Source organism: Micromonospora sp. LOL_025, assembly GCF_048060285.1.
Lineage (GTDB): Bacteria > Actinomycetota > Actinomycetes > Mycobacteriales > Micromonosporaceae > Micromonospora.
Window position 1 is genome coordinate 1 of sequence record NZ_JBHMIR010000011.1, and the last position, 56,209, is coordinate 56,209.

General features: G+C 73.1%; 52 protein-coding genes (1 of these 52 cut by a window edge). 33 read left to right on the forward strand and 19 right to left on the reverse strand.

Features of this window, described 5'->3' with window-relative positions; all coding sequences use genetic code 11:
* Together ACFHW0_RS16120 and ACFHW0_RS16125 are read left to right on the forward strand one after the other, a co-directional pair.
* The coding region (locus ACFHW0_RS16120; RefSeq protein ID WP_416608460.1) for an ATP-binding protein at positions 1–2,283 on the forward strand (2,283 nt) is incomplete at its 5' end.
* Positions 2,280–2,834 (forward strand): response regulator, encoded by a 555-nt coding sequence (locus ACFHW0_RS16125; RefSeq protein ID WP_416608462.1) that lies wholly within the window; start codon positions 2,280–2,282, stop codon positions 2,832–2,834. The genes ACFHW0_RS16120 and ACFHW0_RS16125, both read left to right, overlap by 4 nt.
* Before the next feature lie 408 nt (positions 2,835–3,242).
* Here the strand turns inward: ACFHW0_RS16125 and ACFHW0_RS16130 are convergent, their stop codons facing one another.
* A complete protein-coding gene (locus ACFHW0_RS16130) occupies positions 3,243–3,578 on the reverse strand; it encodes an STAS domain-containing protein (protein WP_121397135.1) in 336 nt (111 codons plus the stop codon).
* A gap of 514 nt (positions 3,579–4,092) precedes the next feature.
* Here ACFHW0_RS16130 and hemL point away from each other — a divergent pair.
* From hemL to ccsB, 6 genes are all read left to right on the forward strand, one after another.
* Positions 4,093–5,430, forward strand: a complete 1,338-nt coding sequence (gene hemL, locus ACFHW0_RS16135) for a glutamate-1-semialdehyde 2,1-aminomutase (protein ID WP_416608465.1) — start codon at positions 4,093–4,095, stop codon at positions 5,428–5,430.
* Between the two features lie 126 nt (positions 5,431–5,556).
* A complete protein-coding gene (locus ACFHW0_RS16140; RefSeq protein WP_416608466.1) occupies positions 5,557–6,204 on the forward strand; it encodes a histidine phosphatase family protein in 648 nt (215 codons plus the stop codon).
* Positions 6,204–6,779 carry a TlpA family protein disulfide reductase gene (locus ACFHW0_RS16145; protein WP_416608468.1) on the forward strand — a complete coding sequence of 192 codons (576 nt, stop codon included), beginning with the start codon at positions 6,204–6,206 and terminating at the stop codon, positions 6,777–6,779. Before ACFHW0_RS16140 ends, ACFHW0_RS16145 begins: the two co-directional genes overlap by 1 nt.
* Positions 6,779–7,648 (forward strand): cytochrome c biogenesis CcdA family protein, encoded by an 870-nt coding sequence (locus ACFHW0_RS16150; RefSeq protein WP_416608469.1) that lies wholly within the window; start codon positions 6,779–6,781, stop codon positions 7,646–7,648. The genes ACFHW0_RS16145 and ACFHW0_RS16150 overlap by 1 nt, the downstream gene beginning before the upstream one ends.
* Positions 7,648–9,312 carry a cytochrome c biogenesis protein ResB gene (gene resB / locus ACFHW0_RS16155; protein WP_416608471.1) on the forward strand — a complete coding sequence of 555 codons (1,665 nt, stop codon included), beginning with the start codon at positions 7,648–7,650 and terminating at the stop codon, positions 9,310–9,312. Before ACFHW0_RS16150 ends, resB begins: the two co-directional genes overlap by 1 nt.
* Positions 9,312–10,289, forward strand: a complete 978-nt coding sequence (gene ccsB, locus ACFHW0_RS16160) for a c-type cytochrome biogenesis protein CcsB (RefSeq protein ID WP_416608473.1) — start codon at positions 9,312–9,314, stop codon at positions 10,287–10,289. Before resB ends, ccsB begins: the two co-directional genes overlap by 1 nt.
* A 138-nt stretch (positions 10,290–10,427) precedes the next feature.
* On the opposite strand, the gene ACFHW0_RS16165 is transcribed toward ccsB, so the two are convergent.
* The 3 genes from ACFHW0_RS16165 to ACFHW0_RS16175 all read right to left on the reverse strand — a co-directional run bounded on the left by ACFHW0_RS16165 (position 10,428) and on the right by ACFHW0_RS16175 (position 14,091).
* Entirely contained in the window at positions 10,428–11,756 is a 1,329-nt protein-coding gene (locus ACFHW0_RS16165; RefSeq protein WP_416608475.1) for a hypothetical protein, read from the reverse strand.
* On the reverse strand, positions 11,756–12,124 hold the full coding sequence (locus ACFHW0_RS16170; RefSeq protein WP_416608477.1) for a hypothetical protein: 369 nt from the start codon (positions 12,122–12,124) through the stop codon (positions 11,756–11,758). Before ACFHW0_RS16170 ends, ACFHW0_RS16165 begins: the two co-directional genes overlap by 1 nt.
* Before the next feature lie 617 nt (positions 12,125–12,741).
* Entirely contained in the window at positions 12,742–14,091 is a 1,350-nt protein-coding gene (locus ACFHW0_RS16175) for a hypothetical protein (RefSeq protein ID WP_416608479.1), read from the reverse strand.
* 248 nt (positions 14,092–14,339) lie between these two features.
* On the opposite strand from ACFHW0_RS16175, the gene ACFHW0_RS16180 reads away from it, so the two are divergent.
* Together ACFHW0_RS16180 and mqnP are read left to right on the forward strand one after the other, a co-directional pair.
* On the forward strand, positions 14,340–15,800 hold the full coding sequence (locus tag ACFHW0_RS16180; RefSeq protein ID WP_416608480.1) for a menaquinone biosynthesis decarboxylase: 1,461 nt from the start codon (positions 14,340–14,342) through the stop codon (positions 15,798–15,800).
* The gene (gene mqnP / locus ACFHW0_RS16185) at positions 15,800–16,711 is read left to right on the forward strand and encodes a menaquinone biosynthesis prenyltransferase MqnP (RefSeq protein ID WP_416608482.1); all 912 of its coding nucleotides are present in this window, start codon (positions 15,800–15,802) and stop codon (positions 16,709–16,711) included. Before ACFHW0_RS16180 ends, mqnP begins: the two co-directional genes overlap by 1 nt.
* Before the next feature lie 121 nt (positions 16,712–16,832).
* On the opposite strand, the gene ACFHW0_RS16190 is transcribed toward mqnP, so the two are convergent.
* The gene (locus tag ACFHW0_RS16190; protein WP_416608483.1) at positions 16,833–17,837 is read right to left on the reverse strand and encodes a terpene synthase family protein; all 1,005 of its coding nucleotides are present in this window, start codon (positions 17,835–17,837) and stop codon (positions 16,833–16,835) included.
* Between the two features lie 194 nt (positions 17,838–18,031).
* Here ACFHW0_RS16190 and ACFHW0_RS16195 point away from each other — a divergent pair, with 194 nt between their 5' ends.
* On the forward strand, positions 18,032–18,661 hold the full coding sequence (locus ACFHW0_RS16195) for a UbiX family flavin prenyltransferase (protein ID WP_416608485.1): 630 nt from the start codon (positions 18,032–18,034) through the stop codon (positions 18,659–18,661).
* A gap of 66 nt (positions 18,662–18,727) precedes the next feature.
* On the opposite strand, the gene ACFHW0_RS16200 is transcribed toward ACFHW0_RS16195, so the two are convergent.
* Positions 18,728–18,994, reverse strand: coding sequence for a BldC family transcriptional regulator (locus tag ACFHW0_RS16200; protein WP_089002465.1), 267 nt, complete (start codon positions 18,992–18,994; stop codon positions 18,728–18,730).
* A gap of 268 nt (positions 18,995–19,262) precedes the next feature.
* Between ACFHW0_RS16200 and ACFHW0_RS16205 the strand changes: the two genes are divergently transcribed.
* The 3 genes from ACFHW0_RS16205 to ACFHW0_RS16215 all read left to right on the forward strand — a co-directional run bounded on the left by ACFHW0_RS16205 (position 19,263) and on the right by ACFHW0_RS16215 (position 21,789).
* Positions 19,263–19,721 (forward strand): Lrp/AsnC family transcriptional regulator, encoded by a 459-nt coding sequence (locus tag ACFHW0_RS16205; RefSeq protein ID WP_416608487.1) that lies wholly within the window; start codon positions 19,263–19,265, stop codon positions 19,719–19,721.
* A gap of 126 nt (positions 19,722–19,847) precedes the next feature.
* Positions 19,848–20,675, forward strand: a complete 828-nt coding sequence (locus ACFHW0_RS16210) for an SDR family NAD(P)-dependent oxidoreductase (RefSeq protein ID WP_416608489.1) — start codon at positions 19,848–19,850, stop codon at positions 20,673–20,675.
* Positions 20,676–20,697: 22 nt separating this feature from the next.
* A complete protein-coding gene (locus tag ACFHW0_RS16215; protein ID WP_416608491.1) occupies positions 20,698–21,789 on the forward strand; it encodes a PLP-dependent cysteine synthase family protein in 1,092 nt (363 codons plus the stop codon).
* A 121-nt stretch (positions 21,790–21,910) separates the two neighbouring features.
* Here ACFHW0_RS16215 and ACFHW0_RS16220 read toward each other — a convergent pair whose 3' ends face one another.
* The 4 genes from ACFHW0_RS16220 to ACFHW0_RS16235 all read right to left on the reverse strand — a co-directional run bounded on the left by ACFHW0_RS16220 (position 21,911) and on the right by ACFHW0_RS16235 (position 27,524).
* The gene (locus tag ACFHW0_RS16220; protein WP_416608751.1) at positions 21,911–22,531 is read right to left on the reverse strand and encodes a putative glycolipid-binding domain-containing protein; all 621 of its coding nucleotides are present in this window, start codon (positions 22,529–22,531) and stop codon (positions 21,911–21,913) included.
* Positions 22,532–22,640: 109 nt separating this feature from the next.
* Positions 22,641–24,215, reverse strand: coding sequence for a DEAD/DEAH box helicase (locus tag ACFHW0_RS16225; protein WP_416608492.1), 1,575 nt, complete (start codon positions 24,213–24,215; stop codon positions 22,641–22,643).
* A gap of 196 nt (positions 24,216–24,411) precedes the next feature.
* The gene (locus ACFHW0_RS16230) at positions 24,412–24,882 is read right to left on the reverse strand and encodes a hypothetical protein (RefSeq protein WP_416608494.1); all 471 of its coding nucleotides are present in this window, start codon (positions 24,880–24,882) and stop codon (positions 24,412–24,414) included.
* A 1,043-nt stretch (positions 24,883–25,925) separates the two neighbouring features.
* On the reverse strand, positions 25,926–27,524 hold the full coding sequence (locus ACFHW0_RS16235; RefSeq protein WP_416608496.1) for an NlpC/P60 family protein: 1,599 nt from the start codon (positions 27,522–27,524) through the stop codon (positions 25,926–25,928).
* A gap of 241 nt (positions 27,525–27,765) precedes the next feature.
* Between ACFHW0_RS16235 and mqnE the strand changes: the two genes are divergently transcribed.
* The 4 genes from mqnE to ACFHW0_RS16255 all read left to right on the forward strand — a co-directional run bounded on the left by mqnE (position 27,766) and on the right by ACFHW0_RS16255 (position 30,660).
* Positions 27,766–28,935: an aminofutalosine synthase MqnE gene (gene mqnE, locus ACFHW0_RS16240; RefSeq protein WP_416608497.1), complete on the forward strand. Its 1,170-nt coding sequence runs from the start codon at positions 27,766–27,768 to the stop codon at positions 28,933–28,935.
* 23 nt (positions 28,936–28,958) lie between these two features.
* Positions 28,959–29,381, forward strand: coding sequence for a hypothetical protein (locus tag ACFHW0_RS16245; protein WP_416608498.1), 423 nt, complete (start codon positions 28,959–28,961; stop codon positions 29,379–29,381).
* 45 nt (positions 29,382–29,426) lie between these two features.
* Positions 29,427–29,696, forward strand: coding sequence for a DUF4229 domain-containing protein (locus ACFHW0_RS16250; protein ID WP_416608499.1), 270 nt, complete (start codon positions 29,427–29,429; stop codon positions 29,694–29,696).
* Between the two features lie 199 nt (positions 29,697–29,895).
* Entirely contained in the window at positions 29,896–30,660 is a 765-nt protein-coding gene (locus ACFHW0_RS16255) for an ArsR/SmtB family transcription factor (RefSeq protein WP_416608501.1), read from the forward strand.
* A 118-nt stretch (positions 30,661–30,778) separates the two neighbouring features.
* Here ACFHW0_RS16255 and ACFHW0_RS16260 read toward each other — a convergent pair whose 3' ends face one another.
* The gene (locus ACFHW0_RS16260) at positions 30,779–32,137 is read right to left on the reverse strand and encodes a C39 family peptidase (RefSeq protein ID WP_416608503.1); all 1,359 of its coding nucleotides are present in this window, start codon (positions 32,135–32,137) and stop codon (positions 30,779–30,781) included.
* A 212-nt stretch (positions 32,138–32,349) separates the two neighbouring features.
* Between ACFHW0_RS16260 and ACFHW0_RS16265 the strand changes: the two genes are divergently transcribed.
* The 4 genes from ACFHW0_RS16265 to ACFHW0_RS16280 all read left to right on the forward strand — a co-directional run bounded on the left by ACFHW0_RS16265 (position 32,350) and on the right by ACFHW0_RS16280 (position 37,493).
* Positions 32,350–34,233, forward strand: coding sequence for a M14 family zinc carboxypeptidase (locus ACFHW0_RS16265; RefSeq protein WP_416608505.1), 1,884 nt, complete (start codon positions 32,350–32,352; stop codon positions 34,231–34,233).
* Between the two features lie 359 nt (positions 34,234–34,592).
* Positions 34,593–35,531: an ABC transporter substrate-binding protein gene (locus ACFHW0_RS16270; protein WP_416608507.1), complete on the forward strand. Its 939-nt coding sequence runs from the start codon at positions 34,593–34,595 to the stop codon at positions 35,529–35,531.
* 13 nt (positions 35,532–35,544) lie between these two features.
* A complete protein-coding gene (locus ACFHW0_RS16275) occupies positions 35,545–36,648 on the forward strand; it encodes a FecCD family ABC transporter permease (RefSeq protein WP_416608509.1) in 1,104 nt (367 codons plus the stop codon).
* 44 nt (positions 36,649–36,692) lie between these two features.
* Positions 36,693–37,493: an ABC transporter ATP-binding protein gene (locus ACFHW0_RS16280; protein WP_416608753.1), complete on the forward strand. Its 801-nt coding sequence runs from the start codon at positions 36,693–36,695 to the stop codon at positions 37,491–37,493.
* 126 nt (positions 37,494–37,619) lie between these two features.
* Here the strand turns inward: ACFHW0_RS16280 and ACFHW0_RS16285 are convergent, their stop codons facing one another.
* From ACFHW0_RS16285 to ACFHW0_RS16300, 4 genes are all read right to left on the reverse strand, one after another.
* Positions 37,620–38,381, reverse strand: a complete 762-nt coding sequence (locus ACFHW0_RS16285; RefSeq protein WP_416608511.1) for a VOC family protein — start codon at positions 38,379–38,381, stop codon at positions 37,620–37,622.
* 95 nt (positions 38,382–38,476) lie between these two features.
* Entirely contained in the window at positions 38,477–39,214 is a 738-nt protein-coding gene (locus ACFHW0_RS16290; protein WP_416608513.1) for an ABC transporter permease, read from the reverse strand.
* A 13-nt stretch (positions 39,215–39,227) separates the two neighbouring features.
* Positions 39,228–40,148, reverse strand: a complete 921-nt coding sequence (locus ACFHW0_RS16295) for an ABC transporter ATP-binding protein (RefSeq protein ID WP_416608515.1) — start codon at positions 40,146–40,148, stop codon at positions 39,228–39,230.
* A 59-nt stretch (positions 40,149–40,207) separates the two neighbouring features.
* Complete coding sequence (locus ACFHW0_RS16300) at positions 40,208–42,403, reverse strand: HelD family protein (protein WP_416608517.1); 2,196 nt, start codon at positions 42,401–42,403, stop codon at positions 40,208–40,210.
* A gap of 235 nt (positions 42,404–42,638) precedes the next feature.
* Here ACFHW0_RS16300 and ACFHW0_RS16305 point away from each other — a divergent pair, with 235 nt between their 5' ends.
* The 3 genes from ACFHW0_RS16305 to ACFHW0_RS16315 are packed head-to-tail and all read left to right on the forward strand — an operon-like array spanning position 42,639 to position 45,428.
* Positions 42,639–43,223, forward strand: a complete 585-nt coding sequence (locus tag ACFHW0_RS16305) for an ArsR/SmtB family transcription factor (RefSeq protein WP_416608519.1) — start codon at positions 42,639–42,641, stop codon at positions 43,221–43,223.
* Positions 43,224–43,262: 39 nt separating this feature from the next.
* Positions 43,263–44,543, forward strand: a complete 1,281-nt coding sequence (locus ACFHW0_RS16310; RefSeq protein ID WP_416608521.1) for an MFS transporter — start codon at positions 43,263–43,265, stop codon at positions 44,541–44,543.
* Positions 44,544–44,576: 33 nt separating this feature from the next.
* Positions 44,577–45,428, forward strand: coding sequence for a menaquinone biosynthetic enzyme MqnA/MqnD family protein (locus ACFHW0_RS16315; protein WP_416608523.1), 852 nt, complete (start codon positions 44,577–44,579; stop codon positions 45,426–45,428).
* A gap of 32 nt (positions 45,429–45,460) precedes the next feature.
* Here ACFHW0_RS16315 and ACFHW0_RS16320 read toward each other — a convergent pair whose 3' ends face one another.
* Positions 45,461–46,402 carry a hypothetical protein gene (locus ACFHW0_RS16320; RefSeq protein ID WP_416608525.1) on the reverse strand — a complete coding sequence of 314 codons (942 nt, stop codon included), beginning with the start codon at positions 46,400–46,402 and terminating at the stop codon, positions 45,461–45,463.
* Positions 46,402–47,358 (reverse strand): hypothetical protein, encoded by a 957-nt coding sequence (locus ACFHW0_RS16325; protein ID WP_416608527.1) that lies wholly within the window; start codon positions 47,356–47,358, stop codon positions 46,402–46,404. Before ACFHW0_RS16325 ends, ACFHW0_RS16320 begins: the two co-directional genes overlap by 1 nt.
* 361 nt (positions 47,359–47,719) lie before the next feature.
* Here ACFHW0_RS16325 and paaA point away from each other — a divergent pair, with 361 nt between their 5' ends.
* From paaA to paaE, 5 genes are read left to right on the forward strand one after another with little or no spacing between them, the layout of a single operon-like run.
* A complete protein-coding gene (gene paaA, locus ACFHW0_RS16330) occupies positions 47,720–48,787 on the forward strand; it encodes a 1,2-phenylacetyl-CoA epoxidase subunit PaaA (protein WP_416608529.1) in 1,068 nt (355 codons plus the stop codon).
* Positions 48,784–49,104, forward strand: a complete 321-nt coding sequence (gene paaB / locus ACFHW0_RS16335) for a 1,2-phenylacetyl-CoA epoxidase subunit PaaB (protein WP_121397098.1) — start codon at positions 48,784–48,786, stop codon at positions 49,102–49,104. The genes paaA and paaB overlap by 4 nt, the downstream gene beginning before the upstream one ends.
* The gene (paaC, locus tag ACFHW0_RS16340) at positions 49,101–49,826 is read left to right on the forward strand and encodes a 1,2-phenylacetyl-CoA epoxidase subunit PaaC (protein WP_416608531.1); all 726 of its coding nucleotides are present in this window, start codon (positions 49,101–49,103) and stop codon (positions 49,824–49,826) included. Before paaB ends, paaC begins: the two co-directional genes overlap by 4 nt.
* Entirely contained in the window at positions 49,823–50,299 is a 477-nt protein-coding gene (gene paaD / locus ACFHW0_RS16345; protein WP_416608533.1) for a 1,2-phenylacetyl-CoA epoxidase subunit PaaD, read from the forward strand. The genes paaC and paaD overlap by 4 nt, the downstream gene beginning before the upstream one ends.
* Complete coding sequence (paaE, locus tag ACFHW0_RS16350; protein ID WP_416608535.1) at positions 50,296–51,405, forward strand: 1,2-phenylacetyl-CoA epoxidase subunit PaaE; 1,110 nt, start codon at positions 50,296–50,298, stop codon at positions 51,403–51,405. Before paaD ends, paaE begins: the two co-directional genes overlap by 4 nt.
* A gap of 91 nt (positions 51,406–51,496) precedes the next feature.
* Here paaE and ACFHW0_RS16355 read toward each other — a convergent pair whose 3' ends face one another.
* Both ACFHW0_RS16355 and ACFHW0_RS16360 read right to left on the reverse strand, forming a co-directional pair.
* Positions 51,497–52,261, reverse strand: coding sequence for an N-acetylmuramoyl-L-alanine amidase (locus ACFHW0_RS16355; RefSeq protein WP_416608537.1), 765 nt, complete (start codon positions 52,259–52,261; stop codon positions 51,497–51,499).
* Complete coding sequence (locus tag ACFHW0_RS16360) at positions 52,261–52,431, reverse strand: hypothetical protein (protein WP_416608539.1); 171 nt, start codon at positions 52,429–52,431, stop codon at positions 52,261–52,263. The genes ACFHW0_RS16355 and ACFHW0_RS16360 overlap by 1 nt, the downstream gene beginning before the upstream one ends.
* 129 nt (positions 52,432–52,560) lie before the next feature.
* Here ACFHW0_RS16360 and mqnC point away from each other — a divergent pair, with 129 nt between their 5' ends.
* From mqnC to ACFHW0_RS16375, 3 genes are all read left to right on the forward strand, one after another.
* Positions 52,561–53,751 carry a cyclic dehypoxanthinyl futalosine synthase gene (mqnC, locus tag ACFHW0_RS16365; RefSeq protein ID WP_416608541.1) on the forward strand — a complete coding sequence of 397 codons (1,191 nt, stop codon included), beginning with the start codon at positions 52,561–52,563 and terminating at the stop codon, positions 53,749–53,751.
* A gap of 352 nt (positions 53,752–54,103) precedes the next feature.
* Entirely contained in the window at positions 54,104–55,309 is a 1,206-nt protein-coding gene (locus ACFHW0_RS16370) for an LPXTG cell wall anchor domain-containing protein (RefSeq protein WP_416608543.1), read from the forward strand.
* Between the two features lie 221 nt (positions 55,310–55,530).
* Positions 55,531–56,209: the 5' portion of a cell wall anchor protein gene (locus tag ACFHW0_RS16375; RefSeq protein WP_416608544.1), read on the forward strand. It continues 560 nt past the right edge of the window; only the first 679 of its 1,239 coding nucleotides appear in the window; the start codon lies at positions 55,531–55,533; its stop codon lies off the right edge, out of view.

Consider the following 56,209-nt stretch of genomic DNA (forward strand, 5'->3'; position numbering starts at 1 on the left):
ATCCTGGAGCTGAAGAACACCGTCAACACGATGGTGGACCAGCTGTCGTCGTTCGCCGACGAGGTGACGCGGGTCGCCCGCGAGGTGGGTACGGAGGGCAAGCTGGGCGGTCAGGCCCAGGTCAAGGGCGTCTCCGGCACGTGGCGGGACCTCACCGAGAACGTCAACCAGCTCGCCTCGACCCTCACCACCCAGCTGCGCGCCATCGCGCAGGTCTCCACCTCGGTGACCCGGGGCGACCTGACCCAGCGGATCGCGGTCAAGGCGCAGGGCGAGGTCGCCGAGCTGAAGGACAACATCAACCAGATGATCGTCACCCTCCGGGAGACGACCAAGAAGAACGCCGAGCAGGGCTGGCTCGACTCGAACCTGGCCCGGATCGGCGGCCTCCTCCAGGGGCAGCGCGACCTGGGCGAGGTCTGCCGCATGATCATGATGGAGGTGACCCCGCTGGTCGACGCGCAGCTCGGCGCGTTCTTCCTGGCGGACACGTCCGAGGGCGTGATGCGGCTGCGGTTGACCGCCTCCTACGGCTACGTCGCCCGGGGGCACGAGGTCACCTTCGGCCCCGGCGAGGGGCTGGTCGGCCAGGCCGCCCTGTCCCGCCGCACGATCCGCATGGGCGGGGCGCCGGACGGCAAGCTGATGCTCCGCTCCGGGCTCGCCGAGACCCCGCCGGCCGACCTGGTCGTACTGCCCGTGCTCTTCGAGGGCGAGCTGCTCGGGGTCATCGAGTTCGCCAGCGTCGCGGCCTTCTCCGAGCTGCACCTGTCGTTCCTGGAGCGGCTCGTGCTCACCACCGGAGTCGCCGTCAACACCATCCAGGCCAACCGGCGTACGGAGGAACTGCTCGCGCAGTCGCAGCGGCTCGCCCACGAGATGCAGGAGCAGTCGGCGGAACTCCAGCGCACCAACGCCGAGCTGGAGGACAAGGCGCAACTGCTCTCGGAGCAGAAGGGCAACATCGAGACGAAGAACCGGGAGATCGAGCTGGCCCGGCTCGGCCTGGAGGAGAAGGCCCAGCAGCTCACGCGGGCGTCGGCGTACAAGTCGGAGTTCCTGGCCAACATGAGCCACGAGCTGCGTACGCCGCTGAACTCGCTGCTGCTGCTGGCCCGGCTGCTGGCCGAGAACTCGGAGCAGAACCTCACGCCGAAGCAGATCGAGTTCGCCCGGACGATCCACGGTGCCGGTTCCGACCTGCTGTCGCTGATCGACGACATCCTGGACCTGTCCAAGATCGAGGCGGGGCGGATGGACGTCGAGCCCACCGCCGTCCGGTTCGACGAGATCCGCGGGTACGTGGAGCAGGCGTTCGCGCCGCAGGCCGAGGAGAAGGGCCTGGACTTCCAGGTACGGATCAGCAAGGACCTGCCGGAAGCGCTGGTCACCGACGCCCAGCGACTCCAGCAGATCCTGCGCAACCTGCTTTCCAACGCGGTCAAGTTCACCGACAACGGGGCGGTGACGCTGCGGATCGCGCCGGCGCCCGACAGCACCGTCTTCGACGTGCCGGCCCTGACCAACGCGCGGCAGGTCATCGCGTTCACCGTGGTCGACACCGGCATCGGCATCTCCGACGACAAGCTGTCGCTGATCTTCGAGGCGTTCCAGCAGGCCGACGGCACCACCAGCCGTCGCTACGGCGGTACGGGGCTGGGGCTGTCGATCAGCCGGGACCTGGCCCGGCTGCTGGGCGGCAGCATCGTGGTGGCGTCGGCGCCCGGCCAGGGCTCGACGTTCACCCTCTTCGTGCCGGACGTGCTCGCCCCGGACGCGGTGGTCGCGCCGCTGCCGCCGTCACCGGCGCGGGCCGGACTGCCGTCCTCGCTGCTCATGCCCCCGCCGGAGCTGTCCGAGCCGGCCTCCACGCCGGCCACCCGGCGGCTGGAGGGCGCCACCGTGCTGATCGTCGACGACGACGTCCGGAACGTCTTCGCGCTGACCAGCGCGTTGGAACTGCACGGCCTGACCGTGTTGTACTCGGACAACGGGGCGGACGGCGTCCGCCTGCTGGCCGAGCATCCGGAGGTGGACATCGTCCTAATGGATGCGATGATGCCCGATCAGGACGGGTACGAGACGACCCGACAGATCAGGCGCAACCACCGGTTCGCCGACCTGCCGATCGTCTTCCTGACCGCCAAGGCCATGCCCGGCGACCGCGAGTCGGCGCTGGCGGCCGGGGGAAGTGACTACATCACCAAGCCCGTCGACCTGGACGAGTTGATCGAACTCATGTCGTCCTGGATCAGCGGCAGCCGAACCGAGGAGAGTTCGTGACCCAGATGGCAAAGGCGCTGCTGGTGGACGACCGCCGGGAGAACCTGATGGCACTGGAGGCGATTCTCCAGGGCCTGCCGGTCCAGTCCGTCGCCGTCGAGAGCGGCGAGGCGGCCCTGAAGCAGCTGCTGGTCGACGACTTCGCGGTGATCCTGCTGGACGCCCAGATGCCGGACATGGACGGCTTCGAGACGGCCAGCCACATCAAGCGGCGCGAGCGTACGCGGCACGTGCCGATCATCTTCCTCACCGCCGCCGACCGGGACGCCCAGCTCGCACTGCGCGGTTACGCGGTCGGCGCGGTCGACTACCTGACCAAGCCGTTCGACCCGTGGGTGCTGCGGGCCAAGGTGTCGGTCTTCGTCGAGCTGTGGGTGAAGACCCGGCAGCTCGCGGCCCAGTCGGATCTGGTGCGGGACCGGGACGCGCAGCTGCGGGTGCTGACCGACGCGGTCGACGAGGCCACGGCGATGCTGCGTCTGGACGATCAGGATTCCCGCGACCGCGCGGTGCAGGTCCTGGAACAGGCCCGCTGGGGCAACACCCCCTGACCCACCACCAGCGCCCCAACCGACGGGCCCTGACCCACAGGCCCAGGCCCTCCGCCCGCCTCCGGCGATACCGGGACCGGACCCGGTCCCGGCCTCGCCCGGAGGCTGAGGGCCCTCACCCCGGACCGGACCCGGCTCCCGGCCTTGCCCGTGGGCCGGGGCCTCCGGCCCTCACCCCGGACCGGATCCCGCTCCCGCCCGTTGATCATGAGGTTGGCCGGGGGGAATGGTCGGATTGTCCGGGCCAACGTCATGATCGACGCCGGGCGGGTGGGGCGTGGGGGCGACGCCGGGCGGGGGTGACGGCGGGCGCAGCGAGATCCTGGTAGCTGGCGGCCCCTGGAGGGGCCGTTTCCTGCCAAGATCGCCTGCCCGTCACGGGGAGTCGACGCGTGGCTGGGCGGGGAGTCAGCCCGTGGTCTGGTCGTTGCGGATCATCAGGGCGCTGCGCAGGCCGGTGATGTCCAGGACGCGGAGCAGGAAGTCGCCGACGTTGGTCAGGATCAGCAGGCTCTGCGCGTGGCTGGCCTTGCGGCTGAGTACGACGAGGGTGCCCAGGCCCTGTGAGTCGCAGAAGGTGACCCCGCCGAGATCGAGCACGATGCGCGGTGGCGGATCGGCGAGGACCTCGTTGACGACGGTCGACAGTTGGGCGGCCGTGAGCATGTCGATCTCACCGGCCAGGCGAAGCACAGCTTCGTCGCCCGTCCGGTGTAGCGTGATGGACAGTTCGGCACGATCCACCGGGTCAGCCTAGCGCGATCCGGACCACCCGGCCCGTCGAGCGGTGGCGACCGAGCCGGCCGGGTGCGACGACCACCCTCCCGAACACGGAAGCGCCTCCGGGCCAGGGCGACGGCAGCCCGCCCCGCAGGGCAGGGCCCGAACCGTCCCTGCCGCACGGCCGGGGACGGCCACACTCCGCGCTGCCGAGGCCGGCCACAGTCCGCGTGGCCGGAGACGGGCACGGTCCGCGCGGCCGGGAGCGGGCATGCTCCGCACGGCCAGGAGTGGACACGCCCCGCACCCCAGGGGAGCGGACACGCTCCGCACGGCAGGCAACTCCGCACGGCAGGCAACGGGTACGCCCCCGTGAGGCCGGAACCGGACGTGCTCCGCGAGGTCGGGCACAGGGACGTCCCGGAGGGCGGGGGCGACGCCGCGGGGTCGGCGATGAGGGCCGGCCCGGGTGAGCCTGGTAACCCCGGTGCGGGGTGCCTGCCGATTCGCCGCCCGACGCTGACACAATGGCGGCATCGTGACCGATATGTTTCCCGCCGGATCCGGCCGCTACCCGGCCGACGCACCGGCCTCCGAGGCCCTGTTCGACCGCGCCAAGGCCATCGTGCCCGGCGGGGTGAACTCCCCCGTGCGCGCGTTCCGTGCCGTCGGCGGCACGCCGCGCTTCATGGTCCGGGGGGAGGGGCCCTGGCTCTACGACGCCGACGACCGGCGCTACGTGGACCTGGTCTCCTCCTGGGGCCCGCTGATCCTCGGCCACGCGCACCCGGAGGTCGTGGACGCGATCAGGTCGGCCGCGACCCGGGGCACCAGCTTCGGCACCCCCACCCCGGGCGAGGTCGAGCTGGCCGCCGAGATCGTCGACCGTACCCCGGTCGAGCAGGTCCGGCTGGTCAACTCCGGCACCGAGGCCACCATGTCGGCGATCCGGCTGGCGCGCGGCTTCACCGGCCGCCCCCGGATCGTGAAGTTCTCCGGCTGCTACCACGGGCACTCCGACGGCCTGTTGGCTGCCGCCGGCTCGGGGGTGGCGACCCTCGGCCTGCCCGATTCGCCGGGGGTGACCGGCGCGGCGGCGGGGGACACGATCGTGCTGCCGTACAACGATGTCGCCGCCGTGGAGCAGGCGTTGGCCGCCGAGGGCCAGCACATCGCCGCGATCATCACCGAGGCCGCCGCCGGCAACATGGGCGTGGTCGCCCCGCGTGACGGCTTCAACTCCCAGCTCGCCCGGATCGCGCACGCGCACGGCGCGCTGCTCATCGTCGACGAGGTGATGACCGGGTTCCGGGTCTCCCGCGCCGGTTGGCACGGCCTCGACCCCTCCGACGCCGACCTGTGGACGTACGGCAAGGTCATGGGGGGTGGCCTGCCGGCCGCGGCGTTCGGCGGGCGCGCGGAGATCATGGAGCGACTGGCCCCCGCCGGCCCGGTCTACCAGGCCGGCACCCTCTCCGGTAACCCGCTGGCCTGCGCCGCCGGCCTGGCCACGCTGCGGCTGGCCGACGACGCGCTCTACCGCAAGCTGGACGACACGGCCGCCGTCGTGGGCAGGCTCGCCGCCGACGCGCTCGCCGCCGCCGGGGTCCCGCACCGGCTGTCGTACGCGGGAAACATGTTCTCGGTCTTCTTCACCGACGCCGACGTGGTCGACTACGACAGCGCCCGCACCCAGCAGGTGCCGGCGTTCAAGGCGTTCTTCCACGCGATGCTCGCCGGCGGCGTCTACCTGCCGCCGAGCGCCTTCGAGGCGTGGTTCGTGTCTGCGGCGCTGGACGACGCCGCTCTGGAGCAGATCGCCGCCGCGCTGCCGGTGGCGGCCAACGCGGCGGCAGCGGCGGGTCACGGGGGGTAGCGGTGAGCGCGAGGAGTGAGCCGGGTCTGCGAGCCCCGCAGTCGCGAACGAAGGGGGCGCAGCGGTGAGCGCGAAAAGCGAGCCGGGTCTGCGAGCCCCGCAGTCGCGAACGAAGGGGGCGCATCGGTGAGCAAGACGGTGGTCCACGTGCTGCGGCACGGCGAGGTGCACAACCCCGACGGCATCCTCTACGGCCGGCTGCCGGGCTTCCGGCTCTCCGAGCTGGGCGTGCAGATGGCCAAGGCCGCCGCGCAGGGGCTGGCCGAGCGGGAGGTCGTGCACGTGGTGGCCAGCCCGTTGGAGCGCGCCCAGCAGACGGCCGAGCCGATCGCCGGGCAGTTCGGGCTGCCGGTCGGCGTGGACGAGCGGCTCATCGAAAGCGCCAACTGGTTCGAGGGCAAGAAGGTCTCGCCCGGCGACGGCTCGTTCCGCGACCCGCGCAACTGGTGGGTGCTGCGGGACCCGGTCACCCCGTCCTGGGGCGAGGCGTACCGCGCCATCGCGGAGCGGATGTTCGGCGCCCTGCACGCCGCCCGCGTGGCCGCCGAGGGGCGCGAGGCCGTGCTGGTCTCCCACCAGCTGCCGATCTGGACGCTGCGCCGCTACGTCGAGCGCAAGCGGCTCTGGCACGACCCGCGCAAGCGTCAGTGCGGGCTGGCCAGCCTCACCTCCTTCCACTTCGACGGCGCCAAGGTGGTCGGCATCGGCTACTCCGAGCCGGCCGCCCACCTGATCGCGATGTCGCCGACCGCCAGGACGGCCAAGGGGGCCTGATGAACGCCCGGAGGTGGACCGCGGGTCTGCTCGCCGCCGTCGCGACGGTGGCGCTGGCCGGCTGCTCGTCGCGCGACGGCGAGAAGGCGTGCGACAACTCCGGCGGCATCATCGAGTGCGCCCCCGACCAGCGTTCGGCCGCTCCGAAGCTCGCCGGTGAGCTGCTCACCGGCGGCAGCCACGACGTGGCGAAGGACCGCGGCCAGGTCGTGGTGGTCAACTTCTGGGGCTCTTGGTGCGCGCCGTGCCGGGCGGAGGCGGACGACCTGGAGAACACGTACCAGGCCACGAAGGGCTCCGGGGTGACCTTCCTGGGCATCAACATCCAGGACCAGCGGGACAAGGCGCGGGCCTTCGAGGAGAGCTTCAAGGTCAGCTACCCGAGTCTCTTCGACCCGCCGAGCCGGCTGGCGCTCGCCCTGGACATCCCGCCGAACACCATCCCGGCCACCGTGGTGCTGGACCGGGACGGCCGGATCGCCGTCGTGATCCGGGCGGCGGTGAAGCAGGAGGGCCTCCAGCCCATCGTCGAGCGGATCGCCGCCGAGCAGCCGGCCCCCAACGGTTCCCGCTGATGGGCGAGACGTTCTCCGAGCTCGCCCAGTCGGGCCCGCTGCTGCTCGCCATCGGCGCGGCGGCGCTCGCCGGGCTGGTCAGCTTCCTCTCCCCGTGCGTGCTCCCGCTGGTGCCGGGCTACCTGTCGTACGTCACCGGCCTCGCCGGCGCGGACCTCGAAACCCGGCGTCCCCGGGCGCGGAAGGGCCAGCCGGCGACGGACGGGTCCCCGCCCGGCGCCGACAGCGCCGCGAGCGGGGAGAACGGCGGGGTGGCGGTGCGGGAACGCACCGAGGCGCCGAAGGTCGCGGTCAAGGGCCGGGTGCTCGCCGGCACGCTGCTGTTCATCGCCGGCTTCACCGTCGTCTTCACCGCCACCGCGATCCTCTTCGCCGGCGTCGGCCGGGTCTTCTTCGAGTACGAGCGGACGCTGGAGATCGTCATCGGCGCGCTGATCGTCGTGCTCGGGCTGAGCTACGTGGGGCTGGTCCCCGGGTTGCAGCGGGAGTTCCGTTTCCAGCGGCTGCCCGCCGCAGGGCTGCTCGGGGCGCCGGTCTTCGGGGCGGTCTTCGCGCTCAGCTGGGTGCCCTGCGTCGGCCCGACCCTCGGCGCGGTGATCGGCATGGCCGCCGTCGGCGGGCAGACCGACCGGGCCGCGGTGCTCGCCGTGGCGTACTGCCTCGGGTTGGGGATTCCGTTCGTCGTCTTCGGGCTGGGCTTCGAGCGCCTGCTGGGCGTGTTCCGCGCGGTCCGGCGCAACAGCCGCTGGGTCACCCGGGTGGGCGGGACGCTGCTGATCCTGATCGGCCTCGCGCTGGTCACCGGCGGCTGGACGAACTTCGTGATCTGGTTGCAGACCACCGTCGGGGTGGGCGAGGTGAGCATCTGATGACCGCCGTCGACGAGCGGCCCGCGCCGCCGGCCGAGGCTCCCCGGCGCCGGCCCAACCGCATGCTGGCCCTGCTGCGCAACTCGTGGCGGCAGCTCACCAGCATGCGTACGGCCCTGGTGCTGCTCTTCCTGCTCGCGGTGGCCGCCATCCCCGGCTCGGTGCTGCCGCAGCGCGGGGTCAACCCGGAGGACGTGCGGGACTACTTCACCGCGCACCCCGACCTGGCTCCGGTGCTGGACCGGATCGGGGCCTTCGAGGCGTTCGGCTCGGTCTGGTTCTCCGCGATCTACCTGCTGCTCTTCACCTCGCTGATCGGCTGCATCACGCCCCGGCTGCGCGACCACGTACGGGCGCTGCGGTCGAAGCCGCCGGCCGCGCCGAAGCGGCTGGACCGGCTGCCGCAGCACGCCGTCCTGCCCGCGCCCGAGGGGGGCGCGGCGGCGATCGCGGCGGCGTTGCGCCGGCGGCGCTGGCGGGTGGTGGTGCGCGGCGACGAGGTCTCCGCCGAGAAGGGCTACCTCAAGGAGACCGGCAACCTGCTCTTCCACAGCTCGTTGGTGCTCGTGCTGGTCGGCGTCGCGCTCGGCTCCTGGTACGGCTGGAGCGGCAACAAGCTGCTGGTGGCCGGTGCGGACAACGCGTTCTGCAACACCCGCCAGCAGTACGCCGAGAGCAAGCTCGGCCCCCGCGTCGACAGCGCCGACCTGCCCGGCTTCTGCATCCAACTCGACGACTTCCACGCCCGGTTCCTGGAGTCCGGCCAGCCGGAGTTCTTCGACGCCGAGGTGACCGTCGACGAGGCAGACGGGGAGCGGCGGCGGGCCAACTTCTCGGTCAACTCCCCGCTGCGCCTCGACGGCGCGAACGTCTACCTGTTGGGCCACGGCTACGCCCCGGTGATCCGCTACACCGACCGGTTCGGCAAGAGCCAGACCAGCAACTTCCCGTTCCTGACCACGGGCGACGTGGGGCTGACCAGCGAGGGTCTGGCGGCCTTCCCGGACATCAACGTCGACCCCGCGACGGGTGAGCGGGGCGAGAACCTCCAGATGGCCTTCTCCGGCCTCTACCTGCCGACCGCACCGGCCGCCGCGCCGTTCGCCCGCTCCGAGTACCCCACCGAGCGGAACCCCGCGCTGAACCTCGTCGCCTACCGGGGCAACCTGGGCATGGACGCCGGTATCCCCGGCTCGGTCTACGAGTTGGACCAGCGGCAGGTGCGGGCCGGCAAGGTCAAGGAGGTCGGCACGAAGCTGCTCCGCAAGGGCGAGACCTGGAAGTTGGACGACAGCACCACTGTCGAGTTCCTGGGCACCGTGCCGTACATCACCCTGTCGGTCCGGTACGACCCCGGCTCGACGCTGCTGCTGGTCAGCTCCGCTGTCCTGCTGGTCGGGCTGATGGGCTCGCTGTTCGGGCGGCGCCGCCGGGTCTTCTTCCGGGTGCTGCCGGCCGGTGCCGCCGACCCCACGAGTGGATCTCCGACGAGCGGTAGTAGTTTGGTCGAGGCCGGTGGCCTGCCGCGCACCGACCATCCCGGGTTCGCCGACGAGTTCGCGCAGCTCGTGGCCGCCATCGGCGGCGACGGGCGGTCGGACGAGGAGGCCGGTGTCGACCGCGACGGCGGCGACCGGGCCGGAGCGCGAGAAGGAGCCGAGTGATGTCCGCACTCTCCGACCAGTTGGTGTCGTTCGCGATCCTGGCGTACCTGATCGCGATGATCAGCCACGCCGTCGAGTACGCGCTCGGCAACGCCCGCGCCCGGGTGGCCGCGGCGCCCGCCCGCGAGCTGGTCGGCGCCGGCGTCGGCGCGGCCGGGGGCGGCACCCCGGACGCACCCGTCGCGAGCGGGGCGTCGGCGGCCGAGCGCACCGCCCGGCGCGCCCGGCTGGCGGGGCTGACCGCCGTCGCGGCCACCGCGCTCGGGGCGCTGCTGCACCTGGGGGCGCTGGTCACGCGCGGTCTCGCCGCCGACCGGATGCCCTGGGGCAACATGTACGAGTTCGTGCTCACGGGCACCTGGATCGGTGTCGCCGGCTGGCTGGTCGTGCTCTGGAAGCGGCCGCAGCTGCGCCGCCTCGGGCTGTTCCTGTCGCTGGTGATGGTGCTGCTGGTGGCGACCGCCGAGCTGGTGCTCTACACCCCGATCGTGCCGCTGGTGCCGGCGCTCAACTCGTACTGGTTCGTCATCCACGTCTCGACGATCGTCTTCGCCTCCGGCATCTTCCTGCTGGGCGCGGTGCCGGCGGTGGCGTTCCTGATGCGCGCCGGCTACGAGCAGGGCCGGCGGAGCTTCCCGTACACGCTGGCGAAGCGGCTGCCGGCGGCGGCGGCGCTGGAGCGGCTGACCTTCGTGCTGCACGCCTTCGCGTTCCCGGTCTTCACCTTCGCGGTGATCGCCGGGGCGATCTGGGCCGAGGCGGCCTGGGGGCGGCCGTGGGGCTGGGACCCGAAGGAGACCTGGTCGTTCATCTCCTGGGTGATCTACGCCGGCTACCTGCACGCCCGGGCCACCCCGAGCGTGAGGCGGAACGTGGCGACCTGGCTGGCCATCGCCGGCTTCCTCACCATGCTGATGAACCTGTTCGGCGTGAACATCTTCTTCGAGGGACTGCACTCCTACGGCGGCCTGGACTGATCACCTCCGGGCGACCCGGGCCGCGCGTGGGCCCGTCGCTGTCCCGCTGATCAGGGAACGGCCCACGCCGGGCGGGTGACGGCCGCGTCGACGCGTACGGTGGGCGGCCTCGCCGGGCCACCCACCGCAGGTCACCGGTCAGGCCGCGTCGTCCAACTGCCGCCGGACGAGCCGTTCGGTGGCGGTGGCCCCCGTCGGCTGCAACCCGGCGCCGGCGTTCTGCGCCTGGACGTCGATGGTCACCGCGATCCGGTCCGTACCGGCGATGATCATTTCGAATACCTTGGCGAACCGTACCTCCATCTCCTTGCCGTGGTCGTCGGTGATGACCAGCCGGCCGCCCTGCGGCGCCTCGTGCAACTGCCGCATCCGCAGGCCGGTGATGTCCTTGTAGCGGAAGTCGAAGGCGTCGGCGTTCGACACGATGCACTTGACGAAGTCCCACTCGCAGGAGAAGACCGAGATGCGGGTCTGTCCGAGGAGCAGGATGACGAACTTGTACCGCGAGAACCGCCGGATGCCGTCCTTTCCCACCGCCTGTTCGGTGGGCGAGGCGGGGCCGATGACGAGTTGCGGCTCGCAGATCAGGTCGTCCAGTTCCCGGTCGAGGTGCCGGAGCGCGTGGTCGAGAACCCCGAACTTGTCGAAGTGCAGCCACATGTCCATCTGCTCGTCGCTCGGCTTCGGCTCGGCCGCCGCCATGTCGCGCTCGTACTTCGACGTGAGCGCGGTGTACTGGCTGAACCCCTTGACCAGCAGGACGATGCCGCCCGTACCCGCGAGCACCGCGAGGCAGAGGTAACCGGACTCCGACAACGACGCGATCACGAGGATCAGCGCGACGGCCAACGCGATCCCGCCGGCGACCATCATGGCCTGCGGGCCACCGGTCGCGGGCGGCACGGGGGTGCGGACGAAGTACTTGCGTACGTTCGGTTTGCGTTCCTCGATGCCGGCCTGCGCCACGGCGACGGTGGCCTTCCACAGCCGGTTCTCGCGGTTGCCGAGGAAGGGGGCGATCTCGGCCGCGTGCACCGGGTCGATGTCGCCGGCTCCGGCCTCGAGGTCGGCGACGGACGGGCCCGGGTCGTGGCGGTCGGCGTAGTGGTCGCGCTTGACGGCGGCCCAGAGCGCGCGGACGTGCGCCGCGGCGGGATCGACCTGGAGTGCCCGGCCCAGATGCTCCTCCACGCGCGCCATCACCTGCTGCGCCTCGCGACCCATCCGGCTGGGCCGTCGGCCGCCGAGGATCGCGAGAGCCAGGTAGTAGTGCGGGTCGGAGCCGCGGGCACCCTTGGCGATCGCCTCCGTGAAGTACTCGGCCGCCCTCTTGTACAGCCGTTCGGCGACGGCCCGCCGTCCGTAGCTCATCAGCTCCTCCGGGCCGTCGGAGGGGTTGATGTGCACAGCGTCGGCGTTGATCTGGGCGCCGAAGACGCGCTGGTGCCGCTGGTCGAAGGTGGTCATCAGGATGCCCCGCCCAACGTGTTCCAGATGGTCGCCATCGCCCCGCCGATCGCCGCGAGCGGTGCCGCCGCCTGCAACGCCTCGATGGCCGTCCGCAGCCGTTGCGCGGCGTCCGGGCGGTCGTCGCGGGTCAGGCTCCGGGTGGCGCCGCGCAGGTCGCCGGCGATGGACCGGCCGGCCTGCGGGTCGAGGGCGCCCGTGGTGGCGGCCTGCTCCACCGCCCTCAGGACGGCCTCCAGGCGACGGACGAGCTCCGCCTGGCCGACGGTGTCGGGGAGGCGTTCGAATGTGCTGTTCCGCAGGTCGATGCTCTCGGCGTTGAACTGGTCCTGGTGCACGTGCTGGTGGTCCTGATGAAAGGTGGCCATCGCCAACCGTCACCCCCATCTTTTCTCGATGGAAACAGTTTCGGATGGTGGTGACGGAACCATTGGAATTGTCTGCGGGCAATGTCGGAAGTTGTACGTCCCCGGGTGGGTCCGGCGCGGCCCGACTGAATGTCCGGCAATTCCGCATGGACGGTGCTGGCCGCGTCGGCGCGCGGTGTGTTAGCGGGTGACCGAAAGGCCTATGACGGGCTCGGGCGTCCCGGGAGAGGCGCCTGTCGGCGGGTGGTCCGGGCCGGTCCGCGGGGCCGCGCGGCGCGCGCCGTTCGGGCTTCGACCGTTCGGGCGACGGTGACCGGGGGTCTTGACGGCGGGCGGCCGTGCTGCTGCCGGCCCCCGCCGGACGCCCGTCCACCGCCGCTCCCGGGCACCGTTGCCCCCGGGCGCGGGCGACGGTGCGGTGGTCAGCCGCCGAACCAGCCGGGCACGTCGAGGCGGAACGGGTTGGCCGGGGTGACCGCGCGCAGGTCGTCCTCCAGGGCGGCGACCCGGTCGGGGCCGAGGGTGGCAGCGAAGGGCGAGGAAGGCCGGCCACGGTACGCCCGTGCCGGCCTTCCTCGTCGATCCCGTCTCGGTCCAGGGCGGGCCCGGGGATCCGGTCAGCCGAGGGTGACCGGGGCGGCGTCGTTGGTCGGATCGTCGTCCGGGCGCGGGTAGTTGTGGAATATCCGCACCTCGCCGGGGGCGCCCGTCGGCCCGTCGATCCGCAGGTCGAACGGAACCGTGAAGCTCTGCCCGGCGGGGAACACGGTTCCGTGCCAACAGACCCAGGCCGTCGGAGCGCTGCCCTCGTCGTCCTGCGTCGGCCCGCAGCCGGGCGGGGTGGCCAGCACGGTCACTCCGGCCGGTGGGGTGAAGATCATCGCGCTGGTGCTGCCGCCGGAGACGGTGTTGTCCGGCACGCCCGGACCGTCGTTGCGGATCCCCACGTTCACCCGGACGGTGTCACCGACGGCGCCGGTGACGGTGGCGCCCACGGCGACGACATCGAAGGAGCCGTGGATGGCGCGCAGGTAGGTGCCGCCGCCGGCGCCTGCGGCGCTGATCGGGTCCATCGGCTCGCCCACCGGCCGCAGCCGGAGCGCGCGCTCGGCCTCCCGTCGGGTGAGCCGCACGCCGCCGGGCAGCGGCCCCGCGGTGGCCAGCGGCTCCACGTACTGGCTGATGCGCTTGTCGCCGAGGGCGGCCGGACCGACCGTCGTGGTGAAACCGTGCCGCAGCTCGTGCCGGACCCCGGGCGCGTACGTGCCCCGCACGGTGCAGACCACCACCGTGGCGAGCACGGCGTCGGTGCCGTACCGGCAGTTCCGGTAGCTGGCGGGTTGCAGGCCCACCGGAAAGCGGAGAGTCAGACGGAGGTCCTCGGCCGGCTGGTCACCGGCATTGACCACGGCCACGGGCACGTCGCGGACATCGCCGACCTCGACGCCCGAGACGTACTCGTCGACCAGGTCGATCAGCTCGGAACCGGACCGCACGGCGACGGTCGCCTGGTGGGTGTCCGGCTCCAGCCCGTCGGCCCGCACCGTGTAGGCCAGCGTGCCGGTCGCACCGCCGACGGCGCCGGGCGCGGCGCGGAACACCAGCGGCACCGTGCCGTTGACGGTGCCGTACTCGTCCGGGGTCGTCCCCGGCGGCATCGGGCAGGTCACCGAGGTGCCCTCGGCGACACACCAGTCGGGCAAGGTGACCGTGGCGACGCCCGCCAGACCGGACAGGTCGACGCTGACCCGGGGGGCGGTCGCGCCGGTGCTGCTCAGTTCCAGCGGCGCCACCCGGCCGGGCGCACCGGCCGCGCCGATGGTGAGGTCGTTGAACCAACCGCTGACCCAGCCGGGGTCGGTCTCCGCGGCGGCCGGGCCGGCCACCACGCCGGTGCCCGCCGTGACCACGGCCAGCACGGTCAGGGCGCGCAGGATCCTGCTGCGCGGGACACGCACAGATCTCATCGATCTCCTTCGTGGGTGAGGCCGGTCCGGAAGGCCGCGGCGGGGTATCACGACCGGTCCGATCGACGGACCTGATCCTAGTGATCGCCGGCCGCCCGGTCCGGCCCGTTGGAGCGACAATGTTCGATGGCGCGGACCTCCGCCGGCCGAAGCGGCCGGGCCGTTCCCGCGCCGCCGCACCGGTGGATCGCCGGTGTCACACCACCCGGCGTGGTCGCCGCCCAGGTCGGTGCGGGAGACTGGCAGGCATGGCGGCTCGTGGCTTCCCGTACACCGATCTCAAGGACTTCCTCGCGGCGCTGGAGCGCGCGGGCGAGTTGCGGCGGGTGAGCGCCCCGGTCGATCCCACCCTGGAGATCAGCGAGGTCGTCACCCGGACGGTCCGCGCGGGCGGCCCGGCGCTGCTCTTCGAGCGGCCCACCCGGGGCGAGATGCCGGTGGCGATCAACCTCTTCGGCACCGAGAAGCGGATGGCGATGGCGCTCGGCGTCGAGTCGCTGGACGAGATCGGCGAGCGGATCGGCAACATGCTCAAGCCGGAGCTGCCGATGGGCCTCTCCGGGATGATGGACGGCCTCGGCAAGGTCAGACAGCTCACGTCGATGCCGCCGAAGAAGGTCAGGACCGCCCTCTGCCAGCAGGTGGTCTACCGGGGCGACGACGTCGACCTGGACCGGCTGCCGGGGTTGCAGGTCTGGCCGGGTGACGGCGGGATCTTCCACAACTTCGGGCTGACCCACACGAAGCACCCGGAGACCGGCAAGCGCAACCTCGGGCTGTACCGGTTGCAGCAGCACTCGCGGAACAGCATCGGCATGCACTGGCAGATCCACAAGAACTCCACGGCGCACCACGCGGTCGCCGAGCGGCTCGGGCAGCGGTTGCCGGTGGCGATCGCCATCGGTACCGACCCCGCCGTCGCCTACTCGGCCAGCGCGCCACTTCCCGCCGACATCGACGAGTACCTGTTCGCCGGGTACCTGCGCGGGGAGCGGGTCGAGATGGTGGACTGCCTGACGGTCCCGCTACAGGTGCCGGCGCACGCACAGATCGTCCTGGAGGGCTACATCGAGCCGGGTGAGCGGCTCCCGGAGGGCCCGTTCGGCGACCACACCGGCTTCTACACGCCGGTGGAGCCCTTCCCGGTGATGCACATCGAGTGCATGACCACGCAGCGCGACCCGGTCTACCACTCGATCGTCACGTCGCAGCCCCCGCAGGAGGACCACGGCCTCGGCAAGGCCACCGAGCGGATCTTCGCGCCGCTGCTGCGCTTCCTGATCCCGGACATCGTCGACTACGACCTGCCCGCCGCCGGGGTCTTCCACAACTGCGCGATCGTGTCGATCCGTAAGCGCTACCCGAAGCACGCCCAGAAGGTGATGAACGCGATCTGGGGCGCGCACATGATGTCGCTGACCAAGCTGATCGTGATCGTCGACGAGGACTGCGACGTGCACGACTACAACGAGGTCGCCTTCCGCGCTTTCGGCAACGTCGACTACGCCCGGGACCTGCTGCTCACCGAGGGGCCGGTGGACCACCTGGACCACGCCTCCTACCAGCAGTTCTGGGGCGGCAAGGCGGGCGTCGACGCGACCCGCAAGCTGCCCGAGGAGGGCTACACCCGGGGCTGGCCGGAGGAGATGCGGATGGCCCCCGAGGTCGTCTCCCTGGTCGACAAGCGCTGGAAGGAGTACGGCATCTGATGGCGACCGCCGTCGAGCCGGTGGAGCGACCGGGCCGGGTGAAGTCCTTCCTCAAGCTGGTGGCGATCGAGCACTCCGTGTTCGCGCTGCCGTTCGCGTACCTGTCGGCGCTCACCGCCATGCTGGTCGACGGGGGGCGGGTCCGGTGGCTGGACCTGCTGCTGATCACCGTGGCGATGGTCGGCGCGCGGACGTTCGCGATGGCCGCGAACCGGATCCTGGACCGCCGGATCGACGCGGCGAACCCGCGTACCGCCGGCCGGGAACTGGTCACCGGGGCGGTCAGCGTGCGGACGGCCTGGACCGGTGCGGCGGTGGCGCTCGTGGTCTTCCTCGCCGCCGCCGCCCTGCTCAACCCGCTCTGCCTGGTGCTCGCGCCGCTCGCCGTGGTGCCGCTGGTCGTCTACCCGTACGGCAAGCGGTTCACCAACTGGCCGCACGCGATCCTGGCCGTCGCCCAGGCCGTCGGCCCGGTCGGCGCCTGGCTGGGTGTCACCGGCACCCTCGACGGGTCCTGGCCGGCGTGGCTGCTCGGCGTGGCCGTCGGCCTCTGGATCGGCGGGTTCGACCTGATCTACGCCTGCCAGGACGCCGAGGTGGACCGGCAGATCGGCGTGCACAGCGTGCCGGCCCGCTACGGGCTGCGGTTCGCGCTGCACGCCTCCACCGTGGCGCACGTGGTGACGTTCGCGCTGTTCCTCTGGTTCGGGGCGCTGGTCGGCTTCGGCTGGCTCTGGTGGATCGGGCTGGGGCTGACCGCCCTCGCCTTCGGCTACCAGCACCTGGTGGTCAGCCCGACCGACCTGAGCAAGGTCAACCGGGCCTTCTTCACCGCCAACGGCTTCGTCGGCATCGCGCTGTTCGTCTTCGCCCTGCTCGACCTGGTCGTCCGCCTCGGCCTACGCGCCTGACCGTCGCCGCCGGCCCTGCTGTGCCGGTCGCACCGGTGCCACTCGCTGCGCGGGTCCCACGGGCGCCGGCCGTCGGCGGGTACGCCACCATCGCGGCCGGGCCCGCAGCCCGGCCGGGCCGTCAGGAAGGGGTCCCTCCACCGGCGGAAGCGTCGACGAGACGCCCTCCCCGGCCGCCGTAGCGGGTGCTCTCCAGGGTCCAGTCGACGGTGGCCCGGACGGCGTTCGCCACCCCGTCGAGCTGGTCGGCGACCGCCCGGTCCAGCGCCGGGCCGAACGACGGCACCGCGGCGCGCAGCTCGACGAAGCGCCGCATCGACGCCCGCCAGCGTTCGGCCGTCAGGCCGACCGCGGTCTCCACCGGCACCCGCTGCTCGGCCGCCGTCGCGAGCACCAGGTTGTGCCCGCCCGAGGTGGCCTCGTCGCGTTCCAGCGAGGCGAGGTCGTTGTACCAGGAGAGCAGGTCGTTGCCGGTGTCGGCGATCTCCCGCAGCAGCGGGTGGTGGTGGACCGGGTCGGGCAGCGGGCGGCCGGTGACGAACTCGACCAGCGGATACGACACGTACGCGGCGGAGGTGGCGCGCCGCAGCGCGACGTACTCGGCGACGCCGGGACGGCGGCCGGTCGCCTTGTTCACCGCCTCCCGCCACGTGCCGTCGAGATGGTGGGCGACGGCCTCGGCGAAGCGCAGCCGCCAGCGGGCCGGCATCCGCCGGCGTGGCTCCCGCCACCCGTGCACCAGCAGCCGCCTCAGCGGCCCGGTCAGGCCGGCGTGCCGCAGGCGGGGACCGGCGTGCAGCAGGGTCAGCGCGGCGGCGCGCAGCGCCCGGATCTGGTCGGCGCCGAGCCAGCCCGGCCGGTCGCACGCGTCGTCGACCAGGAAGAACCAGGTGAACAGCGCCGTCAACGCCCGCAGGTCGGGCTCGGCGGCGCCGGGGTAGAGCCGGCCGGCGTACCGGGCGACGCCGGCGTGTGCCAGCCGTTGCGGCGCCGCGTCGTCAGCCGCCAGGCCGAGGCCCGGCAGCAGGTCGTCGACCAGCCACTCCTGCACCCGGTCGGCGTGCGGCGAGAGCCGGGGCGGGATGGGGCACTCGGACCGTAGCGACCGCAGGACCTCGCCGGTCATCACCGATTCCTCCCGGGTGCGATCCCGCTACGCGTGGGAATCGCCACCGGCAGCATGTCAGGCCCTCGGGATGGGCGCGCTCCCCACCCGACATCGCGCCCGTCGGGGACAACCGACACCCGAGCGGGACATCACGGACGCTCCGGGCGGGGGTGCCCGCCGTCGGGAGGGGGCGACCAGGCAGGCTGGAGGGCATGCGCGAACCATGGGTGGTCGGAGTCTCCGGGGCGTCCGGCACGCCGTACGCGGCGGCCGTCGTGCGGGCGCTGCTCGACGCCGGCGAGGCGGTGGACCTGATCGTCTCCCGGGCCGCCCGGCTGACCGTCCTCGACGAGACCGGGCGCCCGTTCCGGGACGCACACTGGGCCGAGGACCTCGCCGCCTGGCTGGGCCGCGACCTCGCGGGAGCCGACGTCCGGCACTGGCCCGCCGGCGACCTGGCCGCCGGCCCGAGCAGCGGCTCCTACCGGGTACGCGGGATGGCGGTGGTCCCGGCGAGCACGGCGGCCTGCGCCGGCATCGCGATCGGGCTCTCCAAGGACCTGTTGCAGCGGGCCGCCGAGGTCAACCTCAAGGAGCGCCGGCCGGTGGTGGTGGTGCCCCGGGAGACGCCGGTGACCCGCAGCCACCTGGAGCACCTGATCTCGCTGCACGACGCCGGAGCGGTGGTGCTGCCGGCCAGCCCCGGCTTCTACGGCGCGGGGGCGGCGGCCTCCGCCCCGCAGCTCGTCGACTTCGTGGCCGGCAAGGTGCTGGACGCCCTCGGCGTACCGCACACGCTGTTCCGTCGTTGGTCGGGTGAGCTGGGCGCGGCGCGGGAGTGACCCGGGCCCGGCTCACCGGGACGCGGACCGGAGCTTGCGTCCGGCCCGCGCGACGATCCGCACCATTCAGTACATGCCGGCGTTGGCCGGGCCCGGCCCGGTCGAGGCGGCCGGCCCCGCGTTACGCGGCTTGCCGACGTCTTCCGCCTCGTCCAACATGCCCTCCCCCTCAAGCAGGGCCCGCACCTCGGATTCCCGAAACCGGCGATGCCCGCCTGGAGTCCGGATGCTGCCTATCCGGCCCGCCGCTGCCCATCGCGTCACAGTCTTCGGGTCAACCCGAAACAGCGCGGCAACTTCACCCGGTGTCAGCAGGCGATCTCCAGTGTCCACAGCCCCCTCCTCGCGTCGACGAAGCCCCCGGCTGAACACACTGCCCCCGGCCGGTGCGAGCCCAGAGCCGTCATGAGGGACGTATGGCAATTACAGCACCAGCGACCTGGCCTGTCCGCCAAACGCGAAAAACGCACTGAGTGGGAAGTTAGGAAATATTACCTGCGTGCGGCTCCCTTGACTGCGAGTTTGCAAACGACTACACCCTGTCATGTCCAACGCGCGCCGGATGCCCGACGTTACGCCCGGACCGCTAGGGTCACAGTCCGTGGACGCCATCGACCTGAGCCTCGTGGAGCTGCTCCGCGGCAACGCCCGCCTGTCCTACGCCGAGCTGGCCCGGCAGGTCGGCCTCTCCGCGCCCGCCGTGCACGAGCGGGTCGGCAAGCTGGAGTCCAGCGGCGTGATCCGGGCATACCGGGCGGAGGTGGACCCCGAGGCGATCGGCTTCGCCGTCACCGCGCTCATCGGGATCGTCGAGGACTCCGGCGGCGACACCGACGACGTGCTGGAGGCGTTCCGGCAGATGCCCGAGATCGAATCCTGCTACTTCATGGCCGGCGTCGAGTCGTTCATGCTCAAGGCCCGCGTGGGCACCATCGCCGAGCTGGAGCGGCTCATCGTGCGGCTGAACCGGACCCCGGGGGTCGCCTCCACCCGGACCGGCATCGCCCTCTCCACGAAGTGGGAGAACCGGCCACAGGCCCCGGTGCCGCCCGCCACCTGACCCGCCGCCCTCGGGGCCTCGACCGCCCCGACAGCCGCGTCCCGCCACCTTCGGCTCTCGGCCGACGGGCGGCCCGCGTCCGGCCGGCCCTGGCGCACCGTCGCCGGGCGGCGATAGCGTGCGCCGATGACGAAGCCAGCCCTCGGGACGGCGGTGGTCACCGGCGCGGCCGGCGGCCTCGGCCGCGCCATCGCCGCCGCGCTGCACGCCGACGGCTGGCCGGTGCTCCTCACCGACCACGACGACCAGGCGGTGGCCCGTGCCGCCGGCCCGCTGAGCGGCTGGTCGCGCCGGCTGGACGTACGCGACGAGGACGCCTGCGCCGTCGTCGCCGCCGAGGCCGCGGGCCGGGGCGGGCTCGGCCTCTGGGTGAACAACGCCGGGATCCTCGTCACCGGCCCCTCGTGGGAGCACGACGCGCCGACCCGCCGCCGGGTGATGGAGGTCAACGCCCTCGGCGCGATGAACGGCACCCTCGCCGCGCTGGCCGTCATGCGGGAACAGGGGCACGGGCACGTGGTCAACGTCGTGTCGCTGGCCGGCCTGGTGGCCGCGCCGGGCGAGACCGTCTACGCGGCCAGCAAGCACGCCCTCGTCGCGTTCAGCATCGGCACCCTCGCCGACCTGCGGCTGGCCGGGCACCGGGGCGTACACGTGTCGTGCCTGTGCCCGGACGGGATCTGGACGCCGATGCTGCACGACCGGCTCGACGACCCGGGCGCCGCGGCCTCCTTCACCGGGACGCTGCTCACCCCCGAGCGGGTGGCCCGGCGGGCCGCGCGGCTGGCCCGGCGGCCCCGCCCGGTGGTCAGCGTCCCCCGCTGGCGCGGCGCGCAGGTCCGGCTCCTCGACGCGCTGCCCGGCGCCGCCGTGCGGCTCGCCCCGCTGATCCTCGCGGCCGGCAGGGCCGGTCAGCGCCGCCAGCGTCGCCGGACCGGAGCCAATTGGCGGTGAGCCGGCTTGCTAGGTTTCGAGAGTGACTCACATCGACCGGTGCGACGAGGCCAGCCGGCGCTGGGTGACCGAGGCGATCGCCGCCGTCGAGGCGGACGCCAACCGCTCCGCCGACACCCACCTGCTGCCGTTCCCACTGCCCCGGTCATGGGGGATCGACCTCTACCTCAAGGACGAGTCGGTGCACCCGACCGGCTCGTTGAAGCACCGGCTGGCCCGCTCGCTCTTCCTCTACGGGCTGTGCAACGGCTGGATCGGCCCGGAGACCACGATCGTGGAGGCGTCCTCCGGCTCGACGGCGGTCTCCGAGGCGTACTTCGCGCGGATGCTGGGGCTGCCGTTCATCGCGGTGATGCCCGCCTCCACCTCGCCGGAGAAGATCGCCCAGATCGAGTTCCAGGGCGGCCGCTGCCACCTCGTCGACGACCCGGCCAAGGTGGTCGTGGAGGCCCGCTGGCTGGCGGAGGACTCCGGCGGGCACTTCATGGACCAGTTCACCTACGCCGAGCGGGCCACCGACTGGCGGGGCAACAACAACATCGCCGAGTCGATCTACGCGCAGCTCGCCCTGGAACGGCACCCGGTGCCGGCGTGGGTCGTGGTGGGCGCCGGCACGGGCGGCACCAGCGCCACCATCGGCCGGTACGCCCGCTACCAGCGACTGCCCACCAAGTTGTGCGTGGTCGACCCGGAGAACTCCGCGTTCTACCCCGCCTGGCAGGCCGCCGACTGGTCGGTGCGCACCGGGCGGGGCTCCCGCATCGAGGGCATCGGCCGACCGACCGTCGAGGCGTCGTTCGTGCCGTCGGTGGTGGACCGGATGGTCCAGGTGCCCGACGCCGCCTCGCTGGCCGCCATGCGCGCCGGCTCGGCGGTGCTCGGCCGCCGGGTGGGCGGCTCGACCGGCACCAACCTGTGGGGCGCCTTCGGGCTGATCGCGGAACTGCTCGCCGAGGGCCGCACCGGCTCGGTGGTCACCCTGATCTGCGACGCCGGCGACCGCTACGCCGACACCTACTACTCCGACGACTGGCTGGCCGCCCAGGGACTCGACCCGACCCCGCACCTGGCGACCGTCGAGCGCTTCCTCACCACCGGCGCCTGGCCGGCCTGAGCTGTCCGGGTGGCCTGAGCCGCGTGGCCGGCCCGGGCCGCGAGGGTGGCTGAGCCGCGTGGCCGGCCCGGGGTGCCCTGGCCGGCCCGGAGGTTCGCCGGGGGAGGCGTCCGCAGCCCGGTCAGCGCGGGTCGACGCGCTCGGCCAGTCCGGGGTAGCGCAGCACGTAGCCGTCGCCGTCGAGGTCGATGTCGGCGGTGAAGGTGTCGCTGGTGAAGCGGACCCGACCGGGGCCGAGCGGGGTGTAGACCTGCTCGGCGGGCACCACCAGCAGGCTGGGCACCAGCACCCAGGCGACGTCGATCCGGTGCGGGATGTCGGCCGCGGCCCGGGTCAGCCCGAGCCGGCGCACCGGTAGCGCGTTGAACAGCGCCGCTCCGCCGAGGTCGACGTCCACCGCGCCGGCCAGCCGGCCCGGGTCGTCGGTGCCGGGCAGCCCGACCGGCGGGTGACCGGCCGCCCGCAGCGCCGCGTCCAGGTCACCCTGCTCGGCGGTGGTCACCCGCCAGCCGCCGGTCACCCGCTCCAGGCGTACGCTCCGCATCCACCCGGTGCCCTCCGCCTCCACCTCGACGCGGAGGCTGGCCCACTCCGGGTCGGTGGCGAGATGGTAGCGGCAGGTGTAGGGGATCGGGTCGACGGCCGCCAGCGTGCCCCGCGCCGTCAGCCCACGGCCGTCGTCGAACAGCGCGTGCTCCGCGCCGGCGGTGTCCGTCCGGGTCCAGAAGAGCGACTTCGGCATGGTCGGCATGAGCCGGACGTTACGCGACCCGGCCGGCACCGGCAGCGGATGCGCGAACGCCGCCGCGGAGCCTGGGCCCCGCGACGGCGTTCGTGGCTGCCGCTGGTGATCAGTGGGTACGCGCGGGCGGACGCCCGCCGAAGCCCCGCCGGTCGTCGCGCGGACGCTCGTCGCGCCCCCGACCCTCGGGCCGGAAGCCGCCCCGGTCGCCGAAGCGCCGCTCGCCCTGGGGGCGGTCGCCGTAGCTGCGGCTGTCGGTGGGGCGGTCGCCGTAGCGGCGTTCGCCCTGGGGCCGGTCGCCGTAGCGCCGCGTGCCCCGGGTGTCGCGGTCGCCGTAGCGGCGCGGGCCGCCCGGCCGGTCGCCGTGCCGGCGCGGCTCCTCGTGCTCGACGCGCACCGGGACGCCGCTCGGCTCGCGGGCGCCGGTCAGCTCGGCGAGCGCCGGATCGCCGGCCCGCACGCGGGTCTCGGCCGGTGCCACGCCGGCCTTCTCCAGCATGGCGAGCGTGGTCCGCCGCTGCTTCGGCAGCACCAGCGTGGCCACCGCGCCGGACTCGCCGGCCCGGGCGGTACGCCCCGCGCGGTGCAGGTAGTCCTTCGGGTCCTTCGGCGGGTCGACGTGCAGCACCAGCGAGACACCGTCGACGTGGATGCCCCGGGCCGCCACGTCCGTGGCGACCAGGACGTTCACCCGGCCCTCACGGAACTCGGCCAGCGTGCGGGTACGCATCCGCTGGGTCTTGCCGCCGTGCAGCCCGCCCGCCCGTACGCCGACGGCGGCCAACTGCTCGACCAACCGGTCGACGCCGAGCTGGGTGCGGGCGAAGACCATCGTCCGCCCCTCCCGGGCCGCGATGGAGGCGGCGACCGGGAACTTGTCGTGCGGCGGGATCAGCAGCATGTGGTGGTCCATGGTGGACACCGAGGCGGTGGACGGGGCGGTGGAGTGCGTCACCGGGTCGGTCATGAACCGCTTGACCAGCGCGTCGACGTCGCCGTCCAGGGTCGCCGAGAAGAGCAGCCGCTGGGTGCCGGCCGGCGTCTTCGACAACAGCTCGGTGACCTCGGGCAGGAAGCCCATGTCGGCCATCTGGTCGGCCTCGTCGAGGACGGTGACCTCGACGTCGTCCAGGTGGCAGACGCCCCGGGCGATCAGGTCGCCCAGCCGGCCCGGGGTGGCCACGATGATCTCCACCCCGCGCCGCAGGGCGTCGATCTGCCGGTCGTACGGCACGCCGCCGACGGCGGTCTTCAGGAACACGCCGACGGCCTTGCCGAGCGGCATCAGCGCGTCGTTGACCTGCATCGCGAGTTCCCGGGTCGGCACCAGGACCAGGGCCCGGGGGCGCAGCGGCCGGGCCCGGTTGCGGTCGGCCACCAGGGCCAGCAGGGGCAGGCCGAAGGCCAGGGTCTTGCCGGAGCCGGTCTGGCCCCGGCCGAGGACGTCCCGGCCGGCGAGCGCGTCCGGCATGGTGGCGCGCTGGATCTCGAACGGGGTGGTGATGCCCTGTCGGGCGAGCGCCTGGACCAGCGGCTGGGGCAGCCCCAGCGCGGCGAAGTCGGTGGCCTCGGGCGTCACCGGGGCGCCCGGGTCCTGGGCGGTGCCGTCCCGCTCGACGGCGGTCTGCGCGTCGGCGGTGTCGAGGGCGGGCAGGAACGTGCTGGGTTCAGCAAAGGTCGTCAAGAAATGCCTTTCGAGCGGGGCGCATCTTCGCGATGGCCTGCCGCAGCTGAACGCCGCCGAATCGCCCGCAAGATCGCCCATGGGCGCGCAGGACGCGCCGGGTCAGTGATCCTCACCAGTGTACGGCGACAGGACGAACCCGCCACCCGACCACGGACGGGTAGTGGGCGGGCTCACCATCGTCGTCGTACGCGGCTCACTTGCTCAGGACGCCGCCCACCAGCCCGCCCACCGTGTCGTTGGCGAGCAGCACGACCAGCACGCTGATCGCCACGAGCAGGCCCAGCGAGGCGGCCAGCACGACCACCACCTTGGTCGTGCTGGACCGCTGCTCGGTGGGGGTCTCCGTCCAGCCCTGGGCCAGGATGTGCCCGGTCAGCGAGCCGGAGTTCTCCACCGGGTTGTTCGGGAACGCGACGGTGCTGAACCCCGGGCCCTCGGTGCCGGCTCCGGTACCCGCACCGTAGATGGTGCCCAGGTCGGGCCCGCCGTCGTAGCGGCCCGCGGAGGCGCCCTCGGCCTGCCCGACGCGCGTGGACGGGCCGCCGTCGACGCGACCGCTCAGCCGACGCGCCTCCCGGGGCGCGGTGGCCGGCTCGGCGCCGCCGGGCCGGCGGTCACCCGGGTTGGTGGGCGGCGGCCAGCCCGGCAGCGCGGGAGCGGGCACGGCCGGCGGCCCGGAAGCCGGCGGCGGAGAGAACGGCGGCGCGGATGCCGGGGGTGCGGAGAACGGCGGTGCGCTCGCGACGGGGCCCGGTATCGCTCCGGCGCTCGCGGCGGCCGTGAGGGGCGGCGGCGGGAACGGTGGCGCCGGCGTCGGGCCGGGCGGGGGCGGCGGGGCGGGCACCGGCGGCCCGGGCGGCGGCGTGGGCGGACCCGGCAGGGGCGGTACCGGCGCCGGCGGCCTGGGCCCCGGCCCCGGGGGCATCGGGCCGGGCGGGTAGGGACCGGGGACCGGCGGCGTCGGAGTCGGGACCGGAGGGGCCGGCGACGGCGGGTTCGGACCCGGCACCGGCGGCGTGGGCGCCGGCTCGGGCTCCGGGACGGGTGGGGTCGGCGGCTGCGCCGGCTCCGGCGGCTGGGCGGGCTCCGGGGGCTCCGGGTTGACCGGCGCCGCCCGGTAGATCCGGGCCTCGCCCGTCCGGGACCGGACGGCCCCGGCCTCGTCGGCCGACATCCGCCGCATTCCCGGTACGGCGGCGCTGGCCCGCGCCCCCGCCGTGGCCCGCTGCCCGGGGACCGGGGCGGCGGCCGGAGCGCCGGTTCCGGCGGCCCGGTAGGTGGTGCCGGCGCTCGGACCGGTCGGCGGTGCCGCGTCGCCCGCACCGGGCGCGGCGGCGGTGGCCACGGACACCCGGCCCCGGGCCGGCGCGGCGGGCTGTCGGCGTACGTCGTCGGCGGGCGGCTCGGGCGACGCCGCGGACGGCCCCGCTCCGCCGTCGGCTGCGGCCGGCGTCGGTGCGCCGACGGACGTCAGGGGATGCGGTGCCTCGGCACGGCTCCGGTCGGGCGTGGATCCGTGGTCGACCGGCTCCGCCGGAACCTCTTGTTCGGCCATGCTCGCCCTCCGCGCACGCTCGCGCCCGGATCCGCGACATCGGACCGGGCGTGCCTGTCTGTCACCGTGCCACATTCCGGCCCGGCGGCACAGCCGGAGCGCGTTCCGGGGCGGTGTCGGGGCCGATCCGTCGGCCGGCCCGGGGACCGTGGTCAGCTGCCGGTGCTCGCCGAGGCGGTAGCCGACATGCTGCCCGCCGGAGCGGAGCTGCTCTGCGCCGTGGTCGGTGCCACACTGCCGGTCGAGGCGCTCGGCGAGGAGGTGCCCGACCTGCTCGGGGACGGCGGCGGCGAGGTCGACGTGCTGGGCGTGGCCGTGGGCGAGGGGGTGCCGGTGGGCGTCGCCGACGGCGAGGTCGACGGTGACGTCGACGGCGAGGTCGACGGGCTCGGCGACGGCGAGGTGGGCGACGGGGTCGGCTTCGGGCTGGCCGGCGGCTTCGTCGCGGGCGGCTTGCTCGGCGTCGGCGTCGGCGAGGGGGTGCTGACCGGCGCGGGCACCGCCCCGATGACGCGGGTGGCGGCGTAGAGGCGCGACCAGCGCACGGTGGAGATCTTCACCACGTCGCCGGTGGTCGGCGCGTGGATCATCTTGCCGCCGCCGACGTACATGCCCATGTGGTGGATCGTCGTCCAACTGGTGCCAGAGGCGAAGAAGAGCAGGTCACCGGGGAGCAGCGCGGTGCGGGACACGGTGCGGGACCGGGTGGCGTAGTACTGGTCCCGGGAGACCCGGGGCAGCCCGTAGTAGCCCGCCGACCGGTAGGCGGCGTAGATGAGGCCGGAGCAGTCGAACCGGTCCGGCCCTTCGGCCGCCCACAGGTAGGGGTCGCCGAGCTGCGCCCTGGCGTACGCCAGGGCCTTCAGCGCCGTCGGGTGGGCGGCCAGGCCGTTGGCGGTCTCGTTGCCGAGGTAGCCGGCGCCGAGGCGCTGTTCGGCGGCCTCCTGCTGGCGCTCGATCTCGACGAGATGGGCGGCGTTGTCCCGCTTCAGCTTGTCCAGCTTCTTCTCGGCCTCGCGCAGGGCCTTCTCGCCGGCGGCGTACTCCGTCCTGGCGCCCGTGAGGCGGGACTCGGCCGAGACCATCGCCTGGTTGGCGGCCTGCTCGCCGGTGCGGGCCCGGGACACCTCGCCCTCGGCGGCGGTGGTGCCGCCCTCGGCCTTCTCGCCCCGGATGATCCGGGAGAGCCGGCTCAGTTCGTGCAGGTCGTTGGCGAACTCGCCCGGCGGGAGAGCGGCGGCGGCCTTGAAGGCGCCCGCGGCGGCGGCGTCGGCACCCTCCTGGGCGCGCGCGACCGCGTCCCGGGCGAGGGCGAGGTCGCGCTCGGCGGTGGCGCGCTGCGCCTCGGCCTCGGTGCGCTTCTGCTGGAGCAGGAGCAGTTGGTCACGGAGCTGCCCGACCTGGGCCTCGGCGGCGTAGATCTGGGCGGCGAGCGGGCCGTTGCCGACGTTGCCGGCCGGCACGCCGGGGACCGTGCCCGGCAGCCCGGGAACAGTGCCCGGCAGGCCCGGGACCGTGCCCGGCAGCCCGGGGACCGGCGTGCCGCCGGGGAGCTGGAGCTGGCCGGTGTAGGACGGACGGGACCCGGTGTCGGGGACGCTGGTGGGCAGCGACGGGTCGGCCTGGACCGGGTTGGCGAGGACCGTGGCGGCGACGGCGCCGAGCAGGGCGGACCAGAGCGCCGGGCGCAGCACCGGCGAGATCACCGGGCTCCGCCGTCGCTGCCGTCGCCCGTGCCTGCTGTCGACCATTCCGCTCCCCGTCCGGCCTGCGTCGCCGCGCCGGGTGGGCGCGGCGGTGGGGACGCTACCAGCGTGTGGCGAACGTCCCACCCTGTCTTACCGCACCCAGGCAACGATGTCGATGCGTGGACAGGTAACGGGTGCCTGAGAGTTCGGTGAACCGGCCCACGGGGGCCGACCGTGCTGCGGCGGCGTCGGCGGGCCGACGTACGCTCGATTCCTACCGCAGGTGGAAGGGACGTGGCTTTCGATGGACGCCGGACTCAAGCGTGAGCTCGAAGCGAAGGTGTACGCCGGCGAGCGGCTGACCCGCGAGGACGGGATCGCCCTCTACGACAGCGACGACCTCGCGTGGCTCGGCCGGCTGGCGCACCACCGGCGCACCGAGCTCAACGGCGACCGGGTGATGTTCAACGTCAACCGGCACCTCAACCTGACCAACGTCTGCTCCGCCTCGTGCGCGTACTGCTCGTTCCAGCGCAAGCCGGGGGAGAAGGACGCCTACACGATGCGCATCGACGAGGCGGTCCGCAAGGCCAAGGAGATGGAGGACGAGCAGCTCACCGAGCTGCACATCGTCAACGGCCTGCACCCGACCCTGCCCTGGCGCTACTACCCGAAGGTGCTGCGCGAGCTGAAGGCGGCGCTGCCGAACGTCAAGCTCAAGTGCTTCACCGCCACCGAGGTGCAGTGGTTCGAGAAGATCAGCGGCCTGAGCGCCGACGAGATCCTCGACGAGCTGATGGACGCCGGCCTGGAGTCGCTGACCGGCGGCGGCGCGGAGATCTTCGACTGGGAGGTCCGCCAGCACATCGTCGACCACGCCTGCCACTGGGAGGACTGGTCGCGGATCCACGCCCTGGCGCACAGCAAGGGCATGAAGACCCCGGCGACGATGCTCTACGGCCACATCGAGGAGCCCCGGCACCGGGTCGACCACGTGCTGCGGCTGCGCGAGCTCCAGGACGAGACCGGCGGCTTCGCGGTCTTCATCCCGCTGCGCTACCAGCACGACTTCGTCGACTCGGCGGACGGCAAGATCCGTAACCGGATCCAGTCCCATACGACGATGGCGTCGCCGGCCGAGTCGCTGAAGACCTTCGCGGTCTCCCGGCTGCTCTTCGACAACGTCCCGCACGTGAAGTGCTTCTGGGTCATGCACGGGCTGTCGGTCGCCCAGCTCTCGCTCAACTTCGGCGTCGACGACCTGGACGGCTCGGTCGTCGAATACAAGATCACCCACGACGCCGACTCGTACGGCACCCCGAACACGATGCACCGGGACGACCTGCTGCACCTGATCTGGGACGCCGGTTTCCGTCCCGTCGAGCGGAACACCCGTTACGAGGTGGTCCGCGAGTACGACGCCCCGCCGTCCCTGGCCGAGCGCCGCGCCGAGCCGCAGCAGGTCTGGGCCTGAGCCGGCACGTACCCTTCCAGACCATGACCGAGCAGCGGAGCGGGTTCCCCCGGCGCGACGCCGAGGGGCGCATCCTCACCCTGGGCGACCTGCTCGGGGTGAGCCTGGCCGGCCTGGTCATCGGCGTGCTCGCGGTGGTGCTGTTCGACTGGGCGTTCGCGCTGATCGGCAGCGGCGACTTCGGGCGGTCGAACGGCTGGCTGGCGATCATCCTGCCGGCCTGGCTGTTCTGGGACGACTTCCGCGCCTGGGAGTTCGGCGCGGCCCGGGTGGCGTCGGCGCTGGCGGCCGCCGCGGTGGGCGTGGTCGCCGGGCTCGTGGTGGCCGGCCTCGCCGCCGGTCTCCCGCCGCTGCTCTCCGGTGGGCTGGGGGCGGCGACCTTCACCCTCGGGTACGCGGTGGTCTGGTTCCACGGCGTCCACTGGCTGGCCCGCCGGACGGGCTGAACCTGCCGTCGGGAGCCCCGGCGGCGGAGAACGGAGTGCGGAAACGTGAGCGCGGCGGTCAAGTACACGCTGGGCCGGATCGGGCTGTTCGTCGCCGTGCTGGCGGCCCTCTGGCTGGTCGACCTGAACATCTTCATCAAGCTGATGGTGGCGCTGGCCTTCTCGGCCGCCCTGTCGTTCTTTCTGCTGAAGGGCTGGCGGGACGAGATGGCCGAGGAGATGGCCACCGCCGCCGAGCGCCGTCGCGCCGAGAAGGAGCGCCTCCGCTCCGCCCTCGCCGGCGAGGACGAGGACCCGGAAAAGTCCGCCAACTGAAGCTTGACGTCAACGACGCCTGGTGGCGAATCCAGCACGTTGCCGATAAGGGGAGCTTTGCGGAGGTCTGGACGCCGGGCCGTGGCCCCTCCGGCTCCCGTGAGCTCGCGATTCGCCGAATCGCGTGGACTCGTCTGGTCGTACCTCAATCGCCCTCAGGCCTTTGACAGGTGACTTTGCAGTCACCTAACATTCCCGGGTGCCCGAGGACGCCGTCATCGCTGCGATCGCCGATGCGTCCCGGCGGGCCATCCTCGACTCACTGCGTCGACGTGACGGCCAGACCGTCAGCGAACTCGGGACGCAGCTGCCGCGTCTGGGCCGGCACGCGGTTCTGAAGCATCTGGCCGTGCTGGAACACAGCCAACTGATCACCACCGTGAAGGTCGGCCGGCACCGGCACTGCTACCTCAATCCGGTTCCGCTGGTCGAACTTGCCGGCCGCTGGCTCGACGACTATGGCGTCGGGTGGGGGCTGGCCCTGAGCCGGTTACGAGATCACCTCGACTCCCAAGGAGCACCCGTGCCCAACGCCCCGCGCCACGTGCACCGCATCGTCATTGCCGCCCCCGCCGAGCGCGTGTGGCGTGCCCTGACCGACCCGCAGGAGTCGGCCGTCTGGTACTACGGCACCGGCGTGACCTCCACCTGGGCTACTGGCGCTCCCTACACCTACCGCTTCCCCGACGGTCGGATCGCGATCGAGGGGATCATCGAGCAGGTCGACCCGCCCCGGCGGCTGGTGATGACCTTCGCCGCCCGCTGGAGCGGCGCGGTGGCCGCCGACCCGCCCTCCCGGGTCACGTGGGACATCGCCACCGAAGGCGGCTTGTCCACGGTGACCGTGACCCACGAGGAGGTGGCCGTCGACTCGGCCACGGCCGCGCATGTCGTTACGGGGTGGCCCTTCCTGCTGAGCAATGTGAAGACCTTCGTGGAGACCGGCGAGCCGATGTCGCGCTGACCGCCCGTGTTCTGGCGTCGGTCAGCGAGAGGGTCGGCGGCGGGAACCGGCCGAGGGGCCCGGCCGCCGGGCTGAGCCGGGCGGCGCGAACCCCTCGGACGATCGGGTCGGTGTCAGGTCACCAGTTGGTGGAGCCGGCGACCTTCGGCCACGGCTTCAGCGTGGGCTTGATCAGGTAGACGACGCCCCCGGAACCGCCGGACACCCCGCCGCTGGCGTTGGTCCGCTTGGTGCGCAGCCAGATCTGCTCGAACTGCTCACGCGGGTAGACGTTGCGCACCGCCTCGTTGCTGGACGAGGCCGGGTCGTTGACGATGACGTCGCCGTCGGCGGTGAAGCCGACCACCACGAACAGGTGGCCGGAGGTGCCGTAGCCCGCCCCGTCCAGCTCGCTGGCGAGGAAGGACTGGCTGGTCACGACCGGGATCCCGGCGGCGATGAAGCGCTCCACCTCGTCCAGCGAGTGCAGCCGGGTGACCCGCGCCTCCAGCCCGGGGAAGCTGGCCGCGTACGCGGTGTTGAAGGGCCAGTTCCCGGCGCCGTCGTACTGGTAGTCGTAGACCATCCGGGCGGCGTGGTTGACCGTCGGGTCCGGGTAGGTCGGGTCGACCCAGGAGGTGTCCTCCTCGGACGCCTTGCGGCCCCAGTACTCGATCACCATCGTGGTGGAGGTGGGGGAGCACCAGGCCTGGCCGCCGCCGTCGTACTCGGGGTAGTGGCCGGCGTGGATGTTCTGCGAGTAGCGCGGCACGGCGAGCTCCCGGCCCCAGGCGATGCCGCCGGCGCTCGGCTCGACGGTGAACCGGTCGGGCACGTTGGAGCTCATCGCGCCCACCGTGTGCACGACCGGCGCGGCGCGCTGGCCCGGGGCCCGGTAGAGGGTGAGCCGCAGCTGGTACTCCCGCAGCAGCACGCCGACGGAGGCGTCGTCGATGCTGAAGGTGTCGGTCCAGATGGTCGACCAGGGGTCGCCCTGCCGGTTGACGCTGGTGCGCTTGATGTCGGCGTCGCCGGAGGCCCACCGACCCATCACGTACCACTTGGTCTGGACGCCGGTGTTGTACGTGCCCTGCATCTCCACCTGGATCCAGGTGCCGGCCGGGGTGCTCGCGTTCCACGAGGCGATCAGCTCGGTGGCGTCGAAGCCGATCCGGGTGACCGGGGAGGTCCAGGTCGCGTACTCCCAGCTCCTGGTCACGCCGGTGTGCGGGTCGGTGTAGTCGGTGGTGCCGAGCGGTCGGGCCAGCGTCACCCCCGGCCGGAGGCCGGGGACGGCCCGGGTGCCGGCGTGGGTGCCGCGACGCCAGTCGGGGTAGCGGGACCAGTCCTGGAAGGTGATCTGTTCGTCGTGGACCACCGGTCGGTTGGTCGACGGGGCCGCGACGGGTGCGGCGGCGACGGCGGGTGCCGCGGTGCCGAGAAGGGTGAGTGCGGTGGCGGCCGCGAGGGCGGCCGTACGCAGGCGTGTTCTGGCCATGGGTCCTCCGCAGGGACGGACGGATCGTTGCGGGTCAGTGTCCCGCCCGGAAGGAATTTTCGCCAGGGGTCGACAGTTGGAAAATCCTTGCCGATGCGAGGATCAGGATGGCATGCAACTGGGCAGCGATGGATGTTGATATGACCATGTGAGCGGTGGTGAAGTGTCCTCCACCGAGCGGGATCTCCTCCCGCCCCCCGAGGAGGTTGTCCATGGCCTTCCGCAACACCACCCTCCGCCGTCGCCTGGCGGTCGCCGTAGCAGCCGGATTCGCCCTGCTCACGGTCGCCGCCGCGCCGGCCACAGCCCGGCCGGCCCCGGACCGGGCCGACTCCGCGGCCTCGTCCTACCGGGTGCTCGGCCCGCGTACGGTCGACGACCGCACCGCCGTCGCCGGCACCGGCGCCGCCATCGACTTCGTCGAGCACGGCGTGCTGAACGTCTCGGCCACCCCGGCCGAGGCGGCGGCCATCACCCGGCTCGGCTTCCGGCTGGAGGCGGTCCCCGCCCCGTCGGCGGACGACCACGGCCACAGCCACGCCGAGGGGGACGTCGGCACGGCCGCCTTCCCGCCCGCCGACTCCAACTACCACGACTACGCCGAGCTGACCGCCGTGGTGAACAAGGTGGTCGCGGACCACCCCTCGATCGCCCGGAAGATCAGCATCGGCTCCTCGTACGAGGGCCGGGACCTGATGGCGGTGAAGATCTCCGACAACGTCGCCAGCGACGAGAACGAGCCGGAGATCCTGTTCAACTCCCAGCAGCACGCCCGCGAGCACCTGACCGTCGAGATGGCGGTCTACCTGCTCAACCTCTTCACCGACAGCTACGGCACGGACTCCCGGGTCACCAGCATCGTGAACAGCCGGGAGATCTGGATCGTGCCGACGGTCAACCCGGACGGCAGCGAGTACGACATCGCCACCGGCTCCTACCGCTCCTGGCGCAAGAACCGGCAGCCGAACAGCGGGTCGTCGTACGTCGGCACCGACCTGAACCGCAACTGGTCCTACCAGTGGGGCTGCTGCGGCGGCTCGTCCGGCTCGACCTCGTCGGACACCTACCGGGGCCCGTCGGCGTTCTCCGCGCCGGAGACCCAGGCGCTGCGGAACTTCGTCAACAGCCGGGTCGTCGGCGGCACACAGCAGATCAAGGCGAACATCGACTTCCACACCTACTCGGAGCTGGTGCTCTGGCCGTTCGGCTACACGTACAACAACACGGCCCCCGGGATGACGGCGGACCAGTACAACACCTTCGCCACCCTGGGCCAGCAGATGGCCAACACCAACGGCTACACCCCGCAGCAGTCCAGCGACCTCTACATCACCGACGGGGACAGCATCGACTGGATGTGGGGCCAGCACGGCATCTGGGCGTACACGTTCGAGATGTACCCCGGCTCGGCCGGCGGTGGCGGCTTCTACCCGCCCGACGAGGTCATCCCCGCCCAGACCTCGCGGAACCGGGAGGCGGTCCTGCTGCTCAGCGAGTACGCCGACTGCCCGTACCGGGCGATCGGCAAGCAGGCGCAGTACTGCGGCGGTGGTGGCGGCACCACGGTCTGGTCGGACACCTTCGAGACGGCCACCGGCTGGACCGTCAACCCGAACGGCACCGACACCGCGACCCTCGGGGTGTGGGAGCGGGGTGCCGCCCAGGCGACCAACTCCAGCGGGGCGAAGCAGCTCGCCCCGTACGCCGGCGCCAACGACCTCGTCACCGGCCCGCTGGCCGGCACGGCGGCCGGTGACCACGACGTCGACGGCGGCGTGACCACCGCCCGGTCGCCGGCGGTGACCCTGCCGTCGAGCGGCACGCTGACCCTCTCCCTCGCCTGGTACCTGGCCCACGGCTCGAACGCCTCGTCGGCCGACTACCTGCGGGTGAGCGTGGTGCACAACGGCGGCACCACGGCCCTGTTCACCCAGTCCGGGGCGGCCACCAACCGCAACGGCGCCTGGGCGGTGGCGAACGCCAACCTGACCCCGTACGCCGGTCAGTCGGTGCGGATCCTCGTCGAGGCGGCGGACGCCTCGGGCGCGAGCCTGGTCGAGGCGGCTGTGGACAACGTCACCATCACCAGTTCCTGACCCGGTGGGGCCCCGCTCCGCCCCCGGGGGGGCCCCACCAACCCACCGCACCCGTCGATCCAGGGCATATCGCCGCCGCTGACGATCAGCGACCGTCGATGCGCCCTGGATCGTCGAGGCACGTCCGGGGTGTGCGCTACCGTTCTACCGACCACGCGCAGCGAAGCCGGTGCGAGCCCGGCGCTGTCCCGCAACTGTGATGTCCCGCCACCCGGCCGCGCGCCGGGGCGTGGCGGGGACGAGCCAGGTCGCCTGCGTCCGTGGTCGCGACTCGCGCTCTCGAGGAAGGGCGCCTCGCGGACGGGCGCCACCGCTCCCTGTCGGCGAAGCACCACGCTCCTCGACCGACAGGAGGACCCGTGCTCAGACGTACCCCCCGGCTCTTCGCCGCGACCCTCGCGGTGGCCGCGCTCGCCCTCGGCGCCTGCGCCGAGAAGAGCTCCGACGACACCCCCGCCGCCGGCGCCAGCTCGGCCGGCGCCGCCTTCCCGGCCACCGTCGGCTCGGTGACCCTGGAGAAGCGGCCCGAGAAGATCGTCTCGCTCAGCCCGACGGCCACCGAGATGCTCTTCGCCATCGGCGCCGGCAAGCAGGTGACCGCCGTCGACGACCAGTCGAACTTCCCGGCCGACGCGCCGAAGAGCGACCTCTCCGGCTACCAGCCGAACGCCGAGGCGATCGCCGGCAAGAGCCCCGACCTGGTGGTCCTCGCCAACGACACCAACAAGATCGTCGAGCAGCTCACCGCGCTGAAGATCCCCGTCCTGCTGAACCCGGCGGCGACCACGCTGGAGGACACCTACCGGCAGATCACGGACCTGGGCACCCTCACCGGCCACGCGGGCGAGGCCGCCGACGTGACCAAGCGGATGAAGGACGACATCGCCAAGCTGGTCGCCGACCTGCCGAAGCGCGCCGAGAAGCTGACCTACTTCCACGAGCTGGGCCCGGAGCTCTACACGGCCACCAGCAAGACCTTCATCGGCTCGCTCTACACGATGGTGGGCCTGGAGAACATCGCCGACGCGTCCGACCCCGACGGCAAGCAGGGCGGCTACCCGCAGCTCTCGCAGGAGGTCATCGTCAAGGCCGACCCGGACTTCGTCTTCCTCGCCGACACCAAGTGCTGCAAGCAGAGCGCGGAGACGGTCAAGGCGCGCGGCGGCTGGGCCGGCGTCACCGCCGTCAAGAACAACCAGATCGTCGCCCTCGACGACGACGTCGCCTCCCGCTGGGGACCCCGCGTGGTGGAGCTGCTCCGCGTGATCGTCGACGCGACCGCCAAGGTCCCCGCGTGACCCGCACCCGTCGATGACCGGTCCGCCCGTGCAGGCACCGCCCGCCCGGCGGGCCGGGACGCTCCCCGCGTCCCGACCCGCCGGGCTGCGGCCCCGCTGGCTCGTCGCCGGCGTCGCCGCGGTGCTCGTCGCGCTGGTCGCCGGGGTGTCCCTCGGCCCGGTCAGCCTGCCGCCGGGCAGCGTCGCGGCCGAGCTGCTCAACCTCATCCCCGGGGTACGCCTCGACAGCGGGCTGACCGAGCGGGAGATCGCCATCGTCACCGAGCTGCGGCTGCCCCGGGTCGTGCTCGGGCTGCTGGTCGGCGGGCTGCTGGCCCTGGCCGGCGGCTGCTACCAGGGCGTGTTCCGCAACCCGCTGGCCGACCCGTACCTGCTCGGGGTGGCGGCCGGGGCCGGGCTCGCGGTCACGGCGGTGATCACCCTCGGCGCCGGGGCGGGCGGCGCGCTGACCGGGCTGCCGCTCACCATCCCGCTGGCCGCGTTCGTCGGCTCGATCGGCGCGGTGGCGATGACCTACCTGCTGGGCGCCTCCGGTGGGCGCGGTCGCTCCACGGCCACGCTGATCCTCGCCGGCGTGGCCGTCTCCGCGTTCCTCTCGGCCGGGCAGACCTACCTGCTGCAACGCAACTCCGACAGCATCCAGCAGGTCTACTCCTGGCTGCTCGGGCGGCTCGCCACCGCCGGCTGGCACGACGTGCGGCTGGTGCTCCCGTACTTCCTGGTCACCGCCCTGGTGGTGTTGCTGCACCGGCGGGAACTCGACGTGCTCTCCGTCGGCGACGACGAGGCCGCGAGCCTCGGGCTGCACCCGCAGCGGTCCCGCTACCTGCTCATCGCCGCCGCCTCGCTCGGCACCGCCGCCGCCGTCTCCGCGTCCGGCCTCATCGGCTTCGTCGGGATCATCGTGCCGCACACCGTCCGGCTGCTCGCCGGGTCGAGCTACCGGGTGATCCTGCCGCTGTCGCTGCTCTTCGGCGGCGCCTTCCTGGCCCTGACCGACGTGGTGGCCCGTACCGCCGCCGCCCCGTCGGAGATCCCGATCGGCGTGGTCACCGCGCTGCTCGGCGGCCCGTTCTTCGTCCTGGTGCTGCGTACCTCCCGCCGGGTGCTCGGGTGAGCGCGCGGCGCGTGCCGGCCGCGCGGCCGGCGGACGGTGGGGCCGTGCGGGCCCCCGACGCGACCAGCGTGCCCGCCGTCGAGGTACGCGACCTGCACGTGCGCCTGGACGGCACGCCGATCCTGGCCGGCGTCGACCTGACCGTGGCCCCCGGCGAGTGGGTCACCGTGATCGGCCCGAACGGCGCCGGGAAGTCGACCCTGCTGCGCGCCGTCGGCGGCCTGCTGCCCGCGCCGGGCGCCGTCTCCCTCTTCGGTACGCCGAGCGAGGCGCTGCGCCGCCGCGACCGCGCCCGGGTGGTCGCCACGGTGGCCCAGTCCCCGGTCGTGCCGGCCGGCATGTCGGTGTTCGACTACGTGCTGCTGGGCCGCACCCCCTACATCGCGCCGCTGGGCCGGGAGTCCGCCGCCGACCTGGCCGCCGCGCACGAGGTGCTCGACGGGCTGGACCTGGCCGGGTTCCACGGCCGGGAGCTGGCCACCCTCTCCGGCGGCGAGCGGCAGCGGGTCTTCCTGGCCCGCGCGCTGGCCCAGGGCGCGACCCTGCTGCTGCTGGACGAGCCCATCAGCGCCCTGGACATCGGCCACCAGCAGGAGGTGCTGGAGCTGGTCGACCGGCTGCGTCGCGAGCACGGCCTGACGGTGCTCGCCACCATGCACGACCTCTCCATCGCCGGCGAGTACGCCGACCGCATGGTGCTGCTGGCCGACGGCCGGGTGGTGGCCGCCGGCACCCCCCGAGAGGTGCTCACCGAGCAACTCCTCGCCACCTGGTACCGCGCCACCGTCCGCGTCATCGACGGCGACCACGGCCCCCTGGTAGTCCCCGTCCGCCCCCACCCCTGACCCCCCGCCCCCCTCGCCCCCCGCCCCGCCCGTCCTGCGTCGATCATGCAGTTGTGGTGCCCCGCGAAAGGGGCGAGTGGGTGCGAAACGCCCACCCGAACTGCATGATCGACGGGGTGGAGGGGTTCAGGGGCGGGTCAGGATGTTGAAGAGGGCGCCGTGGGGGTCGCGGAGGGCGGCGTAGCGGCCCGCCGGGGTGGTCTGCGGCGGGACCAGGATGGTGCCGCCGAGTTCGGCGGCGCGGGCGGCGGCCGCGTCGGCGTCGGCCACGGCGAAGTACACCGACCAGTACGCGGGCGTGTCCGCGGGGAACCCGTCGCCGAGCGGTGGCACCATGCCGGCCACGATCCGGGTGCCGAGCCGCCAGCCGGTGTACGTGACCGGGCCCGCCTGCTGGTCGTCCGGGTGCCAGCCGAAGACCAGCTCGTAGAAGACCTTCGCGCCCTCCGGGTCGGGAGTGACCAGCTCGGTCCAGGTCAGCGCACCCGGGACGTCGAAGACCTCGCCCCCGGGCATCGACATCGGCTGCCAGACGCTGAACGTCGCCCCGGCGGGATCGGCGAAGACCGCCATCCGCCCCTGGTCGAAGACCTCGAACGGGGGCACCACGACCTGCCCGCCGGCCCGCTCGACCCGGCCAGCCACCAGGTCCGCGTCGTCGGTCGCCAGGTACGTCGACCAGACCGGCACCTGGTCGGGGACGGCCGGCGGGCCCGCGCCCGCCACCGCCCGCCCGCCGAGCAGGAAGACCGTGTAGCCGCCCGCCTCGGGCTGCGGGTCGATCCGACCGGTCCAACCGAACAGCTCGGGGTAGAACCGTCGCGCCTCGACGAGGCCCGGGGTGGCGAGGTCGGCCCAGCAGGGTGTGCCCGGCGGGACGGTGCTCACGTCGACCCCTCTCGGCGGGGGACGGCCACGCCGGCACGCCCCTGCCGGAATCGTGGCACCGACCCGCCGCGCCCCGGGGCGGATCCGAGGAATCGTCAGCTGAACCGTCGACCCTCGTCGCGCCGGTACGCCCACCCGGCCAGCAGCGCCAGCAGCACCACCCAGACCCCGAGCATGACCATCGACAGCGGGTTGACCGGGTAGTCGCCGACCGCCGCCCACATCAGCTCCACCGCTCCCCGGGTCGGCAGGAACGGCGCGACGGCCTCGACGAACCCGGGCGCCTGGTCCGGTGCGGAGAGCAGCCCGCCCCCGAAGGCGAGCGGGAAGAAGACGACCTGCGCCACCACGATCGCCGCCTTGCTCGGCATCGAGTAGCCGATGGCGAGACCCAGCAACGTGAACGGCACCGAGATCACCGTGACGATCGCCAGGGCCAGCAGGAACGCCGGCGCGCTGATCCGCGCCTCGGTGAGCGCCGCCCCGATCGTCACCACCGGGACCAGGGAGAGGTAGGTGAGTGCCAGCCCGGCCAGGACCCGCCCGGCGAAGCGCGGTGCCGGACCGGCCGGCAGGGTCCGCGTGTACGGGTTCCACGGCTGGTCGCGGTCCTCGGCGACCCCCACGCCGTACTGGAAGATGTTCGCGCTCATCACCGAGAAGGTGACCATCGCTGCGGTGGCGTAGGTGGCGCCGACCGGGTCCTTCCCGGCGAACGGGACCACGAAGAAGAGCATCGCGACGGCCGGGAAGAAGGCGCTGCCGACGACGGCGACGGGGATGCGGACCGTCTCCAGGAGCTGGTAGCGGGCGTGGACCAGGGCGAGGCGCATCAGATCCGTCCCCTCAGGCGGCGGCCGGCGGGCCGGCCACGGCGGTCGTCAGGCGGTCGGCTTCCGAGCCCGGTGCCGCCGTGATGGCCAGGAACGCCTCCTCCAGCGAGGTGGGGCGGACCTCCAGGTCGGCGAACGCGACCCCGGTGGCGACCAGGGCCCGCACCAGCTCGTCGGCGTCGGTGGTGAGCAGGTGCGTGCGGCCGTCGACCCGCTCGGTGCGGACCACGCCGGGCAGCGCGGGCAGGTCGTCGACGACCAGGCTGACCCGGCGTACGCCGACGATCCCCCGGATCGCGTCCACCGTGTCGTCGGCCAGCACCCGGCCGTGCCCGATGACCACCACCCGCCGGGCCAGCGCCTCGACCTCCTCCAGGTAGTGGCTGCTCAGCAGCACGGTGCCGCCGTCGTCGTGGAACGCCCGGATCGCTTCCCACAGGGTGTGCCGTGCCGCGACGTCCAGGCCGGTGGTCGGCTCGTCGAGCAGCACCAGCCGGGGTCGGCCGACGAAGGCGAGCGCCACCGCGAGCCGGCGGCGCTGCCCGCCGGAGAGGCCGCCGGTCTGCCGCCGGGCCAGCTCGCCCAGGCCGAAGCGGTCGAGCAACTCGCCCCGGGGGACCGGGTCGGGGTGGTGGGCGGCGACGAAGTCCACCACCTCGCCCACCCGCAGCGTGCCGGGCAGGCCCGTCTCCTGCGGGGTGACCCCGATCTGCCGCCGGCTCGCCGGGTCGCGCGGGTCGCCGCCGAACAGCTCGACCCGGCCGGCGGTGGGCCGGCGCAGCCCGACGAGCAGGTTCAGCAGGGTGCTCTTGCCGGCTCCGTTCGGGCCGAGCAGGCCGACCAGTTCGCCGGCGGAGACCGCCAGGTCGACCCGGTCGAGGGCGAGCACGTCGCCGTAGCGGCGGCTGACCGCCTCGGCGCGGGCGAGGATCACGGGAGGCTCGTCGCGGCTGTCACGGACACCTGTCTACCTCCCCGGCGCAAGTCGCCCGGTCACCCGAGCGGCGCGGGCAGCGGCCGGGCGTGCAGCACGGCGAGGCGGGAGACCGCCCGGGTGAGCACCACGTAGAGCCGGTGCAGGCCGCGTGGCTCGGCGGCCACGATCGCCGCCGGCTCGACGACGACGACGTGGTCGTACTCCAGGCCCTTGACCAGGGTCGCGGGCACCACCGTGACGCGCGTCGCGGCGGCCGGCTCGTCGACGGTCGCGGTGTCGACGCCGGCGGCGTCCAGCGCCGCCCGCAGCCCGCCGACCGCGTCGTCGGCGGCGATCACCGCCACCGAGCCGTCGAAAGCCAGCGCCGCGCGCACCTCGGCCACCGTCGCGGCGGCCAGATCATCGACGGTACGCACGTCGAGCGCGCCGTCGCGGCGCAGCGACTCGGCCGGGGGTACGTCGACGGCGAGCGCCGGCAGCAGCCGGTTGGCGAACGCGACCACGGCGGCGGGCACCCGGAAGCCGACCGTCAGCGGGACCACGACGGCGTCCGGCTTGCCGAGGTGGCGCAGGGACTCCCGCCAGTCGGCGGCGGCCCACGGGGCGGTGCCCTGGGCCAGGTCGCCGAGGAGGGTGATCGACCCGTGTTCGCTGCGCCGGGCGATCACCCGGCACTGCATCGGGGAGAGGTCCTGGGCCTCGTCGACGACGACGTGTCCGAAGCCGCCCGGCCGTTCGATCAGCCCGGCCGCCTCGTCGATCAGCACGGCGTCGGCCGCCGTCCACTTCGTGGCCTTCGGCGTACGGCCGAGCTTCGTGCCGGCCGGGCCCGGCCGCCGCGCCGGGGCGCGCGTGGTGCCGGCCGCCGCCGTCGGGTCGGGACCGGGGTCCGCGACGACGAGCCCGCGCAGCCGCGCCTGCTCCTCGGCGTCGAGCAGCCCGTCCGCCGCCGCCGCGAGCCGCTGCCCGTCGGCGAGCAGGGCGTGCACCAGCCCCTCCGGGGTGAGCGCCGGCCAGACCGCGTCGAGGAAGGCGGTGACCGGCGTGGCCTTGCCCATCCGGCGCAGCCAGGCGTCGCTCGGGGACTCGGCGCGCCGGGCCTCGGCCTGCCGTTGCAGCAGCGCCACCACCCGGGCCCGGACGCGCTCGCGCCCCGTGGCGTACGGCAGGCGCTCCCGGCGGGTCTCCTGGACCACCCGGTGCAGCGGGTCAAGCCCGATCCGCCAGCGGAACGAGCCGTCCGACACCATGATCGGCTCGGTCGGCTCGCCGATGTGCGCGTCGACCGCCCGGCGCAGCACCTCGGCCATCCGGGCGTCGTGCTTGATCGCGGCCACCGCCGGGTCCTCGACGGCCCGCACCGGCACCCGGCCGACCAGGTCCTCCACGGTGGCCTGCTCGACCTCCACCTCGCCGAGCGCCGGCAACACCGCCGCGATGTACGACAGGAAGGCCCGGTTCGGCCCCACGATCAGCACGCCGGAGCGGCGCAGCCGTTCCCGGTGCAGGTAGAGCAGGTACGCGGCCCGGTGCAGGCCGACGGCGGTCTTGCCGGTGCCCGGGGCGCCCTGCACGCAGATCGAGTCGGCGAGGTCGGCCCGGACCAGTTCGTCCTGCTCGGGCTGGATGGTGGCGACGATGTCGCGCATCGGCCCGACGCGCGGCCGTTCGATCTCGGCGGTGAGGATCCGGCTGGTCGTGCCCAGCTCCTCGCCCCGGTCGAGGCGCTCGTCCTCGAAGCTGGTCAGCGCCCCGTTGCTGAACCCGAAGCGCCGCCGTACGGACACGCCCTGCGGGTCGCGCGCGCTCGCCCGGTAGAACGACCGGGAGACCGGGGCCCGCCAGTCCAGCACCAGCGGTTCGCCCCGGTCGTCGGTGACGTGCCGCCGGCCGACGTGGTAGCGGCGCCCGGCGTGGTCGGTGTGCCACCCGTCCGGCTGGTCGCCGGGGTCCCCGGGCGGGTCGCCGGCGGGCGGGTCCCCGGTCGCCGGGCCGAAGTCGAGGCGCCCGAAGAAGAGCGGTGTGGTGGGGTCGTCGGCGAGTTCGGCGACCCGGCGGGCCAGGGTGCGTCCGAGCGTCTCGGCCGCGTACGCGTCGCCGGCCACCTGGTCGCCGGTGGAGAAGAGGGCCTGGGCGCGTTCCCGCATCTGGGCCAGGGCGGCCCGGGAGGTGGCGAGGTGCTCGCGTTCGGCGGCGAGGTCGGCGTCGAGGTCGAGATCGAGGTCGGTCACGCTGAATCCCGTCGGGGTCATCTGCCGGTCGCTCGCGTGTCCGGCGGGCGGATGGGCCGGCCCCCGGCGCGGGACGTCCGATGCGGTGGTCACCTCACCCTGGCCGTCAAGCGACCTGACAGCCTACGCGCCGGGCGCGTGACGCTCCACCGGATTTCGACCGTGGCGCCGCCATCCGCCACCCGCCGCCCGCCGTCCGCCGGTGCCGGTCGACCGGCGACCCACGGCGGGCGGGCGACCAGGAATCATGGGACGCATGACGGAGGCGCGTCCCGAACAGCGCCGGATCACGATCAGCGACCCGCAGGTGATGCGGGCGCTGGCCCATCCGGCCCGAATCGCGATCATGGAACACCTGGGCGTGGTGGAGGGCGGCGCGACCGCCACCGAGTGCGCGGAGGTGGCCGGGCTGTCGCCGAGCGCGACGAGCTACCACCTCCGGGCGCTGGCGAAGTCGGGCCTGGTGGAGCAGGCGCCGAGCCGGGGGGACGCGCGCGAGCGGCTGTGGCGCACGGTCGGCCGGGGCCTGATGGTCGACGCGGGGCAGTCCGCCGGCCCGGAGGCGCGCGCGGCCGAGCAGGCGCTGGTGGAGGCGCACGCGGCCCGGGACATGGAGCGGACCCGGGACTGGCTGCGTCGCGCCGACGGCGAGCCCGCCGAGTGGTACGACGTCGCGCTGTTCAGCGACACGCTGCTGCTGCTCACCGCCGACGAGCTGGCCGGGCTGAACGAGGCGGTGAGCGCGCTGTTCGAGCCGTACCGGCAGCGGAACCGGCAGGCGGATCCGCCGGCCGGGGCGCGCACCGTGGCGGTGCAGTACCGGGCGGTGCCGCTGGCGTAGGGGTTGCTCCGAGCGGTTGTGAAGGATTATTTTCGAAGTATGCCCTTCACGACTGACGGGTCGCGCTGGTCCGACGTCTGGCTCGCGGCCACCGCACGCGGCACCTCGATGTGCGGTGACTTCCTCGCCGCCACCGCCCTGGCGCTCGCCCTCCAGGCCGCCGGCGCCAGCGGCCTCGCCGTGTCCGGGCTGCTGTTGGCGGCCACCCTGCCGCTGGTGGTGCTCGCCCCGCTCACCGGGCGGCTCGCCGACCGGGTGGACAGCCGGACGCTGCTGGTCACCGCCGGCCTGGGACAGGCCGCCGTCTGCGCCCTGCTCGCCTTCGCCGACCACCCGGCCCTGATCATCGGGCTCGTCGCGCTGCTCGCCTGCGGGCTGGCCGTGACCCAGCCCTGCCTGGCGGCGCTGCTGCCGGCGATGGTGCGCCCCGCCGACCTGCCCCGGGCGAGCGCGATCAGCCAGACGGCCAGCAGCCTGGGCGCGCTCGGCGGCCCGGTACTCGCCGGGCTGCTGGTCGGGCAGTTCGGCGCGCGCGTACCCCTGCTCATCGACGCCGTGAGCTACCTCGCGCTGGTGGCCGCGGGTCTGCTGCTGCGCACCCGCCGGGGCGGCCGGCGGGCCACGGCCGCACCCGCGCCCGGGACGGAACGGGCCCCGGCGTGGCGGCTGCGCAGCGACCCACTGCTGCTGGCCGTCGTCCTCAGCACGGCCGCGGTCATCACGGCCGTCGGCGGCATCAACGTGGTCGAGGTCTTCTTCATCCGGGAGACCCTCGACGGCTCGCCCACGGTGTACGGACTGGTCGGCGCCGCCTGGATGGCGGGGATGCTGCCCGGCAGTTGGCTCTGCGCCCGGCTGGCCCACCGGCTCACCGACGACGGCGCCCTGGTGTACGGGGTGCTGGTGACGCTCGGCGGAATCTGCCTGACGGTGGTCGTCGCCGCCGCCGTGCCCACGGCCGCGCTGCTGGTCCCGCTCTGGCTGGTCGCGGGCGCGGCGAACGGCGGGGAGAACGTCTTCGCCAACCTGCTCACCGCCCGGCGCGTGCCGGAGGCGTCGCGCGGCCGCGCGTACGCCCTCTACGGCGCAGCGGTGCAGGGCGGCTCGATGGGGGGCTATCTCATCGGTGGCGCCCTGCTGGCGCTGCTGGCGCCGCGACCGTTGATCGCGGCGGCCGGCGCGGCCGGCCTGCTGGTCGTGGTGGCCTTCGTGCCGGCCGTCGCCCGGTCCGTCCGACGAGTCCGGGCGGCCGGCACCCCCGGCGCCGCCGCCGAGCCGGCGGCGGATGCGGGGTTGGCCACTCCCGCCCCGGCCCGCTGAGCCGCCGGACGGTGGCGGGGATACGGTCGGGGCATGGCTGAGCACGTCGCACGCCCCCGGGTCGGGCACATCCAGTTCCTGAACTGCCTGCCGATCTACTGGGGGCTGATGCGCTCCGGTGCCCTCATCGACGTCGACCTGCACAAGGACTCCCCGGACCGGCTCAGCGCCGCCCTGGTCGCCGGTGACCTGGACATCGGCCCGATCTCCCAGGTGGAGTACCTGCGCCACGCCGACGAGCTGCTGCTCCTGCCCGACCTGGCGGTCGGCAGCGACGGCCCGGTGCTCTCCGTCAACGTCGTCTCCACCCGCCCGCTGGCCGAGCTCGGCCACGGCAAGGTGGCGCTGGGCTCGACCTCGCGGACCGGCGTGCTGCTGGCCCAGTTGCTGCTCGGCGAGCGGTACGGGGTGAACCCCGAGTACTTCCGCTGCCCGCCCGACCTGACCCAGATGCTGCTGGAGGCCGACGCCGGGGTGCTGATCGGCGACGTGGCGCTGCGCGCCCTCTACGAGGCGCCGAAGCGTGGGCTGGAGGTCACCGACCTCGGGCAGGCGTGGCGGGAGTGGACGGGCCTGCCGATGGTCTTCGCCGTCTGGGCGGTACGCCGCGACTTCGCCGCCGCCCACCCGGGCCTGGTCAAGGAGGTGCACGAGGCGTTCCTGCGCTCCCGGGACCTCTGCCTGGCCGAACTGGACCAGGTGGCCGAGGCGGCCGCGCGCTGGGAGCCGTTCGACGCGGCGACCCTGGCGACGTACTTCCGGGCGCTGGACTTCTCCCTCGGCGAGCGCCAGGTGGCCGGCCTGCGCGAGTTCGCGCGTCGCGCCGCCGCCATCGACGCCGCCCCGCCCCTGCCCGACTCCGGCCCGGCCTTCTTCATGGGCTGAAAACCCGTGGCCGACCAGGGCGGCGGTCGGGTCTAGGTGGTGGGGCGGAGGAGGGCTTCGGTGATCTTCTGGCAGTTCTTCATGCCGTACTCGTAGCCCTTGCCGATCGGGTAGCGGACCATCACGCCCATCGTCCAGGTGTCGCCGATGGCGAGGCAGTTGATGTGCATCTCCTGCTCGCGCGTCCGGTCGATCCAGCCGTTCTTGATGGCGATGGTCTTGCGCTCGGCGGCCGGGAACGCCTTGCGGATGCCGAAGTCACCGGCGCCCCGGACCAGCCGCATCTCGTCGATCAGCCACTTGGTCCACTCGGGTCCGGCGGCGCGGCCGTCGGCGATGCAGGCCCCCATCCGGGCGGTGTCCCGGGGTGAGAGGGCGGTACGGCTCCAGCCGCCGTCCGGGGCGACCTTGCTGTCCGTCAGGTCGCACAGGGAGATCAGCCGCTTGATCGAGGCGGACCGGCCGACGGTGTTGTAGAACTGCTCGGCCCGGGTGTTGTCGCTGTCCCGAACGATCTTCGTGGCGTCGGCGAGCTTGGCGTCGCTCGGGGTCTGGCCGGCGTCGTCTGCCCGGCGCAGGTAGTCGGCGACGATCCAGGCCTTGATGAGCGACGCGGTGGTGCTGGTCTCGTCCATGTTGTCCGAGCCGACGATCTCGCCGCTGCGGCGGTCGAGGACGCTCCAGGAGTACCAGCCCTCGATGTCCAGGTCGAGGTCCTTCGCCTGGAACGGCAGCGGCTCCGGTGTGGGGCTGGGCGTCGGCGACGGCCGCGAGCTGCGGTCGCTCGGGGCTCCGGTGGCGCGCTCGGTGGTGCCGGCGGGGGTGCCCCACTCGGCGGCGGCGCGGGACTCGAACGGCGAGCCCGGCAGCAGCCGCAGCGAGACGAGCACCAGGCCGATGAGGACCACCGCGATGGCGATGAGCTTGCCGGGGGAGGCGTCGGCGGGCTCGTCGGCCCGGCGCTGTCGCGTCATCAGAGCTTCCCGGCGGGCTGCTGCGGCACCTTGAGGGCGGCGCCGGGCTGCGGGGTGACGAGCTGACTGGCGACCGATGCGCAGACCTGGGCGCCGTAGTTGAGGCCGCTCTTCTGCGGGTAGCGGAGCATCACCGCGAGGCTCCACCTGTCGGTGACCGCGAGGCAGTTCACGTGCCAGTTGCCGTCGTAGTTGAGCGGGGTCCAACCGTTCTTCATGCTGACCGGGCCCTGGCTCAGGATCGACTGGGGGAGGCCGTCGACGATGCCCCAGCGGCCACCGCCGGAGCGGGCCTTCTGGTCCTTGGCGGCCGTGCTGCCCCTGACCTTGCTCATCTCGTCCAGCAGGAGCTTCGTCCACTTGGGGCCGGCGGCCGTGCCGTCGGCGATGCAGTCGCCGAGCCGGACGGCGTCGCGCGGGGACATCCGGGTGAAGCTCCACCAGCCCACGTAGCCGGGCACGTTGCCCGGCTTGGTGTCGGTGAGCTCGCAGGTGCTGATCATCCGCTTGATCGTGGCGGCCCGGCCCACCGCGCCGTAGAGGGCGTTGGCGGCGTCGTCGTTGCTGTCCCGGATGGCGGTGGTGATCTGCTTCTTGCGCTCGGCCGGCAGCGGCTTGTCGCCGAGCTGGCGGAGGTAGTCCGCCGCGAACCAGGCCTTGATCATCGATTCGGTGGAGCTGGTCGAGGCCAGGTTCTTGGACCCGGAGATCTCGCCGGTCTCCCGGTCCATCAGGGCCCACGAGAAGAACTCGCCCTTGAAGTCCACCGCCACCGGGCCGGCGGCCAGGGTCGGCGGCGCGGGCGGGACCGGCGCGGGCGCCGCGACGCTTCCGCCGCCGCTTCCGCCGCTCGCCGCGTCGTCGCCGGCGAGTCGGGCGTACGCGGCCGGAACGAGCAGGCCGCCACCGAGGAGGACCGCCACGACGGCGAGCACCAGGGTCACGCGGGATCGCATGAGTGGGTGAGCTCCAGATGTCAGGCCGGGAGGACCGGCTGGTTGTCGGACGGATCGGCGGCTCGCCGGGAGCCGGGGGGATCCGCCCTCCGTGTTTCTCGGGCGATCGTCGGCAGCCGATCGGTGTGACGGGGGAAGTCTACGTGCGGATCGACGGCGCGCCAGAACCCGACACCGGGCAACTTGCCATGTAGACGGGATATCGAGCCGCTATGCGGCTGTTGTGAGGATTCACCTTGCCATAGTGAGCCAAGTCATAGTTTGGGCGGCTACCCGTAGTCGCCGCCCCGTGCCGAAAGTGTCTCCGGAAACCTGTTACACCCTCTGGTGTCCCGGGAGGCGAGCTGTAACACTTGACCTCATGTATGGCAACGACTTCTCCGCCGAGGACGCACCCGGCGGCGGCCTGCTCGGCGAGGTCGAGGCGGCGGAGGCGGCCCTGCGGGAGGCCGCCGCACGTGGCCGCCGCGGCGGCGCCCCCGGCCCGGACGAGGACCTCGAGGCGTACTTCGCCGAGGTCATCGACGCCGACCAGAAGATCGAGCCGCGCGACTGGATGCCCGAGGCGTACCGCAAGACGCTGATCCGGCAGATCGCGCAGCACGCGCACTCCGAGATCATCGGCATGCAGCCGGAGGGCAACTGGATCAGCCGCGCCCCGTCGCTGAAGCGCAAGGCGATCCTGCTGGCCAAGGTCCAGGACGAGGCCGGCCACGGCCTCTACCTCTACGCCGCCGCCGAGACCCTCGGGATCAGCCGGGACGAGCTGGTCGAGCTGCTGCTCAACGGCCGGCAGAAGTACAGCTCGATCTTCAACTACCCCACGCTGACCTGGGCCGACGTGGGCGCGATCGGCTGGCTGGTGGACGGTGCCGCCATCGTCAACCAGGTCCCGCTCTGCCGCTGCTCATACGGCCCGTACGCCCGGGCGATGATCCGGGTCTGCAAGGAGGAGTCGTTCCACCAGCGGCAGGGCTACGAGATCCTGCACACGCTGGCGCACGGCACCGCAGCGCAGAAGGCGATGGCGCAGGACGCCCTCGACCGCTGGTGGTATCCATCGCTGGCGATGTTCGGCCCGCCGGACACCGACTCCACCCACTCGGCGCAGTCCATGGCCTGGAAGATCAAGCGCTTCTCCAACGACGAGCTGCGCCAGCGTTTCGTGGACATGTGCGTGCAGCAGGCCGAGATCCTCGGCCTGACCATCCCGGATCCTCACCTGCGCTGGAACGAGTCCCGGCAGTCGTACGACTTCACCCAGCCCGACTACGACGAGCTGATGCGGGTGATCAAGGGCAACGGCCCGTGCAACCGGCAGCGGATGGAGCACCGCCGCCGCGCCCACGACGACGGCGCCTGGGTGCGTGAGGCCGCCGCGGCGTACGCCGCGAAGCGGATGGAGAAGAAGGAGAAGGTAGCGGCGTGAGCGAGCGTAGCGAGCGAACGGACCAGCGCGGCGTGAGCGGTCCTTCGCCCTTGTGGGAGGTCTTCGTGCGGGCGCGGCGCGGGTTGTCGCACACCCACGTCGGCAGCCTGCACGCCCCCGACGCCGAGCTGGCCCTGCGCAACGCGCGGGACCTCTACACCCGCCGCCAGGAGGGCGTCTCCATCTGGGTGGTGCCGGCCGGTGCGATCACCGCGTCCAGCCCCGACGAGAAGGACGCCTTCTTCGACCCGGCGGCCGACAAGGTCTACCGCCATCCCACCTTCTACGACGTGCCGGACGGGGTGGCCCACCTGTGAACGGCCCCTTCGACTTCGCCCTCGCCCTCGGCGACGACGCGCTCGTCGCGGCGCAGCGGCTGGCCGAGTGGACCACCCGCGCGCCGGAGATGGAGGAGGACATCGCGCTGGCCAACATCGCCCTCGACCAGCTCGGCGCGGCCCGGCTCCTGCTGTCGTACGCGGGCGAGCTGGAGGGCGCCGGCCGGGACGAGGACGCGCTGGCGTTCCTCCGCGACGACCGCGAGTTCCGCAACTGCCTGCTGGTGGAGCTGCCCAACGACGACTTCGCGGTCACCATGGCGAAGCTGCTCTTCCTCGCGGCCTACCAGCTCCCGCTCTACACCGCGCTGGCCGGGTGCGCCGACGAGCGGCTGGCGGCGATCGGGGCCAAGGCCCGCAAGGAGTCGGCCTACCACCTCGACCACGCCTCGCTGTGGGTGCGGCGGCTCGGCGACGGCACCGAGGAGTCGCACCGGCGCATGCAGACGGCCGTCGACCAGGTCTGGCCGTACGTGCACGAGCTGTTCGCCCCCGACCCGGCGGCGCCGGTCGACCCGGCCACCCTGCGGGCGGACTTCGACGCCACCGTCGCCGCCGTCCTCGACGAGGCCACGCTGTCCCGGCCGGAGTCCGGCTGGGCGCCGGCCGGCGGGCGGGACGGCGTGCACACCGAGCACCTGTCCTACCTGCTCGCCGAGATGCAGGTGCTGCACCGCGCCCACCCCGGGGCGCGCTGGTGACGGACCCCAGGGAGGCCGTGGCGGCGGTGGTGGACCCGGAGATCCGGGTGGTCACCATCGACGACCTCGGCATCCTGCGGGCGGTCGACGAGGACCCGGCCACCGGCCGGGTGGTCGTGACCATCACCCCCACCTACACCGGCTGCCCGGCGATGGACGTGATCCGCGCCGACATCCTGCGGGCGCTGGCCGCCGCCGGTCGTCCCGACGCCGACGTGCGGACCGTCTACAGCCCGGCGTGGAGCACCGACTGGATCTCCGACGCCGGCCGGGCCAAGCTCGCCGCCGCCGGCATCGCCCCGCCGGCGCCCGTGCGCGCCGACAACGTGGTGCCACTGACCCTCGCCGTCCGCTGCCCGCGCTGCGGCTCGCCCGAGACCGAACAGGTCAGCCGCTTCGGCTCGACCGCGTGCAAGGCGCTCTGGCGCTGCCGTTCCTGCCGTGAACCCTTCGACCACCTGAAGGCGCTGTGACTGTCACCATCACCCGCCCGGTACGTCGCCGGCCGGTCTTCCACCCGCTGTCCGTCGCCGCCGTCGACCGGCTCACCGACGACGCCGTGGCGGTCACCTTCGCCGTGCCGGAGGAGCTGCGGGAGACCTTCGCGTTCTCCGCCGGTCAGCACCTCACCGTCCGTCGCCCGGGCGCCGCCGGTGAGGACGTGCGGCGGTCATACTCCATCTGCTCCACGCCCGACGACCTGGCCCGGCACGGCCGGCTGCGGATCGGCGTGCGGGAGATCCCCGGCGGCGCGTTCTCCGCCTTCGCCTGCGGCGCGCTGCGCGGCGGCGACACGATCGAGGTGCTGCCGCCGCTCGGGCACTTCACCACGGCCCTCGCGCCGGAGAGGGCCCGCCACTACGGCGCGGTGGTCGCCGGCTCGGGCATCACCCCCGTGCTCGCGCTGGTCGCGACGGCGCTCGCCGTCGAGCCGGCCAGCACGTTCACGCTGGTGTACGGCAACCGCACGGCGAACACGGTGATGTTCGCCGAGGAGCTGGCCGACCTGAAGGACCGGTGGCCGACGCGGCTGCACCTGGTGCACGTGCTCTCCCGGGAGCAGGGCGAGTCGGCACTGCTCTCCGGCCGGATCGACGCCGACCGGCTGGGCCGGCTGCTGGACACCGTGGTTCCCGGGGACACCGTCGACGAGTGGTTCCTCTGCGGCCCGTACGACATGGTGGTGGACGCCCGGGAGGTGCTCGCCGCGCGCGGCGTGCCGGAGTCGGCGGTGCACACGGAGCTGTTCCACGTCGCCGAGGCCCCGGCCCCGCCGCGGCGCCCGGCCGACGAGGCGGGAGCCGGCGCCGAGGTGACCATCCTGCTGGACGGCCGGTCGTCGCGCTTCACGATGGGGCGCGACGAGCGGGTGCTGGACGCGGCGCTCAAGGTGCGCGGCGAGCTGCCCTACGCCTGCAAGGGCGGGGTCTGCTCGACCTGCAAGGCCAAGGTGGTCGACGGCGCGGTCACGATGGCCCGTAACTACGCGCTGGAGCCGGACGAGGTGGCCGCCGGCTACGTCCTCACCTGCCAGTCCAGCCCGACCACCGACCGGCTGACGGTCGACTACGACGCCTGACCGGTCTGCCCGCCGTCCGGCGGGGCGGAGCCGGGTCGGCGGGCTCGGCGCCGGCACCGCGTCGAACCCGCCGACCCCCACACCCCCGTGCTCAGCTCGGGGCCTTGACCTGGCCGTCGTAGGCGATGCTGCGCCACAGGTCGAACTGGCGGTCGTTGCCGACCAGCGGCTGGCCGACCAGCGCGACGGCGGCGTGCACCTCCTCGTTGTTGCGCAGCTGCCGGAAGTAGCCGGCGCCGACCAGGGCGATGCCCCGGCCGGGGGACTGGATCAGCTTCATGTCGTTCTCCGTGAGGTCGAGGGGCGGGTTGCCGGTGAGCTGGCGGGCCACGTCGGCGCGCATCGAGTCCAGGTCGATGAACGACGGGTCGATCTTGCCGCTGGTGCTGGTCTCCCGGTGGCCCCGGGCGTGGCTGGCGTCCCGGCCGAGCCGCCGCAGCACGGCGGCGGTGGCGAGCACCGAGGCGCTGTACTGGGCGCCGGTCATGGCCTGGTTGACCCCGTTGTAGTCGATCTCCCAACCGATCATCAGGGTGTTGCCGTCGCCGGCCGGGATGGGGCCGCTGCCGCGGCTGACGCCGGCGTGATTGGCCCGCCCGCCGGAGATGACGTGGAAGACGCCGTGGTAGTCGACCAGCGCCTGGCAGAGCGGGCCGGGCAGGTCGGACCGGCCGTTGATGCAGATGTTCAGGGCGGGGTGCGGGTTGCCGGCGCTGGAGGTGGCGGCGGTGTGGTGCCAGAGCACACCGATCGGGTTGAACGAGCTGCCGGCCACCCGGCCGAGCCAGTTGCCGTGCTCGACCACCGTGACACCGGCGGCGCGGAGCACGTCGGCGAGCCAGGGGATGGTGGCCATCAGGCCGCCGTCAGGTCGGCGAGGCACTCCGGCGCCCGGGGCGCCGTCGCCGCCCGCGCCGGTCGGGCCGCCGCCGCGACGGCCAGCGCGGCGGCCCCGAGCGGTACGAGGCCCAGCAGCGCCCGGCGACGTAGGGGAGGACGGGTGGGGGAAGGCCCTCTCAAAATCATCCACGGATGTTAATCGATCGATAGATCGGGGGTAAGTCCCCCGTTTTTCCGGCCTCCGGGTGGGCCTGTGGCGTGGTCGACAGGAGTCCGGCGAGGCCGGCCGGGACCGCGGCGACGTAGGCTCGGGGGGTGAGTGTGAGCCGGGAGATCGACGACATCCTGCAGCGTGGCGCGGACGGCGGGCGGATCACGCCCGAGGAGGCCCTGCTGCTCTACACCGAGGCGCCGTTGCACGCCCTGGGCGAGGCCGCCGACGCGGTGCGCCGGCGGCGCTACCCGGACAACGTCGTCACGTACCTGATCGACCGCAACATCAACTACACGAACGTCTGCGTGACGGCGTGCAAGTTCTGCGCGTTCTACCGGGCCCCGAAGCACCGGGAGGGCTGGACCCACCCGACCGAGGAGATCCTGCGCCGCTGCGGCGAGGCGGTCGAGCTGGGTGCCACCCAGGTCATGCTCCAGGGCGGGCACCACCCGGACTACGGCGTGGAGTACTACGAGGAGCTGTTCTCCTCGGTCAAGAAGGCCTACCCGCAGCTGGCCATCCACTCGATCGGCCCCAGCGAGATCCTGCACATGGCAAAGGTCTCCGGCGTCAGCCTCGACGAGGCCATCGCCCGGATCAAGGCGGCCGGGCTGGACTCCATCGCCGGTGCCGGCGCGGAGATGCTGCCCGCCCGCCCCCGGAAGGCGATCGCGCCGCTGAAGGAGTCGGGCGAGCGCTGGCTGGAGGTCATGGAGCTGGCGCACCGGCAGGGCGTCGAGTCGACCGCCACCATGATGATGGGCACCGGCGAGACCGCCGCCGAGCGGATCGAGCACCTGCGGATGATCCGCGACGTGCAGGACCGCACGAAGGGCTTCCGGGCGTTCATCCCGTGGACGTACCAGCCCGAGAACAACCACCTCAAGGGCCGGACCCAGGCCACCACCCTGGAGTACCTGCGACTGGTCGCGGTGGCCCGGCTCTTCTTCGAGACGGTGCCGCACCTCCAGGCGTCCTGGCTCACGACCGGTAAGGACGTCGGGCAGCTCGCCCTGCACATGGGCGTGGACGACCTCGGGTCGATCATGCTGGAGGAGAACGTCATCTCCTCCGCCGGCGCGCGGCACCGCTCCAACCTGCACGAGCTGATCGGCATGATCCGCTCGGCGGACCGGATTCCCGCCCAGCGCGACACCCTCTACAACCGACTGGCCGTGCACCGCACCCCGGCCGACGACCCGACCGACGAGCGGGTCGTCTCGCACTTCTCCTCGATCGCCATGCCGGGCGGCGGTGCCGGGAAGTCCCTGCCGCTGGTCGACGCCCGCTGAGCGGGGCGTCCGCAGCCACCCGCACGACCCGACACCCCACCGTCGTCCGGCGGTGGGGTGTCGTCGTACGCGGGCCGCTGTGTGGACCATCGGCATACGGACGGTGACCGTGAATGGCTTCGCCGGCTGACCGATCGGGTGAATTCCCGTGGGCCGTTGATCTCGATTAGGTTGCCATTCGGGGCCGGCTGCGACGTGGCCGGGGCAGCAAGACATATCAATCCGGGCATTCCTTAAGTGATTCTTAGCCGCACTGTTCAACACGCCCGATCTGCGGGGTGGCGAGCGTGATCGCTTACCGCTAACGTCCCCGGCCGTACCTTTCCTTCACCCCAACGGGGGGAACTTTTCCATGATCTTCCGTAACCGTTCGCTGGCGCGTATCGGCGCCGGCGCGCTGCTCGCCTCCGGCGCGCTGACCGCTCTCGGTAGCCCGGCTCACGCCTCGGGCACGGAGACGGACCTCGCGATCGACGTGGCCGGCACGCGGGTCGCCGCCAACGCACAGGGCAAGTTCGCCTATGCGAAGGTGACCAACACGGGCAAGAACACCCCGAGCGAGCTGGCCGTGCGGGTGGACGTGTCCAAGGTCGACTTCGACAAGGTCGCCGCCGTGCCGGCCGTCGAGGACGGCTGCGACATGGAGGGCACGGAGGAGAAGCCCACCGCCTTCGTCTGCTACGCGACGGAGAAGGGCCTGCCGGGCCCGGGCGAGACCACCGACCTGCCGATCGTCCTCTTCAAGTTCGAGGCCGAGGGCACCTACCAGGCGCCCCTCTCCTTCAAGCTCATCTCGAAGGACGACACCAACGCGGCGAACAACACCAAGACCGCCACGCTGGACTTCTCGGACGCCAGCGGGCCGGACCTGTCGGTCGTCGCCGAGGACGTCAAGCAGGCCGTGAAGATCGTCGACGGGAACCCGGTCTACTCCGGCGACCTGCACGCGGGCGGCCGGTCGGCGCTGACCTACTTCATCACGAACCAGGGTGACAAGGCCGCCGCCGGTCTCAAGATCAGCGTCAAGCTGCCCAAGGGCGTGACCCCGACCGAGGTGGAGCCGGGCTGCGAGTACGCGGCCGACAAGTCCACCTTCACCTGCACCTACGCCAACTTCGGCCTGATCCCGCAGGACGAGGACACCAACGGCGAGGACAAGCTCTACTCGGCCTACGGCTTCTACCACGTGTTCGACGTGGCGGCGGACGTGAAGCCGGGCGCCCTCAAGGGCGGTCTGGTCAGCGTCGAGCCGGTCGGCTCCGCGCCCAACCGGATGCGGGCGGCTGCGGTCACCCTGCCGGAGAACGTCACCGGCCTGCGGGGCGCCGACGTGGACGCCACCGACAACTCCGACGGCTACGCGGTGATCGTCGCGGCCAAGGGCGGCGCGGGCGGCGGCGGTGACGACGACGGCGGCCTGCCGGTCACCGGCGCGCAGACCACGCTGATCGGCGGCATCGGCGGCGCGGTACTGGTCGCGGGCGCGGTCATGTTCATGGTGGCGCGGCGGCGCCGGGTCGTCCTGGTGACCCCGGGCGACGAGAAGCCGACGGCCTGACGGTCGTCCTCCATCGACCCGTGAGGGTCGTTCACATAACGCACGGCAGCGGGGGCGGGATGGGTGACCATCCCGCCCCCGCTGTGCGTCGGACCGTCCGTCCGACCCGGTCGGCCGGACGGATGAAACACGACCTCCCTGCTGGCGCGCCGCATCGGCCTTCGATAGCGTCCGCCCGGGTTCCGCAACCATCCGTTTCTTCCCTAACCCCCGGGGGATCGATGACCCTGTTCCATCGCTCGGCCCTGGCCCGCGCCGGTGCCGTGGCACTCCTCGCGGCGGGCGGTCTGACCGCCGTCGCCGTTCCCGCCCAGGCCGCCGACGTGCCGGACCTCGCCGTGGCTCCGCTCAGCACCCAGCTCGCGAAGGGTGTGGACGCGGCCCGGAGCAAGCCGTTCAAGTTCACCGTCACCAACGCCGGCACGGCCACGGCGGAGGACGTCTCGTACCGGGTGAACACCCAGCAGCTCAAGGACAGGCGCGTCGGCTTCCTGGTGCCCGAGGGCTGCCGCGCCGTCGAGGTCCACCTCTACCAGTGCTCCCTCGGCGACCTGCCCGCCGGCACCAGCAAGGACTTCGGCGTTCCGCTGTTCAGCAAGGGCAGCCGGGGCGACGGCGGCAAGCTGGTCGTCCACGTCGTCACCGCGACGCCCGGGGGCAAGGTCCGCGACAAGGTCGTCGTGCCGGTGACCGTCACGAAGCCCGGCTACGACCTCACCGCCTGGGTGCAGGACGTCCAGGCAGGCGTCGTGGTCAACGGCGCGGTGGCCGACGAGCCGGACCTCAAGCCGGTACGCCGGGGCGAGACCGTCCCGCTGGACTGGGCGGTCTACAACGACGGCAGCCGCCCCGCGACCGGCGTCTTCTACGGCATCACCCTCCCGGCGGGCGTGAGCTTCG

Excerpts from the sequence above, each read along its gene's own strand:
- ACFHW0_RS16310 (WP_416608521.1), top strand. The coding sequence starts at position 43,263 with ATGCCCTTCACGACTGACGGGTCGCGCTGGTCCGACGTCTGGCTCGCG.
- ACFHW0_RS16170 (WP_416608477.1), bottom strand. The coding sequence starts at position 12,124 with ATGGCCACCTTTCATCAGGACCACCAGCACGTGCACCAGGACCAGTTC.
- ACFHW0_RS16315 (WP_416608523.1), top strand. The coding sequence starts at position 44,577 with ATGGCTGAGCACGTCGCACGCCCCCGGGTCGGGCACATCCAGTTCCTG.
- ACFHW0_RS16325 (WP_416608527.1), bottom strand. The coding sequence starts at position 47,358 with ATGCGATCCCGCGTGACCCTGGTGCTCGCCGTCGTGGCGGTCCTCCTC.
- ACFHW0_RS16290 (WP_416608513.1), bottom strand. The coding sequence starts at position 39,214 with ATGCGCCTCGCCCTGGTCCACGCCCGCTACCAGCTCCTGGAGACGGTC.
- ACFHW0_RS16265 (WP_416608505.1), top strand. The coding sequence starts at position 32,350 with ATGGCCTTCCGCAACACCACCCTCCGCCGTCGCCTGGCGGTCGCCGTA.
- ACFHW0_RS16220 (WP_416608751.1), bottom strand. The coding sequence starts at position 22,531 with ATGCCGAAGTCGCTCTTCTGGACCCGGACGGACACCGCCGGCGCGGAG.
- ACFHW0_RS16235 (WP_416608496.1), bottom strand. The coding sequence starts at position 27,524 with ATGGTCGACAGCAGGCACGGGCGACGGCAGCGACGGCGGAGCCCGGTG.
- resB (WP_416608471.1), top strand. The coding sequence starts at position 7,648 with ATGACCGCCGTCGACGAGCGGCCCGCGCCGCCGGCCGAGGCTCCCCGG.
- ACFHW0_RS16245 (WP_416608498.1), top strand. The coding sequence starts at position 28,959 with ATGACCGAGCAGCGGAGCGGGTTCCCCCGGCGCGACGCCGAGGGGCGC.
- ACFHW0_RS16300 (WP_416608517.1), bottom strand. The coding sequence starts at position 42,403 with ATGACCCCGACGGGATTCAGCGTGACCGACCTCGATCTCGACCTCGAC.
- ACFHW0_RS16355 (WP_416608537.1), bottom strand. The coding sequence starts at position 52,261 with ATGGCCACCATCCCCTGGCTCGCCGACGTGCTCCGCGCCGCCGGTGTC.
- ACFHW0_RS16150 (WP_416608469.1), top strand. The coding sequence starts at position 6,779 with ATGGGCGAGACGTTCTCCGAGCTCGCCCAGTCGGGCCCGCTGCTGCTC.
- ACFHW0_RS16190 (WP_416608483.1), bottom strand. The coding sequence starts at position 17,837 with ATGACCGGCGAGGTCCTGCGGTCGCTACGGTCCGAGTGCCCCATCCCG.
- paaA (WP_416608529.1), top strand. The coding sequence starts at position 47,720 with ATGTATGGCAACGACTTCTCCGCCGAGGACGCACCCGGCGGCGGCCTG.
- ACFHW0_RS16195 (WP_416608485.1), top strand. The coding sequence starts at position 18,032 with ATGCGCGAACCATGGGTGGTCGGAGTCTCCGGGGCGTCCGGCACGCCG.
- ACFHW0_RS16360 (WP_416608539.1), bottom strand. The coding sequence starts at position 52,431 with ATGATTTTGAGAGGGCCTTCCCCCACCCGTCCTCCCCTACGTCGCCGG.
- mqnP (WP_416608482.1), top strand. The coding sequence starts at position 15,800 with ATGGCGACCGCCGTCGAGCCGGTGGAGCGACCGGGCCGGGTGAAGTCC.
- mqnE (WP_416608497.1), top strand. The coding sequence starts at position 27,766 with ATGGACGCCGGACTCAAGCGTGAGCTCGAAGCGAAGGTGTACGCCGGC.
- ACFHW0_RS16210 (WP_416608489.1), top strand. The coding sequence starts at position 19,848 with ATGACGAAGCCAGCCCTCGGGACGGCGGTGGTCACCGGCGCGGCCGGC.
- ACFHW0_RS16275 (WP_416608509.1), top strand. The coding sequence starts at position 35,545 with ATGACCGGTCCGCCCGTGCAGGCACCGCCCGCCCGGCGGGCCGGGACG.
- ACFHW0_RS16370 (WP_416608543.1), top strand. The coding sequence starts at position 54,104 with ATGATCTTCCGTAACCGTTCGCTGGCGCGTATCGGCGCCGGCGCGCTG.
- ACFHW0_RS16145 (WP_416608468.1), top strand. The coding sequence starts at position 6,204 with ATGAACGCCCGGAGGTGGACCGCGGGTCTGCTCGCCGCCGTCGCGACG.
- ACFHW0_RS16305 (WP_416608519.1), top strand. The coding sequence starts at position 42,639 with ATGACGGAGGCGCGTCCCGAACAGCGCCGGATCACGATCAGCGACCCG.
- ACFHW0_RS16175 (WP_416608479.1), bottom strand. The coding sequence starts at position 14,091 with ATGAGATCTGTGCGTGTCCCGCGCAGCAGGATCCTGCGCGCCCTGACC.
- ACFHW0_RS16180 (WP_416608480.1), top strand. The coding sequence starts at position 14,340 with ATGGCGGCTCGTGGCTTCCCGTACACCGATCTCAAGGACTTCCTCGCG.
- ccsB (WP_416608473.1), top strand. The coding sequence starts at position 9,312 with ATGTCCGCACTCTCCGACCAGTTGGTGTCGTTCGCGATCCTGGCGTAC.
- ACFHW0_RS16320 (WP_416608525.1), bottom strand. The coding sequence starts at position 46,402 with ATGACGCGACAGCGCCGGGCCGACGAGCCCGCCGACGCCTCCCCCGGC.
- ACFHW0_RS16260 (WP_416608503.1), bottom strand. The coding sequence starts at position 32,137 with ATGGCCAGAACACGCCTGCGTACGGCCGCCCTCGCGGCCGCCACCGCA.
- ACFHW0_RS16165 (WP_416608475.1), bottom strand. The coding sequence starts at position 11,756 with ATGACCACCTTCGACCAGCGGCACCAGCGCGTCTTCGGCGCCCAGATC.